The organism is Aequorivita sublithincola DSM 14238 (genome assembly GCF_000265385.1).
Taxonomy (GTDB): Bacteria; Bacteroidota; Bacteroidia; order Flavobacteriales; family Flavobacteriaceae; genus Aequorivita; species Aequorivita sublithincola.
Map to the genome: position 1 here is coordinate 1486104 of NC_018013.1, position 57671 is coordinate 1543774.

At 36.4% G+C, this 57671-nt stretch carries 54 protein-coding genes (1 of these 54 only partly in view); 26 read left to right on the top strand and 28 right to left on the bottom strand.

All coding sequences use genetic code 11. From position 1 onward, the window contains the following. The 3 genes from katG to ahcY all read right to left on the bottom strand — a co-directional run. Window positions 1-119: the 5' end (the start) of a catalase/peroxidase HPI gene (gene katG / locus AEQSU_RS06865; RefSeq protein WP_014782137.1), read on the bottom strand. 2158 nt of this gene lie to the left of the window's left edge; 119 of the gene's 2277 nt are visible here — the first part of the coding sequence; its start codon is at window positions 117-119; its stop codon lies off the left edge, out of view. Window positions 120-253: 134 nt separating this feature from the next. Then, on the bottom strand, window positions 254-1396 hold the full coding sequence (locus AEQSU_RS06870; RefSeq protein ID WP_014782138.1) for a methionine aminotransferase: 1143 nt from the start codon (window positions 1394-1396) through the stop codon (window positions 254-256). A gap of 125 nt (window positions 1397-1521) precedes the next feature. Beyond that, window positions 1522-2838: an adenosylhomocysteinase gene (gene ahcY / locus AEQSU_RS06875; RefSeq protein ID WP_014782139.1), complete on the bottom strand. Its 1317-nt coding sequence runs from the start codon at window positions 2836-2838 to the stop codon at window positions 1522-1524. Window positions 2839-2935: 97 nt separating this feature from the next. Between ahcY and AEQSU_RS06880 the strand changes: the two genes are divergently transcribed. From AEQSU_RS06880 to AEQSU_RS06920, 9 genes are all read left to right on the top strand, one after another. Beyond that, window positions 2936-3574, top strand: coding sequence for a 4'-phosphopantetheinyl transferase family protein (locus tag AEQSU_RS06880; RefSeq protein WP_014782140.1), 639 nt, complete (start codon window positions 2936-2938; stop codon window positions 3572-3574). Further along, a complete protein-coding gene (locus AEQSU_RS06885; RefSeq protein WP_014782141.1) occupies window positions 3575-4270 on the top strand; it encodes a phosphoglycerol geranylgeranyltransferase in 696 nt (231 codons plus the stop codon). A gap of 142 nt (window positions 4271-4412) precedes the next feature. After that, on the top strand, window positions 4413-4673 hold the full coding sequence (locus tag AEQSU_RS06890; RefSeq protein WP_014782142.1) for a thiamine-binding protein: 261 nt from the start codon (window positions 4413-4415) through the stop codon (window positions 4671-4673). Further along, window positions 4657-5295: a nicotinamide riboside transporter PnuC gene (pnuC, locus tag AEQSU_RS06895; RefSeq protein ID WP_014782143.1), complete on the top strand. Its 639-nt coding sequence runs from the start codon at window positions 4657-4659 to the stop codon at window positions 5293-5295. The genes AEQSU_RS06890 and pnuC overlap by 17 nt, the downstream gene beginning before the upstream one ends. Next, window positions 5292-5822, top strand: a complete 531-nt coding sequence (locus tag AEQSU_RS06900; protein ID WP_014782144.1) for an AAA family ATPase — start codon at window positions 5292-5294, stop codon at window positions 5820-5822. Before pnuC ends, AEQSU_RS06900 begins: the two co-directional genes overlap by 4 nt. Window positions 5823-5908: 86 nt before the next feature. Then, on the top strand, window positions 5909-7432 hold the full coding sequence (locus AEQSU_RS06905; RefSeq protein WP_014782145.1) for a DUF4301 family protein: 1524 nt from the start codon (window positions 5909-5911) through the stop codon (window positions 7430-7432). Continuing rightward, window positions 7429-7833 carry an alternative ribosome rescue aminoacyl-tRNA hydrolase ArfB gene (gene arfB, locus AEQSU_RS06910; RefSeq protein WP_014782146.1) on the top strand — a complete coding sequence of 135 codons (405 nt, stop codon included), beginning with the start codon at window positions 7429-7431 and terminating at the stop codon, window positions 7831-7833. The genes AEQSU_RS06905 and arfB overlap by 4 nt, the downstream gene beginning before the upstream one ends. A 215-nt stretch (window positions 7834-8048) precedes the next feature. Beyond that, on the top strand, window positions 8049-8438 hold the full coding sequence (locus tag AEQSU_RS06915; protein ID WP_014782147.1) for a hypothetical protein: 390 nt from the start codon (window positions 8049-8051) through the stop codon (window positions 8436-8438). A 124-nt stretch (window positions 8439-8562) separates the two neighbouring features. Then, window positions 8563-9921, top strand: coding sequence for a sigma-54-dependent transcriptional regulator (locus AEQSU_RS06920; protein ID WP_014782148.1), 1359 nt, complete (start codon window positions 8563-8565; stop codon window positions 9919-9921). A gap of 3 nt (window positions 9922-9924) precedes the next feature. Here the strand turns inward: AEQSU_RS06920 and AEQSU_RS06925 are convergent, their stop codons facing one another. Next, on the bottom strand, window positions 9925-12372 hold the full coding sequence (locus AEQSU_RS06925) for a hybrid sensor histidine kinase/response regulator (RefSeq protein WP_014782149.1): 2448 nt from the start codon (window positions 12370-12372) through the stop codon (window positions 9925-9927). A gap of 334 nt (window positions 12373-12706) precedes the next feature. Between AEQSU_RS06925 and AEQSU_RS06930 the strand changes: the two genes are divergently transcribed. Next, window positions 12707-14899 (top strand): TonB-dependent receptor, encoded by a 2193-nt coding sequence (locus AEQSU_RS06930; RefSeq protein WP_014782150.1) that lies wholly within the window; start codon window positions 12707-12709, stop codon window positions 14897-14899. A gap of 15 nt (window positions 14900-14914) precedes the next feature. On the opposite strand, the gene AEQSU_RS06935 is transcribed toward AEQSU_RS06930, so the two are convergent. Beyond that, on the bottom strand, window positions 14915-15349 hold the full coding sequence (locus tag AEQSU_RS06935) for a Rieske (2Fe-2S) protein (protein ID WP_014782151.1): 435 nt from the start codon (window positions 15347-15349) through the stop codon (window positions 14915-14917). Between the two features lie 184 nt (window positions 15350-15533). On the opposite strand from AEQSU_RS06935, the gene greA reads away from it, so the two are divergent. Continuing rightward, complete coding sequence (gene greA, locus AEQSU_RS06940; protein WP_014782152.1) at window positions 15534-16010, top strand: transcription elongation factor GreA; 477 nt, start codon at window positions 15534-15536, stop codon at window positions 16008-16010. A gap of 1 nt (window position 16011) precedes the next feature. Next, the gene (locus AEQSU_RS06945) at window positions 16012-16407 is read left to right on the top strand and encodes an HIT family protein (RefSeq protein WP_014782153.1); all 396 of its coding nucleotides are present in this window, start codon (window positions 16012-16014) and stop codon (window positions 16405-16407) included. Here the strand turns inward: AEQSU_RS06945 and AEQSU_RS06950 are convergent. Both AEQSU_RS06950 and AEQSU_RS06955 read right to left on the bottom strand, forming a co-directional pair. Then, the gene (locus AEQSU_RS06950; RefSeq protein WP_014782154.1) at window positions 16397-16744 is read right to left on the bottom strand and encodes a hypothetical protein; all 348 of its coding nucleotides are present in this window, start codon (window positions 16742-16744) and stop codon (window positions 16397-16399) included. The genes AEQSU_RS06945 and AEQSU_RS06950 overlap by 11 nt on opposite strands. 2 nt (window positions 16745-16746) lie before the next feature. Beyond that, complete coding sequence (locus AEQSU_RS06955; RefSeq protein WP_014782155.1) at window positions 16747-17901, bottom strand: sensor histidine kinase; 1155 nt, start codon at window positions 17899-17901, stop codon at window positions 16747-16749. Between the two features lie 98 nt (window positions 17902-17999). On the opposite strand from AEQSU_RS06955, the gene AEQSU_RS06960 reads away from it, so the two are divergent. From AEQSU_RS06960 to AEQSU_RS06980, 5 genes are all read left to right on the top strand, one after another. Beyond that, window positions 18000-18893, top strand: coding sequence for a flavin reductase family protein (locus AEQSU_RS06960; RefSeq protein WP_042492367.1), 894 nt, complete (start codon window positions 18000-18002; stop codon window positions 18891-18893). A 145-nt stretch (window positions 18894-19038) separates the two neighbouring features. Continuing rightward, window positions 19039-19416 (top strand): DUF3127 domain-containing protein, encoded by a 378-nt coding sequence (locus AEQSU_RS06965; protein ID WP_014782157.1) that lies wholly within the window; start codon window positions 19039-19041, stop codon window positions 19414-19416. Window positions 19417-19515: 99 nt separating this feature from the next. Then, window positions 19516-20157: a leucyl/phenylalanyl-tRNA--protein transferase gene (gene aat, locus AEQSU_RS06970; RefSeq protein WP_014782158.1), complete on the top strand. Its 642-nt coding sequence runs from the start codon at window positions 19516-19518 to the stop codon at window positions 20155-20157. Between the two features lie 98 nt (window positions 20158-20255). After that, a complete protein-coding gene (locus AEQSU_RS06975; RefSeq protein WP_042491745.1) occupies window positions 20256-22004 on the top strand; it encodes an agmatine deiminase family protein in 1749 nt (582 codons plus the stop codon). Window positions 22005-22183: 179 nt separating this feature from the next. Then, window positions 22184-22513 carry a hypothetical protein gene (locus AEQSU_RS06980; protein ID WP_014782160.1) on the top strand — a complete coding sequence of 110 codons (330 nt, stop codon included), beginning with the start codon at window positions 22184-22186 and terminating at the stop codon, window positions 22511-22513. 6 nt (window positions 22514-22519) lie between these two features. Here the strand turns inward: AEQSU_RS06980 and AEQSU_RS06985 are convergent, their stop codons facing one another. The 8 genes from AEQSU_RS06985 to AEQSU_RS07020 all read right to left on the bottom strand — a co-directional run bounded on the left by AEQSU_RS06985 (window position 22520) and on the right by AEQSU_RS07020 (window position 27291). Further along, the gene (locus AEQSU_RS06985) at window positions 22520-23089 is read right to left on the bottom strand and encodes a DNA-3-methyladenine glycosylase I (protein WP_014782161.1); all 570 of its coding nucleotides are present in this window, start codon (window positions 23087-23089) and stop codon (window positions 22520-22522) included. 67 nt (window positions 23090-23156) lie between these two features. Then, window positions 23157-23804, bottom strand: coding sequence for an energy transducer TonB (locus AEQSU_RS06990; RefSeq protein WP_157429258.1), 648 nt, complete (start codon window positions 23802-23804; stop codon window positions 23157-23159). Window positions 23805-23953: 149 nt separating this feature from the next. Next, window positions 23954-24658: a tRNA pseudouridine(55) synthase TruB gene (gene truB, locus AEQSU_RS06995; RefSeq protein ID WP_014782163.1), complete on the bottom strand. Its 705-nt coding sequence runs from the start codon at window positions 24656-24658 to the stop codon at window positions 23954-23956. Next, window positions 24648-24992 carry a HepT-like ribonuclease domain-containing protein gene (locus AEQSU_RS07000; RefSeq protein ID WP_014782164.1) on the bottom strand — a complete coding sequence of 115 codons (345 nt, stop codon included), beginning with the start codon at window positions 24990-24992 and terminating at the stop codon, window positions 24648-24650. The genes truB and AEQSU_RS07000 overlap by 11 nt, the downstream gene beginning before the upstream one ends. Next, window positions 24982-25269: a nucleotidyltransferase family protein gene (locus AEQSU_RS07005; RefSeq protein ID WP_014782165.1), complete on the bottom strand. Its 288-nt coding sequence runs from the start codon at window positions 25267-25269 to the stop codon at window positions 24982-24984. The genes AEQSU_RS07000 and AEQSU_RS07005 overlap by 11 nt, the downstream gene beginning before the upstream one ends. A gap of 42 nt (window positions 25270-25311) precedes the next feature. Then, window positions 25312-26097, bottom strand: a complete 786-nt coding sequence (locus AEQSU_RS07010) for an undecaprenyl-diphosphate phosphatase (RefSeq protein WP_014782166.1) — start codon at window positions 26095-26097, stop codon at window positions 25312-25314. Continuing rightward, the gene (locus AEQSU_RS07015) at window positions 26097-26360 is read right to left on the bottom strand and encodes a DUF3098 domain-containing protein (RefSeq protein ID WP_014782167.1); all 264 of its coding nucleotides are present in this window, start codon (window positions 26358-26360) and stop codon (window positions 26097-26099) included. Before AEQSU_RS07015 ends, AEQSU_RS07010 begins: the two co-directional genes overlap by 1 nt. Before the next feature lie 52 nt (window positions 26361-26412). Then, window positions 26413-27291, bottom strand: coding sequence for a cell division protein FtsX (locus AEQSU_RS07020; protein ID WP_014782168.1), 879 nt, complete (start codon window positions 27289-27291; stop codon window positions 26413-26415). Window positions 27292-27441: 150 nt separating this feature from the next. Between AEQSU_RS07020 and AEQSU_RS07025 the strand changes: the two genes are divergently transcribed. The 3 genes from AEQSU_RS07025 (at window position 27442) to AEQSU_RS07035 (ending at window position 32272) form a co-directional block, all read left to right on the top strand. Continuing rightward, a complete protein-coding gene (locus AEQSU_RS07025; protein WP_342626285.1) occupies window positions 27442-28284 on the top strand; it encodes a UbiA family prenyltransferase in 843 nt (280 codons plus the stop codon). 98 nt (window positions 28285-28382) lie between these two features. After that, window positions 28383-31445, top strand: coding sequence for a leucine--tRNA ligase (locus AEQSU_RS07030; protein ID WP_042491747.1), 3063 nt, complete (start codon window positions 28383-28385; stop codon window positions 31443-31445). A gap of 131 nt (window positions 31446-31576) precedes the next feature. Further along, window positions 31577-32272, top strand: coding sequence for a zinc metallopeptidase (locus AEQSU_RS07035; RefSeq protein WP_014782171.1), 696 nt, complete (start codon window positions 31577-31579; stop codon window positions 32270-32272). Between the two features lie 88 nt (window positions 32273-32360). Here AEQSU_RS07035 and AEQSU_RS07040 read toward each other — a convergent pair whose 3' ends face one another. Together AEQSU_RS07040 and AEQSU_RS07045 are read right to left on the bottom strand one after the other, a co-directional pair. Then, the gene (locus tag AEQSU_RS07040; protein WP_042491749.1) at window positions 32361-33497 is read right to left on the bottom strand and encodes a T9SS type A sorting domain-containing protein; all 1137 of its coding nucleotides are present in this window, start codon (window positions 33495-33497) and stop codon (window positions 32361-32363) included. Continuing rightward, window positions 33466-34836 (bottom strand): saccharopine dehydrogenase family protein, encoded by a 1371-nt coding sequence (locus tag AEQSU_RS07045; RefSeq protein WP_014782173.1) that lies wholly within the window; start codon window positions 34834-34836, stop codon window positions 33466-33468. Before AEQSU_RS07045 ends, AEQSU_RS07040 begins: the two co-directional genes overlap by 32 nt. A gap of 72 nt (window positions 34837-34908) precedes the next feature. Here AEQSU_RS07045 and AEQSU_RS07050 point away from each other — a divergent pair, with 72 nt between their 5' ends. Both AEQSU_RS07050 and pckA read left to right on the top strand, forming a co-directional pair. Continuing rightward, window positions 34909-35307 carry a DUF423 domain-containing protein gene (locus AEQSU_RS07050; RefSeq protein ID WP_014782174.1) on the top strand — a complete coding sequence of 133 codons (399 nt, stop codon included), beginning with the start codon at window positions 34909-34911 and terminating at the stop codon, window positions 35305-35307. Window positions 35308-35376: 69 nt separating this feature from the next. After that, window positions 35377-36978 carry a phosphoenolpyruvate carboxykinase (ATP) gene (gene pckA, locus AEQSU_RS07055; RefSeq protein ID WP_014782175.1) on the top strand — a complete coding sequence of 534 codons (1602 nt, stop codon included), beginning with the start codon at window positions 35377-35379 and terminating at the stop codon, window positions 36976-36978. A 132-nt stretch (window positions 36979-37110) separates the two neighbouring features. Here pckA and AEQSU_RS07060 read toward each other — a convergent pair whose 3' ends face one another. The 7 genes from AEQSU_RS07060 to AEQSU_RS07090 form a co-directional block, all read right to left on the bottom strand. Beyond that, window positions 37111-37356, bottom strand: a complete 246-nt coding sequence (locus AEQSU_RS07060; RefSeq protein WP_014782176.1) for a hypothetical protein — start codon at window positions 37354-37356, stop codon at window positions 37111-37113. A gap of 6 nt (window positions 37357-37362) precedes the next feature. Further along, window positions 37363-39117: an aspartate--tRNA ligase gene (gene aspS / locus AEQSU_RS07065; RefSeq protein WP_014782177.1), complete on the bottom strand. Its 1755-nt coding sequence runs from the start codon at window positions 39115-39117 to the stop codon at window positions 37363-37365. 177 nt (window positions 39118-39294) lie between these two features. Next, entirely contained in the window at window positions 39295-39375 is an 81-nt protein-coding gene (locus tag AEQSU_RS17070; protein WP_425358417.1) for a T9SS type A sorting domain-containing protein, read from the bottom strand. 1250 nt (window positions 39376-40625) lie between these two features. Next, complete coding sequence (locus AEQSU_RS07075; protein ID WP_014782179.1) at window positions 40626-44123, bottom strand: efflux RND transporter permease subunit; 3498 nt, start codon at window positions 44121-44123, stop codon at window positions 40626-40628. 15 nt (window positions 44124-44138) lie between these two features. Further along, entirely contained in the window at window positions 44139-45299 is a 1161-nt protein-coding gene (locus AEQSU_RS07080) for an efflux RND transporter periplasmic adaptor subunit (RefSeq protein ID WP_014782180.1), read from the bottom strand. A 35-nt stretch (window positions 45300-45334) separates the two neighbouring features. Next, the gene (locus AEQSU_RS07085) at window positions 45335-46714 is read right to left on the bottom strand and encodes a TolC family protein (protein ID WP_014782181.1); all 1380 of its coding nucleotides are present in this window, start codon (window positions 46712-46714) and stop codon (window positions 45335-45337) included. Continuing rightward, entirely contained in the window at window positions 46707-47318 is a 612-nt protein-coding gene (locus AEQSU_RS07090) for a TetR/AcrR family transcriptional regulator (RefSeq protein ID WP_014782182.1), read from the bottom strand. The genes AEQSU_RS07085 and AEQSU_RS07090 overlap by 8 nt, the downstream gene beginning before the upstream one ends. 155 nt (window positions 47319-47473) lie before the next feature. Here AEQSU_RS07090 and AEQSU_RS07095 point away from each other — a divergent pair, with 155 nt between their 5' ends. Next, the gene (locus tag AEQSU_RS07095) at window positions 47474-48448 is read left to right on the top strand and encodes a polyprenyl synthetase family protein (protein WP_014782183.1); all 975 of its coding nucleotides are present in this window, start codon (window positions 47474-47476) and stop codon (window positions 48446-48448) included. Here the strand turns inward: AEQSU_RS07095 and AEQSU_RS07100 are convergent. Beyond that, entirely contained in the window at window positions 48445-48969 is a 525-nt protein-coding gene (locus tag AEQSU_RS07100; RefSeq protein WP_014782184.1) for a hypothetical protein, read from the bottom strand. The two genes, AEQSU_RS07095 and AEQSU_RS07100, sit on opposite strands and share 4 nt — an antisense overlap. 120 nt (window positions 48970-49089) lie before the next feature. Here AEQSU_RS07100 and AEQSU_RS07105 point away from each other — a divergent pair, with 120 nt between their 5' ends. Then, entirely contained in the window at window positions 49090-51861 is a 2772-nt protein-coding gene (locus AEQSU_RS07105; protein ID WP_014782185.1) for a 2-oxoglutarate dehydrogenase E1 component, read from the top strand. 170 nt (window positions 51862-52031) lie between these two features. Continuing rightward, window positions 52032-53294, top strand: coding sequence for a 2-oxoglutarate dehydrogenase complex dihydrolipoyllysine-residue succinyltransferase (gene odhB, locus AEQSU_RS07110; protein ID WP_014782186.1), 1263 nt, complete (start codon window positions 52032-52034; stop codon window positions 53292-53294). Window positions 53295-53656: 362 nt separating this feature from the next. Here the strand turns inward: odhB and AEQSU_RS07115 are convergent, their stop codons facing one another. The 3 genes from AEQSU_RS07115 to AEQSU_RS07125 all read right to left on the bottom strand — a co-directional run bounded on the left by AEQSU_RS07115 (window position 53657) and on the right by AEQSU_RS07125 (window position 56809). After that, window positions 53657-54301 (bottom strand): response regulator, encoded by a 645-nt coding sequence (locus AEQSU_RS07115; protein WP_014782188.1) that lies wholly within the window; start codon window positions 54299-54301, stop codon window positions 53657-53659. After that, window positions 54298-56304, bottom strand: a complete 2007-nt coding sequence (locus tag AEQSU_RS07120) for a tetratricopeptide repeat-containing sensor histidine kinase (RefSeq protein WP_014782189.1) — start codon at window positions 56302-56304, stop codon at window positions 54298-54300. The genes AEQSU_RS07115 and AEQSU_RS07120 overlap by 4 nt, the downstream gene beginning before the upstream one ends. A 70-nt stretch (window positions 56305-56374) precedes the next feature. Then, entirely contained in the window at window positions 56375-56809 is a 435-nt protein-coding gene (locus AEQSU_RS07125; protein WP_014782190.1) for a retropepsin-like aspartic protease family protein, read from the bottom strand. A gap of 47 nt (window positions 56810-56856) precedes the next feature. Here AEQSU_RS07125 and AEQSU_RS07130 point away from each other — a divergent pair, with 47 nt between their 5' ends. Beyond that, window positions 56857-57621, top strand: a complete 765-nt coding sequence (locus AEQSU_RS07130; protein ID WP_014782191.1) for a TatD family hydrolase — start codon at window positions 56857-56859, stop codon at window positions 57619-57621. Window positions 57622-57671: the final 50 nt, after the last annotated feature.

Sequence of the window (57671 nt, forward strand, 5' to 3'; positions counted from 1 at the left end):
TGCGTGTTCCCGAAATAGGGGCATTGTGCTGCGCTATCATCGTTTATTTCCCAAACATCACTTGTGTTTCCACTTGGATTTCCGTTTTTGTGAAAATTTTTGTCTTTACCGTTTTCCATTATTGAAGATTTTATAAAAATTATTTAACTAAGGTACCTATTAAAATGACTGTTAAGCTAAAAATCAATCTGTTGTTTTAATGTTTTAATTGATAAAACTTATAGTAGGGTATAATTTGAATAAGTTTCAATAATTAAAATTCTTTTAAAATTCCAGCCGCTTTTGCTAAAGTTTCATCTGTTTTCGCAAAGCATACTCGTATTTGTTTATAATCTTTTCCGCCTTCATTAAAAACAGAAGTTGGGATTGTGGCTATTTTGAATTCCTTCGTAAGTCTTTCCGTAAAGACGATATCACTTTCATCTGAAATTTCTGAAAAATCCAACATCTGAAAATAAGTTCCTTTTGAAGGAACAATTTTGAAGTTGGAACCTTCCATTAAATGTAAAAAGAAGTCACGCTTTTGCTGATAGAAGTTTGATAGTTTTAAATAATGATTTACATCTTTTAAATAGGTTGCAAATGCTTTTTGAAACGGATGATTTACGCAGAAAACTACAAATTGATGCACTTTTTGAAACTCTTTCATTAAATATTCTGGTGCAGCGCAATACCCCATTTTCCAACCTGTATTATGAAATGTTTTTCCGAAGGAAGCCGTAATAAAGCTTCGCTCGGCTAATGCATTAAATTTTGAAGCGCTTTGGTGTATGTTTCCATCAAAAATGATGTGTTCGTAAACTTCATCACTTAAAACCAACAAATCGTTTTTCTCTGCTAATCGTTGTAATTCCAGCATATCTTCTTCAGAAAAAAGCATGCCACTTGGGTTGTGTGGCGAATTGATGATTATCATTTTCGTTTTAGCTGAAATTTTATCCGCAACTTCCTGCCAATCCACATTGTAAAAAGGAGGTTTTAGTTGAATGGGAATAATTTTTCCACCAAACAATTCCACCGTTGGTGCGTAGCAATCATAGGCTGGAGTGAAAATTATTACTTCGTCAGCTTTACTAATTGTTGCGGCAATTATCGTGAAAATAGCCTGAGTCGCCCCGGAAGTTATCGTTATTTCAGTCTCGGGATTGTAAAAATGATTGTGGAGACTTTCAATCTTTTTTGAAATTTCCATCCGCAGCTCAAAATCGCCAGCCATTGGCGCGTATTGATTAAAGCCATCTTGCATTGCTTGATCCACCAAAGCATTCAAAGCCGGATCGCTGGGAAAGTTTGGGAAGCCTTGTGCAAGGTTTAAAGCGCCGTGGTCTGTTGCCATTTTGCTCATTACTGAAAAAATGGAGGTTGGGATGTTTGGGAGTTTTGAGTTCTTAATCATTTTAGTAAAATAGTGATAATATTTGCAAAGTAAAAGTTAAATATTTTCCACAAAAAAACCCTCACATTCCGATAGTTATCGGAAGCAAGGGTTTAATCTATTTTCTAACGTCTAAAATTTAACGTCTAGTATCTATAATACTCAGGCTTAAAAGGCCCATCAACAGTTACGCCAATATACTCAGCTTGCTCTTGGCTAAGTTCAGTAAGCTCAACACCAATTTTTTCTAGGTGAAGTTTCGCTACTTTTTCATCCAAATGTTTTGGAAGCATATATACTTCGTTTTCGTAGTTTTCACCATTTTTCCAAAGTTCAATTTGTGCCAAAGTTTGGTTGGTGAAACTATTACTCATCACAAAACTTGGGTGACCGGTTGCGCAACCAAGATTTACCAAACGACCTTCAGCAAGAAGAATAATATCTTTTCCGTTAATTGTATATTTATCAACCTGAGGTTTGATTTCAACTTTTGTATTTCCGTGAGTTTTGTTCAACCAAGAAACCGCAATTTCGTTATCAAAGTGCCCAATATTACAAACAATTGTTTTGTCTTTCATCGCTTCAAAATGCTCAGGACGAATAATATCTTTGTTTCCAGTAGTTGTAATAACGATATCTGCAGTTTTAACAACAGTCTCCAGTTTTTTCACTTCAAAACCGTCCATTGCAGCTTGTAAAGCACAGATTGGATCAATTTCAGTAACGGTAACGATACTTCCAGCACCTTTAAAAGAAGCTGCAGTTCCTTTACCAACATCACCATAACCACAAACTACAACGCGTTTTCCGGCAAGCATAATGTCTGTTGCACGACGGATTGCATCCACAGCACTTTCACGACATCCGTATTTATTATCGAATTTACTTTTTGTAACGCTATCGTTAATATTGATAGCGGGCATTGGTAAAGTTCCTTTTTTCACACGCTCGTAAAGACGGTGAACACCAGTGGTAGTTTCTTCAGAAATACCTTGTACGCCAGCAGCAAGTTCAGGATATTTATCCAAAACCATATTTGTTAAATCACCACCATCATCAAGAATCATATTCAATGGTTTGCGGTCTTCGCCAAAGAAAAGCGTTTGCTCAATACACCAGTCAAATTCCTCTTCATTCATTCCTTTCCAAGCATAAACTGGAAATCCAGCAGCGGCAATTGCAGCAGCAGCGTGATCTTGGGTTGAAAAAATGTTACAAGAACTCCAAGTAACTTCAGCACCTAAAGCCTTCAAAGTTTCAATAAGCACCGCAGTTTGGATGGTCATGTGTAGACATCCAGCAATGCGAGCACCTTTCAAAGGCTGCTCGTTTCCGTATTCTTCACGAAGACTCATAAGTCCTGGCATTTCAGCTTCGGCAAGCTCAATTTCTTTTCTTCCCCAATCTGCTAGGGAAATATCTTTTACTTTAAACGCCGTGTAAGGCACAGTTTTCGTTGACATATTTGTTATCTTTGTTGCTTCCGCTTTGTGGGGAAACCTTATTAATATTGAAATAAATTTTAAGTCTGCAAAACTACAAAATATCTTTCGAAAGTTTATGCCACTTTACAAAACTATAACAGTAAATCCGAACACTAAAGTCTTCATTTGGAAGATTGAAGAATCTTTTGAAGCACTTTCTGACGGAATTCTACTTACCGAAAATTGCAACAATCGTGTAAACAATATGAAAAGCGATTTGCATCGTCGTGGTTTTATGAGCATTCGGCATTTGATGGCTTTGGAAGGCTTTACAGATTTGGATTTGTATTACGACGAAAACGGAAAGCCACATTTAACGGGCGATAAGCATATTTCTATTACACATTCTTTCAACTTTGCCGCAATAATTATTAGTGATGCGGAAGTGGGAATTGATATTGAAATGCAACGAAATAAAATTCTCAGAATCGCACATAAATTCACTCCGATTGAAGAATACCGAACCATGGCGAATGATGATGCTTTAATGCGAAAACTTACCATTGTTTGGTGCGCCAAGGAATCACTTTATAAAAGTTTTGCTGAAAAAGGCGTGAGCTTTTTGGAAAATATTTATGTGGAAGATTTTAGGCTGGACGATAGCGAAACCACAGCTATCGTAACTTACGAAGAAAAACAGCAAAAATATAATGTAGATTTTCTTGAATTTGAAGAATTCACTTGTGCCTATGCCCTTATTTCTGAAAAGCAATAAATGGAAGGAGTTTTTTACAAATCTTTTCTAAAATCGGTTGTCGAAAAAGAAAAGCAACTGGCCATTTTGATTGATCCAGATAAGTTTGCTATTTCTGAAACAAAATTATTTCTAAAAAAAATTCCGAAGGAAACCACACATCTTTTTGTAGGTGGAAGCACTGTGGCTAATGGCAAAACCGAAGAAAGTGTAAAGGTTTTGAAAGCTGTTACAAAACTTCCAATTTTTCTTTTCCCTGGTGATTATTCACAAATTACTTCTGAAGCCGATGTACTTTTATTTCTTAGTTTACTTTCAGGAAGAAATGCTGAATATTTAATCGGTCAACAAATAAAGTCTATATCAATGCTGAAAGATTCTTCGTTGGAAGTAATTTCCACAGGCTATATTTTAATTGATGGTGGTAATAATTCCGCAGTTTCAAAAGTGACTGGAACGGAACCGCTTTCGCAGGAAAATATTGAATTAATTGTGAACACAGCTTTAGCCGGACAATATATGGGAGCTAAATTTATTTATTTGGAAGCCGGAAGCGGCGCCAAATTTCCAGTAAATCCTGAAATTATTTCTGAAGTAAAAAAAGCAATCCATATTCCACTAATTGTTGGTGGCGGAATAAAAACTGATGCACAAAAACAAGCTGCATACAATTCTGGAGCAGATATGGTTGTTATGGGAACGGCTTTTGAAAATTAAAATACCAAATACCAAAAGACAAATTCCAAAAAAATATCAAAAATTCAAACGCTCTGCGCCCTCTGCGCCTCTGCGGTAAAAATTTCCATCGCCAAGTCGCAAAGACCGCAAAGGAAACTTGTAAATTTGAAAAAAATTAAAAATGAAAATTTCAGTAGAACTTACATTAACTCCATTACAAGACGATTTTGAACCCGCAATAATAAACTTCATCAAAAGCTTACGGAATTCTGGGCTTACAGTTTTAGAAAACCCACTAAGCACGCAAGTTTATGGCGATTATGATGCTGTGATGAACCTACTTCAAAAAGAAATGAAAATTGCTTTGGAAGCAGTGGAAAGAGGTTTGCTTTACATTAAAATAGTAAAATCAGATCGCAGCGACTATGAGCCTCATTTTTGATTGGTTTTTTCAGCAATACTTAGACGTTCCCACACACATCATAATTCTTGAAATTGTTGGTGTAGTTTTAGGTTTGTTGAGTGCTTGGTTTTCAAAACAGGACAATATTTTAATCTACCCAACAGGAATTATAAGTACGGCTATTTTCGTTTATATTTTAGCTTATTATGGACTTTTGGGCGATTTAGTAATAAACGCGTACTACTTTTCAATGAGCATTTACGGTTGGTACATTTGGACTCGAAAAGTAGATGCCGAACATTATACGCCCATTACCACAACCACTTCAAAAGAAAAGAAAATTTCTATTTTAATTTTTGTTTCAACTTTACTTTTCATCTATATTATTTACGAAATATTCGATAAATGGACCAGTTGGACAGCTTATGTAGATACTTTAACCACTGCTATATTTTTTGTAGCAATGTGGCTTTTAGCGCGAAAAAAACTTGAGAACTGGCTATTTTTGCTCGTCGGGAATGTAATCTCAATTCCTTTATATTTTTATAAAGGGTTGATATTTACATCTTTTCAATTTATATTGTTTGTTATTATTTCAGTTTACGGATACCGCGCTTGGAGGAAAAATTTGAACATACCAGAAAAAAGCCTGCTCAATTGATAAAAGTAGTTTTATACGGCCCCGAATCTACTGGAAAAACCACGTTGGCGAAGCAGTTGGCGGAACATTTCAACACGTTTTGGGTGCCCGAATTTATGCGTGAGTATCTTCAAAAAAAGTGGGATGATGAAAAGGAGCTGGTTTCGAAAGAAGATCTTTTGCCTATTGCAGAAGGTCAGCTGAAACTTGAAAAAGAAGCTTCAAAACAATCTGAAAACCTGCTTATTTGCGATACTAACTTGCTGGAACTAAAAGTATATTCCGAATACTATTACAACGGATTTTGCCCTTCAGAAATAAAAGAAGAAGCAACCAAAGACAATTACAGCATCTACCTATTAACTTATATTGACACACCATGGGATGCTGACGATCTTCGTGATAGACCAAACAATAGGGAAGAAATGTTTCGTATTTTCGAAGCCGAATTGAAAGAACAAGGTTTTCCGTATGAAATTTTAAAGGGAAACGAGAAAGAAAGATTTGATAAAGCAGTTAAAATTATTGACGCTTTATTGACAGAATAAGAAACTTTGCGTCCTCTGCGACTCTGCGGCCTATTTTTTCACCGCGGAGGCGCAAAGAACGTAGAGAGAATTAATTTAATTGAAAAATGTTTACTGAAAAGAACATACAACAAATAAAGAATCACGGCCTTTCCGAAGCCGAAGTTACACGCCAAATAAACATTTTTAAGGAAGGAATTCCTTTTGCAAATGTGATGGCGGCGGCGTCTGCAAATAATGGAATTGAAGTCTTTTCGGAAAAGCAACAACAGCATTTCGTCAACCTTTTTGAAGTTGAAAAAGATAAATTAGAATTACTAAAATTCGTTCCCGCTTCTGGAGCTGCAACGAGAATGTTTAAGTTTTTACATGAGTTTTTAGAGAAGTATAATCCAGCAGAAAACATTGATGAGTTCCTTCAAAAAGAAGAAAATCTGAATGCGAAATTATTCTTTGAATCAATTGACGATTTTGCTTTTTCGTTTTTGGTAAATCGAAAATTGAAGGAAAAGTATCCAGATTTTGAAAATTTCAATAAAGAAAAACGATATTATTTATTCGTAAAAGAAATCCTAGAAGAAGATGGATTAAACTTCAGCAACACTCCGAAAGGGCTCGTTCCTTTTCACAAATACGGTGACAATTATGTCACTGCTTTTGGCGAACAACTCTATGAAGCCGCTTTTTACGTAACTTCAAACGGAATTGCCAATTTACATTTTACGGTTTCAGCAGAACACGAAGAAAAATTCAAAAAGCGTTTTGAAGAAGTAGAACATAAAGTTGAAAAGAAAACAGGAGTTCAATTAAAAATCTCCTATTCCTTTCAAAAACAGGAAACCGATACTGTAGCAGTAACTTCAAAAAACAATCTTTTTATAGATGAAAATGGCGATCTACTTTTCCGTCCGTCTGGTCACGGCGCACTTCTCGAAAATTTGAATGATGTAGATGCAGATATCATTTTTATAAAAAATATTGACAATGTGGTTTCCCGAAATTATGTTGAAACAGTCGCTTTTCAGAAGAAAGTATTGGCCGGAAAATTGATTTTGCTTCAGCAAAAAATCTTCAGATTTATAGAGCAACTTCAAACCGAAAATCCTTCCGAAGCACTTTTGAAAGAAATCGTAAAATTTATTTCTGAAGAATTAAACATAAAAGATACTCCTATATATAAGAAGGAAATTCTTAAGATTCTAGATCGACCAATTAGAGTTTGTGGCGTAGTAGAAAATACCGGTGCTCCAGGTGGCGGACCATTTCTCATAAAAGACAAAGACGGAAACCTTTCGTATCAAATAGTGGAAATGTCGCAAATTGATACAAACAATTCAAAACAAAAAGCTTTAGTTGAAGAAGCCACGCATTTCAATCCAGTAGATTTGGTTTGTGGCGTGCGCAATTATAAAGGCGAAAAGTATAATCTTTTAAAGTATTCAGATCCTGATGCAGGTTTTATTTCGAATAAATCCTACCAAGGAAAACCCATAAAAGCTTTGGAACTTCCAGGATTGTGGAACGGCGCAATGGCAAACTGGAACACTGTTTTTGTGGAAGTGCCGCTCATCACTTTCAATCCTGTAAAAACTGTAAACGATCTTTTAAACGAAGTACACCAACCCAAATGAAAACTGAAGTTTTAATAGCTGAACTTTCTTTTAAAGCCATTCGCAGCAGTGGCCCAGGCGGACAGCATGTAAACAAAACGGCTTCAAAAGTTGAGGTGTCGTTTGATTTGGAAAATTCTGAGGCGCTTTCGGAAACAGAAAAAGAAAGACTTCGTCTAAAACTTTCAACAAAAATTTCTTCTGAAGGAATCATAATGCTGCAATGCGGCGAAACCCGAAGCCAGCACCGAAACAAAGCTATCGTTATTGAAAGATTGGTTGGATTGCTTCAGCAGAACTTAAAAGTTCCAAAACCTCGCAAAAAAACAAAACCTTCAAAAGGCGCAATCGAAAGACGTTTAAAATCTAAAAAAGAAAATGCTTTTAAAAAATCTAATCGCAAACCGCCTAAGATTGAATAGTGTTTACACAACAGTTGTATAATTTTTACACAGTTGTTCTTCACTTTACACACTTCTTCAATACTTCGAAAAAAATATAAAATGTACAAATAATTGATTTACAATTATTTGAGAGGTTTCTTTGTTCCTATTTTTATATGGCACTAATTTTTCTATATACTAGACAACAAACAAACTTAGAGAAACGAATAGATAATTTTTTAAAAACAAAAACAATGAAAAAGTTAATTTTAAGTACAGCAATTTTATTAGGAGGTTTAACTGCAGCAACTGCACAAACTGACAAAGAAGCAACTGCAATGAACGAGGTGAAGCAAACTGCCGTTGAAGCACAAGTTGAAAACAATATTGAGGCTGCACAAGATGCTGAGACTGCTGTAATTGCAGTTCCAGCGCAAGACTATAAAGAAGTAAAAGCTTCTGAAGTACCTCAAACTGTTCAAGATGCTGTAACCAAGGATTTTGACGGCGCCACTATTTCTAAGGCTTACGTGAATGCCAAAGGAGAATATAAACTTAACCTTGCCACTGCAGACAAAAAAGCTGCAACGGTTTATGCAAATGCAAAAGGTGAGTGGATTAAAAATGAATTAAAGAAGCAGTAAGCTGCAGGTATTTTTAGATTCAATACTTCTGAAAAAGGCGTCCAATTATGGGCGCCTTTTTTTATGATAACTTTAAAGATTGCCCTGCCATTTACTCACTATTTTTACCACTTCAGAAAACCTAATGGCGCAGCAAATACATATAATTGAAGACGATGTAGCTTTTGGAAAAATGCTCACTACTTTTTTGGAACGAAAAGGATTTCAGGTTTCGGTTTCTCTTACGGGTCAAAGCGCTCGTAAAACTTTAGCCGAGAACAATTTTGATATCCTAATCACAGATTTACAACTTCCAGACGATTCTGGTTTGGAATTGCTAGAATATTCGCAGCAAGTTTCCCCAAAGACGAAAGTTATTTTAATGACCGGTTACGCCGAAGTAGATACAGCGGTAAAAGCTATTAAAAAAGGTGCTTTAGATTATATTTCGAAACCGTTTCGCCCCGAGGAATTGTTGATGATTATTGAAGAGGATTCTCAGAAAATTGATTCTTCAGAAACTTATATTTCAAAAACTAGTGAAAAGAAAATTTCTCCAAAAACCATTTCAGAAAAACCCAATTTTGTTGTTGGAATAAGTGGATCTTCTAAAAAATTCAATGAATATTTGAAGCTTGTTGGGCCAACAGACATGTGTGTTTTGATTCAAGGCGAAAGTGGAACTGGGAAAGAAGTTGCGGCAAAAGCAATCCACAATTTCAGCAATAGAAAAGGTGAAAGCTTTGTAGCTGTAGACTGCGGCGCAATACCAAAAGAAATTGCTGCGAGTGAATTTTTTGGACACGTAAAGGGCAGTTTTACGGGAGCCATAAATGATAAAAAAGGACATTTTGAAGCCGCTGATGGCGGAACATTATTTTTGGATGAAGTAGGAAATCTTTCCTATGAAAACCAAATTCAACTACTGCGCGCTTTGCAAGAACGACGCATAAAACCTGTTGGAAGTAACACTGAAATTGAGGTAGATGTTCGCATACTTTCTGCAACAAATGAAGATTTACTAAAAGCGGTTTCCGACGGAAAATTCCGTGAGGATTTATATCATCGTTTGAATGAGTTTTCAATTCACATTCCTTCACTTCACGAACGCAAGGAAGATCTATTTTTGTTTACCGAATACTTTTTAAATGAAGCCAACAGCTCTCTAGGAAAAGAAGTTTTGGGGCTTTCAAAAGAAGTGGGAGAAGCTTTCAAAAACTACCCTTGGCCAGGGAATTTAAGGGAACTTAAAAACGTAATAAAACGTTCTGTTTTATTGACGAATTCAGCTTTAATTCCTTTGGAAGTAATTCCGAGAGAAGTACTTTTTTCTACAAAACAAAAAAAAGAATTTTTAGATTTTTCAAAAGAAAGCAACGAAAAGCAGCTTATAATAAATGCATTAAAAGAAGCAGATTTTAATAAAACTAAAGCCGCAAAACTGCTAAATATTACACGAAAAACACTTTACAATAAGTTGGAGCTCTATAAAATTGAGCTTTAAAGTTTATCGATTTTCGAGTTCTTTTTGCAAATCACGAATGTTCATTATTAATTTTTCAACTAGCATTTTCATCTGACCAATTTCAACTTTTTCTTCTTCAAAATCCTCCATTTTTTCAAGAATAGAAATCACAGCATTTGCTTTTAATTGACGGAACATCGTTAGCATTCGGTGTGCTATTTCTGCAGTTTTTTCTATATTTTTTTCTGCAATTGCATTTTTTATTTGTTGCAAATCTTGCTCCGTTTGCGTGTTGAAAATAGTGAGCACTTCTTCCAAAGCTTCGTCTGTATTTAAAAAAGATTTTAAAAGTGAAAGATCGAATTTATCGTTTTTTGAAACATCATTTTCTACGTTTTCGTTCAATAGCTTTTCTTCTGATAAATTGCTTCGTTCTGGAAATATTTTTTCTAAAACAGTTATAAGTTCCTGTTTAGAAAATGGTTTTGGAAGCATTTCTGCAAAACCTTTTTTGAAATAGAAATCTCTCGAATGTTCTCGACTTCCTGTCATTGCAATAACAGGCTGATTTTTATACGAAGTAATTTCACCATTTTTTAAATTTTTTAAAATGGTAAAACCGTCTGTTTTTGGCATTTGAATGTCGGTAAGAACGAAATCATAATCGCCAGGAATTTTGGTAAAATCATCATAGTCTTGAAACGTTTTAGAATAAATATTTAGCTGCTCAAAAACCTCTTGTAAAAGCGCGCGCATTGTGTCATCATCGTCTATTATCACAGCTTTTAAATCGTTAAAAGAATTTGTTTTTTCAGAACTAATTTTAGACAAAATACGCTCCGATTTTTTCAGCGGAAGTATTAAGTTGAAAGAACTTCCTTCACCCAAAACACTTTCAACTTCTATAGTTCCTCCCAAAAGTTCAGTGAGTTTTTTTGAGATTGCAAGACCCAAACCGCTACCGCCAAATTTGTGCGCAGTATCAGTTTCTGCTTGCGTAAATTCGTTAAAGATAAGTTGTTGTTTTTCTTCAGAAATACCGATTCCAGTATCTATTACGGAAATTTTTATTTTTGAAGTTTCGTTCTTTTTTTCTATTTCTTCAACCTTAATTTCAACAGCTCCTTTTTCCGTAAATTTAAATGCGTTGCCCACCAAATTGTTTATAATCTGCCTGATTCGCAATGGGTCGCTTTCAAAAATTTGGCCTTTTATTTTTTCAGAAATCGAAAGCTTTAGCTCAATTGATTTTTGAAGATATTGGTGTTTCACTGCGTTTCCAGCTTCTAGAATTATGTTTTCCAACGAAAAAGAAACGCTTTCTATCGGCAGTTTTCCAGCTTCTAATTTTGAGTAATCTAACAAATCATCAACCAAATGTGAAATGAAATGGGAGCTAGAGGTTATCTGACTTAAATAGTATTTCTGTTTTTCTGAAAGCGACGAATTTTGGAATAATTCAGAATAACCACTAATAGTATTCAACGGAGTTTTCAAATCATGACTAACTGAGGAAATCAGTTGTTCGCGACTTTTCAAAAGTGATTCAGCGTAATTTTTAGATACTTCCAAATTCTTTTTGAATCGTTCTGCGCGAAAAAAATCGGAAAGAATAAAGTAGGAAAAGAGCAAAACTGTAATGCCTCCCAAAATACCTGCAAACTTCAAAATCTGGCCAGTTCTAACCATAGATTCGGAACGTTGTAGTTTTTCTAGGTTGTTGTTTTTTGCAATTTCACTGTCAAAACTTACGATTATTTCACGCAAACGTTCCGAAATATTAAGGTCATTTCTAATCAAGTCATTCTCCTTTTGCATCAAAGATTGACGTATTCTCGAATTTTCCTTTTTGGCTTCAGCGACAATATATCTTGAAGCGACAAGCATAGAATCTACGGTTTTAGACTTTACGGTGGAAGTGTCTCTTCCCGCATTACTATTGAGATAATCTGCATAAGATTGCCAAATTTTTCGCTCTCTGCTGCTCAGTTTTGAAGGATTTCTATAAAGCGTTTCCACTGAATTTAAACCGATCGAGGCTTCCAGTTTTTTAACTTCCTTCAGAATATCATCAAGTGAAGAATCTTTATTATTTGTTAAACGCAAAATACGAAGTTGATCAATATTTTGATTTTTTTCAATGAGCAAGCTTTTTACGCTATCCAGTTGTTTCAGTTGAAAATCATTGGTGGTAAGCAATTTTATTTCTTTGATTTTCAAGAAAAGTGAATCTGTTTTGATGATGTATTTTTCAAAATCTGCATCGTTTTCTGTTAAAAGCGCAAGTCTTGAAAATCCGTCGGTTTCGTAAACCAAATTGATAAGTGTTCCGGTTTCTATGAATTTCTTTTCACCTGCTTTTTCATTCGTTTCAGATGTGTAATTTTTAAATTCTGAATATAAAAATGCACCAACAATCACAGCCAAAGCACCTAAAATTAAGTAGCTGAAAATGATTTTGAGTGTAAATTTATTTTTGGAATTGGCCATTGCTCAAATGTAAAGACTATATAAAAAGAGAAGTATTAAGGATATGGTAAAAATCGAAATTGAAATTGAAATCGAAATTGAAATCGAAATGGAAGGTTTAAGTTAAAAAAGAAATGTAATTTTGCTAAACATCTCAAAGGGGTGCGGATTTCAATTCAGAATTGAAAAAGGCTGAGATTATACCCAAAGAACCTGGGCGGGTAATGCTGCCAAGGGAAAATAAATAGGAACCCCCTGTAATATTGCGCGACGCAATGTTTTCAGGGTTTTTTTATGTAAACATTTAACCAACAGAGAATAACGCCCCTTTTATTCGTACAAAATTTTTATACGAATGAAAAAGTTATTGATTTTCGCAGTATTTTCTTCACTGTTTATCACGGTTTCTGCACAGGAAATTCCGCAGACAAAATCGCAGGACACTACAAAAGTTGAATCTTTAGACGAAGTTTTGGTGCAAGCCGTTCGCGTGGAGGCAGATTCGCCAATTACCCACTCAAATCTCGACAAAGAAGAACTTGCGAAGCGCAATCTTGGGCAGGATATTCCGTATATGCTTAACTATTTGCCGTCTGTAGTAACCACAAGCGATGCTGGGGCTGGCGTTGGTTATACTTACATTCGGGTTCGTGGAAGCGATGCTTCGCGTGTGAATGTTACGTTGAACGGAATTCCTTATAACGATTCTGAAAGTCAAGGAACGTTCTGGGTAAACTTGCCCGATTTTACTTCTTCAGTGCAAAGTTTGCAACTGCAACGTGGCGTGGGAACTTCAACTAATGGTTCGGGTGCTTTTGGCGCGAGTTTGAACTTGTTGAGTGATGCAATTTCAGATGAGGCGAATGGTGAGATTTCAAATTCCTTTGGAAGTTATAAAACACATAAACACAACGTTAAGTTCAGCACTGGCTTACTTTCCAATCATTTTGAATTAGCGGGAAGGTTGTCCACCATCAAATCTGATGGATATATTGACAGAGCCAGTTCCGACTTAAAATCCTACTTTCTGCAAGCGGCGTTTGTAAATAGAAATACCTTGATTAAAGCCTTGGTTTTCGGCGGAAGGGAAGAAACTTATCAATCTTGGAACGGTTTGGAGGATCCAGAAAAGCTTGAAAACGATAGAACTTATAATCCGGCCGGAGAATATGAAGATGAAAATGGAAACATTCGGTTTTATGATAATGAAGTGGATAATTATGCGCAAGATCATTATCAATTGCTTTGGAACCAGCGTTTTAATAATAATTGGAGTACGAATGTTTCTTTCAATTACACAAAAGGAAAGGGTTATTTTGAACAATACAAAGAAGATGAGAAATTTAAAACGTACGGTTTTGAGCCTTTAATATTTGGGAACGACACCATAAATAAAACAGATTTAATTCGTCGACGTTGGTTGGACAATAATTTTTATGCGGCAAATGCAAACGTGAATTATAAAAACAATAAAATAGATTTTACTGGAGGCGCCTTTTATAGTTATTACACTGGCGACCATTTTGGCGAAGTAATTTGGGCAGGTTACGCCAGTAATTCTGAAATCCGCGATCGCTATTACGAAGGAAATGGCGAGAAAAATGAATTCACAGTTTTTTCAAAAGCAACCTACAGAATTGATGAAAATTGGAGCATTTTCGGAGATTTCCAAGGGCGATTTTTAAATTATAAAACTTCGGGAATTACGTCAGATTTGGTGCCGATGAATATAGATGAAAATTATTCTTTTTTCAACCCGAAAGCTGGATTGACTTATAAATTGAATCTTTCAAATCAATTCTATTTCTCCTACGGAAAAGCACACCGCGAACCTTCACGAAATGATTATGAGCAGAATATAGTAACTCCTGAAAAACTGGATGATTTTGAACTTGGTTTTCGTTTTGCTAAGGAAAAAGCGAAGGTCAACGCTAATGTTTTTTATATGAATTACAAAGACCAATTAGTGCTTTCGGGCGAATTAAATGACGTTGGCGCAGGTTTACGAACCAGCAGCGGAAAAAGTTACCGTTTAGGATTGGAGATTGATGCCGAAATACAACTTTTGAAAAATCTTAGAACCCTTCCGAACCTAGCTTTAAGCACCAATAAAAATGTAGATTTCGTTAATTCTCGGAACGGTGAATTGGTAAATCTTGGCAATACCAATATTTCCTTTTCGCCTTCAGTGGTTGCAGCAAATATGTTGGAATATTCTCCGATAGAAAAATTGCAACTCGGATTTCTCACAAAATTTGTCGGGGAACAATTTATGGGAAATATTGATAGTGAAGTTTCAAAATTGGACAGTTACTTCATCAATGACCTAAATATTGTTTACACTTTGGACGGACTTCCTTGGATCAAGGAAGTGGTTTTTTCAGCTTTGGTGAACAATATTTTTAATGTAAAATATGTTTCCAATGGTTATTTTTATACATATGATGATGATTTTAGCAATCCGGGAACGGTTACTACTGTTGAGGGCGCAGGGTATTATCCGCAGGCTACAATTAACTTTTTGGTTGGGGCGACGATAAAATTTTAGATATTTAGGCTTAGCCTAATTACTAACCAAAATACTATTACCATTCCGCTCCACGCGGTAGGATTGCATCGGGTATTTAGTGTCTGGCTCCTTGATGTGTTGGCCTGTAGTAATGTAATATTTGTTGTCATCATTCTGGCAAGGACAACTTGCGATCACGCCATCCAACTCCATTCGGGAACAATTACTGGGTGCGTGGTTTGGATCCGTAAGATCAAAGGCAAAATAAAGACTTTCGTTGGCGCAATACACTACAATTCCCTTAATACCTTGTCCAACAATAACGGACTCACCAGGAAATTTCAATTTGTTGTATTCTGGAAGGTTTAGGTTTAGATTTATACGCACCGCAGGATCTGTTAAATAGGGGTTGCGTTCTTGCTTATCGTCTTTTTTTGAGCAAGACATGATTAAAACGCTAAGCAATAGGAAAAGAAATTTATTTTTCATTGAAATAATTTTAAGGACGAAATTACAACAAATAACACAACAAGTAAATTTTTAGTATATTTGTTAAACACGATCCCGTCTTAGTATGGGATTTTTTCAGTTTATTAAAAGTGAGTCCCGCCACGAGCCGGGATTTTGTTATATTTAAGAATAGGTATGTTCTGCATACACAAACGATAAAATTATGAGTAAAGTATCTTATTATACTGCCGAAGGATTAAAAAAATTAAGAGAAGAAGTAGATCAACTTCGAGATGTGGAGCGTCCAAAAGCTTCCAATGCAATTGCCGAAGCACGCGATAAGGGCGATTTGAGTGAAAATGCCGAATATGATGCCGCCAAAGAGGCACAGGGAATGTTAGAAATGCGCATTGCAAAGATGGAAGAAATTCTAGCAAACGCCCGTTTGATAGATGAATCTCAACTGGATTTGAGCAAAGTTTTGGTACACTCTACCGTTAAAATCAAGAACCAAAATAACGGAATGGAAATGACCTATAAATTGGTGGCTCAAAGCGAAGCAGATCTTAAAACCGGAAAAATTTCCGTAGATTCCCCTATTGGAAGAGGACTTTTAGGCAAACAAAAAGGCGAAGTAGCCGAAATACAAGTGCCAAATGGAGTGCTTAAATTCGACATTTTAGAAATATCAAGAGATTAATATGGCATCAGTTTTCACAAAAATTATTGAAGGTGAAATTCCCTGTTACAAAGTAGCGGAGGACGATAATTTCATAGCTTTTTTAGATGTAAATCCAAACTCTAAAGGGCATACGCTCTGCGTTCCTAAAGAAGAAATTGACAAAATTTTCGATATGGGCGAACATCTTTATCTACAATTGATGCAGTTCTCCAGAAAGGTGGCTTTAGCACTAGAAAAAACTGTTCCCTGCAAACGTGTTGGGATGGCCGTAGTAGGCTTGGAAGTGCCTCACGTTCACGTTCATCTTATTCCGTTGAATGAAATGGACGATATGCGTTTCACCAAAAAAGTGAAATTGACTTCGGAAGAATTTCAGTTTTTAGCCGAAGCGATTTCCGAGAAACTTAAAGCGTAGGAATCAAAAAATAAACCCCGGCAGCTACAATAACGAGAGCCACAACCACCATAATATAAAATAGCGGTTTTACCTTTAAATACTGTTTATTGGTTTCCGCTATTTTTTTGTTGTAATCAAAAACGCGTTCTATGTCTTCGGTCCAATTTACAGGGTAAATTTTATTGTTGCAGGTGTGACAGAAAAGTTTATTTTCTATTTCTAAAGCTGGTTTTTTAAAGAATGGTGTTTCTTTTTCCTCTTGCGTAAAAGTAAATTCTAAACCGTCTGCTCCAAAACAAGTTGGGCAGTTGTTTTTGGAGCGAGCCGTGTGTAGCGTATGGGTTTTCTGTTTCATTATTAACTTTCAGTCTTTAAGGCAATTTCCATTGTGGTTCCTTGATTTGGAACGCTTTTTAGAACGCGAATTTTCCCGTTATGGTATTCTTCAATGATACGCTTTGCTAATGAAAGCCCCAAGCCCCAGCCGCGTTTTTTTGTAGTATGTCCTGGTGTAAATATTCTTCTAAATTCACTTTTTGTCAGTCCTTTTCCAGTGTCAGCAATATGTACCAAAGCAAGTTTTGAATTCTTTTCAATCGAAATAGTTATTTTCCCTTTTCCCTTCATTGCATCAATTCCGTTTTTTACCAAATTCTCAATCGTCCAACTGAAAAGCTGCGGGTTCATTTGAACATAAATTGGTTTTTCAGGAACATTAAGTTCAAAATTTATGAGTTTTGACGAACGCTTTTGTAAGTAGTAGAAGGTTGATTTTGTTTCTTCAACCAAATCGTGCTGCTCCAATTTTGGTATGGAACCAATTTTCGAAAAACGATCCGTTATGGTCTCCAAACGGCTGATGTCTTTCTCCATTTCAACAATATATTCTGGGTTCACATTTTCACTTTTTAAGAGTTCTGCCCAACCCACTAAAGACGAAAGCGGCGTGCCAATCTGGTGTGCTGTTTCCTTAGCCATTCCTGCCCAAAGTCTGTTTTGTTCCGCAGATTTGGAGGTTTTGTAGAAGAGATAAACAGCTAAAATGAAAAGGAAAATTATTAGGATAAGTGCCGCTGGATAATATTTTAGTTTGTTAATTAATGGAGAGTTGCCAAAGTAAATTACTGAAAGTACTTGGTCATTATACTTCACTTCTAAGGGTTCATATTCAGATTGAAATTGTGAAATTTTATTTTTAAGGGTTTCATCATTGTTCAAAATTGCTTCATCAATATTCCTACCTTCATAATTATCTTCTTTCAGTGTGTGAAGAATCATTGGCGTTGTGCTATTACTGCGAATAATTGTAAGTGCTGTTTCGCTTACCGCACCTCCTTCGCCTTCAAGGCTTTGGGCTAATTCCTCTTGAGCAACGGCCCAGATCTCCATTTTTGTACGTTCATTTTCCTTCAATTGATTGAAGAAAATATATGTATTCCATAAAATCAGACTAACAATTAAAAGTGAAGCCAAAATAAAAGCCCAACGTGAGAACGTTTTTTTCTGTAGCATAAAGAATTTTTTTCCTGAATAAATATAAAGCAAATATGTTGATATTATTGTACAATCAAGTTTTTACAAGCTACAATCTTTGGGTACATTTGCAGGTAATGATATCTATTGAACCACACGAATTATCTACTGGAAAACTTCACGGCTACCTTTTGGGCGCTGTTTCACCAAGACCTATTTGCTTTGCAAGTACCATGGATAGTGAAGGAAACGTAAACCTTTCGCCTTTCAGTTTTTTTAATGTTTTTAGTGCGAAACCTCCAATCTTGGTGTTTTCTCCCGCAAGACGAGGACGCGATAATACCACAAAACATACTTACGAAAATGTTTTAGAAGTACCCGAAGTGGTTATAAACATTGTAAGTTTTGAAATGGTGCAACAAGTCTCACTTTCTTCCACCGAATATGCTGAAGGCGTAAACGAATTTAAGAAAGCAGGCTTCACAGAATTGGCTTCCGAATTGGTAAAACCACCACGCGTAGCTGAAGCTCCCGTACAATTGGAATGTAAAGTAAACGAAGTTATTTCACTTGGAAAAGAAGGTGGCGCTGGTAATTTGGTGATTTGTGAAGTGGTGAAAATTCATGTAAAAGAAGAAATTTTAGACGAAGAAGGTAACATCGATCCGTTCAAAATTGATACAGTTTCACGTCTTGGCGGTAATTGGTACAGCCGTGCCAAAGCAGGTCTTTTTGAAGTACCAAAACCGTTAACAACCCTTGGAATGGGCATAGATATGCTTCCTGAAGAAATTCGAAATAGCAAAGTATTAACAGGAAACGATTTAGGAATGTTAGGCAATGTAGAAAATTTCCCAAATTCAGAAGAAATTAATATCTTTATGAACGCTTCTGAAGAATTAAAAAAAATGATCGCTTTAAACAATTCTGAAGCAATTCATAAAAAAGCACAAGAATTCCTTTGCGAAGGAAAAGTTGATGAAGCTTGGAAGATTTTACTGGCAAATTCTGGATTTATCCCCGACCCTTAAAGTGGAGAGGTAACATCGTTGTAGCATTCACGATTGCCGTAGGCTCGCGATTTATCGCGTGCCAATTCATAAAAATGCGTGCCATTTCAATAAAAAACAACAATAGAGAATAGAAAATAATAATTAAGAATAAATAATAAAGAAAATGGAATTACAAGGAAAAATCAAATTGATAGACGAAACCAAAGAATACGGTAGCAACGGTTTCAGGAAACGCGAGCTGGTAATTACTACAGAAGAGCAGTATCCACAAGTTATAATGATAGAATTTGTACAAGATAAAACAGATTTGCTGAATGCATATAAAGTGGGACAAGACGTAAAAGTAAGCATTAACGTTCGTGGCCGCGAATGGGTAAACCCACAAGGCGAAACCAAATATTTTAACAGCATCCAAGGATGGCGTGTTGAAAATGTATCTCAAGCAGCAGCCAGCGGAAATATTCCACCAATGCCACCTGCTAAATCTTTTGAACCAGCAGACGATGTTAATGATGATGATCACGATGACCTTCCCTTTTAATTAAGGGGTTTTTGCCATAATTGATTAGTTAATGAAAGAGCCTCAGAAAGTCCACATTCTGAGGTTTTTTTATGCGAAAAATTTTACCAATTTTGAAGTATGCACTTTTTAACTGAAAAGCTTTGGTTTCCAAATATAGAAGAAGCGACGGGCGATGGACTTCTGGCTATTGGCGGTAATCTTTCCGTAGAGCGATTATTGCTTGCTTATAATTCTGGAATTTTCCCTTGGTATGAAGCAAATCAGCCAATTTTGTGGTGGAGCCCAGACCCACGAATGATTTTATTTCCTGAAAAATTCAAGGTTTCTAAAAGCCTTCGGAAATCTATAAAAAGTGAAAAATTCAAAATTACATTCAACCAAAATTTCATGGAAGTTATTAAAAACTGCGCAACGGTTTCAAGAAATGGACAAACTGGAACTTGGATAACAAAAGAAATGCAAGAAGCTTATGTGGCTCTTCATAAAGCCGATCACGCTATGTCCATCGAGGTTTGGGAAAAAGACAAACTTGTGGGCGGACTATACGGACTAGACCTTCCACAGAAGAAAGTATTTTGTGGTGAGAGTATGTTTAGTCTTGTTAGCGACGCTTCAAAAGTGGCTTTTTATCATCTTTCAGAATATGTAAAAACCAAAAATTATAAGTTTATTGATTGCCAGATTTATAATGGACATTTAGAAAGTTTGGGGGCAGAGGAGATTGGGAGAGCCGAGTTTTTAGAAATGCTTTTAAGGTAAATTAGTTTTTGAATGCTTCTTTGAAAAATATATTTTATAAGTTATTATAGTTGAAGCTACTAAAACCATATCTTCGTACTTCCCAATTCACAATTCAGATGAAAAACAACTACACAAAATACCTTTTGGTATTATTGATGGCATTGCAGACAGCCTTCGCTATTTCACAGGAAAAACCAAATCTACCGCATAATTTAACCGAATCCGAAAAAGCATTGGTTTCGGAATTTCAGTTTACAAGTCAGCGACTTTCCGGGCCACCTTCCGGTCCCGTTCGAGCTGCCGCAGAATGGGAAGAAGTAGAATATCTTTTGATTACTTGGAACCCAGCATACCCTACAATTCTTAGACAAATAGTTCAAGCTGGCGTTCAGGAATGTAAAGTGATAATTACTACACAAAACCAAGCTTCGGTTTCAAATTATTTGACATCCAATGGTGTTGATATAACAAACGTTACATTTTTAAATGTTCCGTGGGATAGTATTTGGATTCGCGATTACGCCGGAAACACGATCTATTCAAACGATGTGGGCGACCTCGCACTGACGGATTGGATTTACAATCGTCCGCGTCCAAATGATGACGTAATGCCAATAGCCCACGCTGCGCAAGCGGGTATTCCACTTTACACAACCAATTCCGGAACAAATGATTTAGTGAATACTGGCGGAAATTATATGAGCGACGGTATGGGAAATGCTTTCGCTTCAAAATTAATTTTGAACGAAAATGCTCCTGGAAATCCTTATGGCGTAAGCGTTAAGACCGAAGCCCAAATAGACGGAATTATGCAGGAGTATATGGGTATTAATCGTTTTGTGAAGATGAACACACTTCCGTACGACCAGATTCATCATATAGATATGCATATGAAATTGCTTGATGAAGAAACCATTCTCGTAAGCAAATATCCTACTGGTGTAGCAGATGGACCACAGATTGAAGCGAATATTCAATATGTTTTGAATAATTTTCAATCTCCTTTTGGTACGCCTTATAAAATAGAATGGATTGACTCGCCGCCAAGCACAAACGGAAACTATCCAGATAATGGTGGCCCTTACAACACTTATAGCAATGCAGTTTTCGTAAACAAAACGATTATGGTTCCCACCTATCGTCCAGAAGTTGATGCACCGGCTTTGGCACAATATCAGGAAATGTTGCCTGGTTATAACGTGGTTGGAATAGACGTAGATAATCCAGGTGAAAATTTAATTAATTCCAAAGGCGCAATTCATTGTATAACCCACACCATTGGCGTTGCAGATCCGCTTTGGATTGTTCATCAACCTATTGAAGAGGCTAATGCGGGAAGCACTGTCCATATCGAGGCGTTTATTAAACACAAATCCTTTATAACGGAAGCAAAGGTTTTTTGGCGTGAAGAAGGCAACAGTACCTTTAACGAAATTGACATGGCACCATCCAACAGTGATTATTGGTTGGCAGATTTAACCATTCCAAACATTTCAGGAAACATTCAATATTATATTTGGGCAAAATCCATAAGCGGAAAAGAATTGACTCGCCCCATCGTAGCTCCAGCGGGATATTGGACTATTCAAGTTGAAACACTTTCAGCAGACGAGTGGGCGCAGAACCATATTTCAGCGGCCTATCCAAACCCAACTACTGGCAAAGTTTCTTTTAATATGAATGCCATTCAAGGCGAAGTGAAAGTTGAAATTCACAATCTTTTAGGTCAAAAATTATATGAAGCCAATGTTGAAAACGGTAATGGAATAATAACCTTAGATTTAAACCAAAATTGGCAAGGAACCTTACTTATTACCTTTGAAGGTGACTTCGGAAAAGTTCATAAAAAAGTCATTAAGATTTAGAATTAAAATAGTTTTAAAAATTGCAGACAGCATTTTCTTCTTCAAAAAAGAACTTGTTTTTGTTAAATGTTTCGATTGTGGCAATATATTTAAAGATTATTAGTTTTTTTGGGCAACAAACCTCTTGAATACATATAGTTTTATTTTAATTGTAAGTATTCTTAAAAACTCTATTCCCAATGATTAATAGGCAAAATCTATTTGCGCTACTGCTATTTGCTAGTATTTCTACCATTTGCTATTCACAATCTAAGCAACTTAAAACAGATGTAAACAAAGATATTGACGTTGTTCGAGTTTACGAACAAGTAGTTAAAGAAGGCTATGGCACCGCTTTAATTTATAGACATTTGGCTACTGCGTATTATTTCAAAAATGAATATGGAAAAGCTTTGTCGTGGTTTCAGAAATTATATTCGATAGAAAAAAACACAGATCCATTAATTGCTCATCAATATGAGCAGACATTAAAAGCAATTGCTTTTGGAAAAATGAACAAGAGTTCTTAACATTAATTACACCTTGTGATACTGAAAACAGCTTTCAATATGGTCATTTACTAGTCCAGTAGCTTGCATAAAGGCGTAAACAATGGTGCTACCAACAAATTTAAACCCTCGTTTTTTTAAGTCTTTGCTTAAAGCATCACTTTCCACAGTTGTTGCAGGCGCATCAGTATGTGTTTTCCAGACATTTTTAATGGGTTTATTATTCACAAAACCCCAAATATAGTTGCTGAAACTACCGAACTCTTTCTGAATTTCCATAAACAGTTTAGCATTTGTAACTGCAGAATGAACCTTTAGTTTATTGCGAATAATTCCTTCATTTTGAAGCAACGTATCAATTTTTGATTGGTCGTATTTCGCAATTTTTTTATAATCGAAATTATCAAAAGCCTCTCTGAAATTTTCGCGCTTCCGAAGAATTGTAATCCAACTTAATCCCGCCTGAAATGTTTCAAGAACTAAAAATTCAAAAAACGTGTTGTCATCTTTCACAGGAACGCCCCATTCTTCGTCGTGATATTTCATATAAAGCGGATCATTTCCACACCAACCACAACGTATTTTTTCTAAATTCATTTTTTAAATTTAATGATAATGAGATGACACGCAATAAATCGCGAGCATACGAATGCTGAAAACTTTTTCACTGTTGTCCTGGGAAGTTAAATGTAATGGTCCCCAATTGTTTTTCTTTTGAAGCATCGGTATTAAAACGAGCTGCTTCAGCATATTCCAAAGCCGCATCAATTAAGCATTCGTTAGAAGTTGTAGAGGCTGTTTTATTGTATGAATTTTTTACAACTTTCCCGAGATTGTTTACCTCAATATTTACAACAACCTTTCCAAAACCGTAACAAGTGTAGACGGGATTTGGTAAATCCATATCTTTTCGGTTTACCAATTGGTAACTTATTGTAGTGTTTCTGTTCCCGCTTTTCACAACGGCAACTGCATCTTTCCCACTTTCGGAGTTAGATAACTGTGCCTTCTTTTCCTTTTCAACTTTTTTCGTTAGCGAAGTGCCTTTGCCATTTTCATTTTTTGAATTCTCCAAGGCATCATTCATTTCCTGAAGTTTGCCTTCAGTAGTTTCAGTTTTATCTTGGTTTTCGTTTTCTACAGAAGAAATAAATTTTTCGGCTTCGTTGTAGGCTCGGTTGGTTTCAACTTTTACAACTTCTGGAGTAAGCGCGGCGATTTCTAAATCTTCTGGAAGCAATTCTTCTGGCGCCATTACTACATCATAGGTTTCTTCATTATTAATTTCTTCTTTGTCTCCAGAAAGCTTCATGCTGAAAAGAAATAGCACCAAACACCCCGTGAATAGCGAAGTGATAAGAAAGGCTTTATATGAATAGTTGAAATTCATGAATGCAAGTACCGAAAATTTGCGCAAAATTCCACAAAAACGCTGAAAATTAAGAAGGTATTGGCGTTTTTTTAACTTGGTAACGAGGCTTCAAAGGCCTCAATACCGACAGCATTTTCTACTGAGAATTCTCCAATTCGCGTTCTTCGTAAAGCCGAAAGATGGGCACCATTGTCCAACGCTTTTCCAAAATCATTCGCTAATGAACGTATATAAGTTCCTTTACTACAAACCACTCTGAAATCTATATTTGGAAGCTCGATCTTTGTTATTTCAAATTCTGAAATGGTTACGGTTCTGAAAGGAATTTCAACTTCTTCACCGCTCCTCGCATATTCATAAAGTCGTTTTCCTTCTTTTTTCAATGCCGAAAAAACGGGTGGTTGTTGTTGTATTTCGCCTAAAAATTGCTTTGTAGCTTCGTGTATTTTTTCAGAAGTGATTTCTGAAACATCGAAGGTTTGATCAATTTGGGTTTCAAGATCATAACTTGGCGTTGTTGCTCCCAAAGTAAAACTCCCAGTATATTCTTTTTCCTGCGCTTGAAAAGTGTCTATTCTTTTTGTGAATTTTCCTGTGCAGATAATTAAAAGTCCCGTTGCCAAAGGATCTAAGGTCCCAGCGTGACCAACTTTTATTTTTTTTATGTCGAAGGATTTCCGAATTAACCAACGTAATTTATTCACCGCTTGAAAGGAAGTCCATTCCAAAGGTTTGTCTATCAATAGTACTTGACCTTCTTTATAATCCTCGGCTTGAAGGTTTTTATTGTTCATTTTTGAGGATATTGTTTATTTCAACCGCAAGAAATGGAATGTCTTTTTTTATCGTTTCGTATAAAATTGTAGCGTCTAATCCTTCATATGTATGCGCAGCGATATTACGCAGCCCCATAATTTTATGATAAGGTATAGTTGGATATTTAAGCTTAAAGCTAGAAGATAAAAGCTTGAAAGATTCTGCGACATTAATAAAATTCAAAACACAAGCGTCATAAGCCATTTCATTTTCTCTAAATTCTTCCAAAGTTAAACCATCAGAAAATTTGAGCATCTTTTGAAGATAAGTTGCAATATTTTTTAGATAGGTCAAATCTTTATTATGCTGCATTGTAAATTTCGATTAAATCCTCTTCAATAAAAGGTCTATAAATCGGCTTTAAGCCATCTTTGGTAACCAAATCAATCTTCCTGTTTATTTTTTCAAATAAATCCATATATATACCCCCCATATCTAAATAGGTTACTCCTCTTGGAAAATCTACAAGAATATCAATATCACTATCATCATTCATCTCACCACGCGCATAGCTCCCAAAAACACAAATCTGTTTTGGGTTAAACGGCAGAAGCGTTTCTATGATTATTTTATTGATTTTCGGATCCATAATGATACAAAGATAACGAAAATGAAGTGTTGCAGAAGATTTTTAAATAACGGTAAGTTCCTGAATAAAAAAGTGAATCAATAATACAACGACTCCCGCAATAATACGATAATAACCGAAGATTTTAAAACCGTTTTTGCTGAGGTATGAAATGAAAGATTTGATGGCAATTAAAGCCACCAAAAAACCAACTACATTCCCAATAATCAACAGATTCACTTGGTCTGAAGAAAGCTGAAAACCCGCTTCATAATAATCATAACTCTTTTTTACAGTAGCTCCAAACATTGTTGGAATTGCTAAAAAGAAAGAAAATTCCGCAGCTACAGTTCTTGAGAGTTTTTGGCTCATACCTCCCACAATGCTTGCGCCACTTCGGGAAACACCTGGAATCATTGCCAAACATTGAAAGAAACCAATTTTTAAAGCAGTTAAATAGGAAATTTCAGTCTGCTCGCCATCTCCAAACCAATCGTCCACTTTCAACAGAATAAATCCGCCAATAATTAACGAAACCGCAACGGTTATTGGGTTTTCCAAAAGACTATCGATAAAATCACTTAAAAGCAATCCTAGAAATACAGCAGGAAGAAATGCCACAAAAAGCTTGTAATAGAAATCCATACTTTGAAAAAAACGCTTAAAGTATAAAACTACAACGCTCATAATGGTTCCGAGTTGGATAACGATGGTAAAAAGCTTGGTAAAATCGTCGCCTGCAATCCCGAAAAAGGAAGAAGCGATTATCATATGCCCCGTTGAGGAAACAGGTAAAAATTCGGTAAGTCCTTCAATAATTGCAAGAACTACGGCTTGTAATGTATCCACTAATTTTCTTCTTTACTATCGGGTTTCAATAAAATGGCATACACTTCAATCGCAAAGCCTAAAAGCACCATTGCTGGAGCTAAACGTATTCTTCTCCAATTGTAAATTTCAGGATTAAAAATGGTTGGGTCGTCACTGCCACCGCCAGTCATTAGTATAAAGCCCAAAACAATAAACGCCACGCCAATTAGCATGAACTTGTAGTTTTTTCTTTCAAAAATAAACTTTGCAGTAGTTTCTTCTTTTCGTTTCTTTTCTCCCATTATAAAAATTGTTTCAGGTTTCTAGTTCAAAGTTTCTAGTTTTCATTCTCCACTAATAATACAAATCGTCCGTTCTTAAATTCAAAAACCTTTGTGTTGCTATAAAAGTACTAATCCAAGTTATTATAACGCCCATTAAAAATATAAATATAAAAAGCACTGATAGCAGTACTGGATCTCCTAATAATTGCAACTGAGGAAAACTTTGGTTGAGGTAATAAAGCACCACCGCCATCCCAACCATTGCCACGACGGCTCCAACAATTCCTAACCGAACACTTTTCCAAACAAAAGGTTGGCGAATAAATTTCTTAGTCGCACCCACCATTTGCATTGTTTTTATGGTAAATCGTTTTGAGTAAATAGACAGTCTAATACTACTGTTTATAAGCAATACTGCGATAAATGTAAAGATTCCGCTGATTACTAAAACCCAAAAACTGATGCGTTTCACATTTTCATTAAGCTGTGCAATCAAGGGTTTGTCATAAATCACATCGTCCACAAAATTCTTGCTTTTCAGCTCGTTGGTTATTTCCTCCATTTTTTCTGGAGTAACGTAATCTGCCAAAATGTAAACGTCAATGCTATTCTGAAGTGGGTTTTCGCCTAAATATTCAATAAAATTTTCGCCTAAAGTTTCCTGATGCTCCTTTGCAGCTTCTTCTTTGGAAACAAAAGTTGCGGATTTTGTATATTCTGCCAAAGCTAAACTTTGCTTCAATTGAGTGGTTTCAACCTCTTTCGCGCTATCTTTCAGAAAAACGGTTATTGCAATTTGTTCCTTAAAATAATCTGCAACTTTTTTTGAATTCAGCACAAGCAATCCCAACAATCCCAACAGAAAAAGCACTAGTGAAATACTGATAACTACGGAAAAATAGGAAGAAATCAACCTGCGTTTTTGATATTTTTCAAAAGAAGAACTCATAGGAATTGGAGAATTTTGCGGTAAAAATACAAGTAATTTTGCATCTTGTGTTAAACAACGCCAAAAGTTTCCAATTTGTTATAATAAGATTAAATTTGGAACTTCTTAAATTTTACGATAATCATAAAAAATCTGCTAAAGTCTCTTAAAATTTCCCGACCAGGGCTTTGGTTTCCTACGGTTTGGATTTATTTAGTGCCCTTTGGCCTTTCTGCAAATTTTTGGGAAAAACCACTTTTTTGGGTTGGCCTTCTCTTTGTCACTTTCCCCTTGAATTTTCTGGTGTATGGATTGAATGATTATACAGATGGAAAAGCAGATTCCCTAAACCCAAGAAAAGGAAACTATCTTTTTGGCGCTAAATTTAGCAAAGAGGAACTAACAAATGTTCCTTGGCATATTAGTTATATAATTATTCCTTTCATAGCATACTTTTCATATGTTGGTGGCAGCAATCTCTTCATTATTCTTATGTTTATGATTGTTGTAAATATAATCTACAATTACAAACCTTTCCGCATAAAGGAAAGACCGCCTTTTGAAATATTAGTTCAGGTGGGTTATGTTTTTATCGCGCTTTTCAGCATTGTTCTTAATGATTTGTATATGCTTCCGTGGCAAACATTTCTTTATCTCACATTCTTTGCATTTCAGGCACATATAGCTGGGGAGATCATGGATATTGAACCAGATATCTTATCTGAAAAGAAAACAACAGCAGTATTAATAGGTAGAAAAAAAGCAAAGTTTTTGATGCTTTTTCTGCTTTTGTTTGAAGTCTATATTTTAAAATTTTGGTTTGATGATTGGGTGCTTTCTGGATTTTTGGCCGCATTCTCAATCTGGCTGATTTTAGATATCTTCGTTTTTTTCAAAGCCAAACCCTACACGGTGAGACAAATGAAAATCTTCGGAATAGCAATCAATATTTCCGCAATTCTTTCTATGATTTGGGTACTTTATTCCGGAAACCTGTTGCAACCAAATTTTTAAATTATTAAGGTTTTTACTTCTTCTAATAAACCTTAAATTTGCCCTCGTGTTCCAAAGCCTTGGCGAAGGAATGTCCTTTTTTACCTGAAATACTTATAATGAGCAAATATCACTTCAACGAATTAGAAGCAAAGTGGCAAAAACATTGGGCCGAAAACCATACGTTTAAAGCCGAAAATCATAGTGAAAAACCAAAATATTACGTTTTGGATATGTTTCCCTATCCTTCGGGTGCGGGCTTGCACGTTGGGCATCCGTTAGGCTATATTGCCAGTGATGTTTATGCACGATTTAAACGCCATCAAGGTTTCAACGTTTTGCATCCAATGGGTTATGATTCCTTCGGACTTCCGGCGGAACAATATGCAATTCAAACTGGTCAACATCCTGCTGAAACCACAAAAGTGAATATTGAAGGAGGCGTAGATAAAAACGGAAACGAAATTGAAGGCTATCGCAAACAGTTGGATAGAATAGGTTTTTCTTTTGATTGGAGTCGCGAAGTGCGAACTTCAAATCCTGAATATTACAAATGGACGCAGTGGATTTTTATTCAACTTTTTGAAAGTTGGTACGATGCAGATGCTGATAAAGCGCGGTCTATTGAAGAATTGCTAACTATTTTTTCTTCGGAAGGAAATACTGAGGTAAATGCAATATGCGATGATGAAATTGAAAGCTTTACAGCGCAACAATGGCGTGATTTTTCAGAAACCAAAAAACAAGAAATTCTTTTAAAATATAGATTAACCTATTTAGCCGAAACCGAAGTAAACTGGTGTCCGCAATTAGGTACCGTTTTGGCAAATGACGAAATAGTGAACGGTGTTTCCGAACGCGGCGGTTATCCAGTAATCCGCAAAAAGATGAAGCAGTGGAGTATGCGAATTACTGCTTACGCCCAGCGCTTACTTGATGGACTCGATAAAATTGACTGGCCGCAACCGTTGAAAGATTCACAAACCAACTGGATTGGACGTTCAAAAGGGGCGACTGTGGAATTCAAGATTCAAGATTCAAGATTCAAGATTCCAGTATTTACAACTAGGCCAGACACAATTTTTGGCGTTAGCTTTATGGTTTTGGCACCAGAACACGATTTGGTTTCAAAAATTACAACTTCCGAACAAAAAGAAGCAGTTGAAAACTACGTGGAAGCAACTGCAAAACGCAGCGAACGCGAACGAATGGCAGATGTAAAAACTATTTCTGGCGTTTTCACGGGCGCGTATGCAGAGCATCCTTTTTCAGGTGAAAAACTTCCTATTTGGATTGGCGATTACGTTTTGGCAGGCTATGGAACAGGCGCAGTGATGAGTGTTCCCTGTGGCGATCAGCGCGATTATGATTTTGCAAAACATTTCAATCTGCCAATTCCAAATATTTTTAAGGATGCGGACATTTCTGAAGAAGCTTATTCAGATAAGGATAATACAATCATCACCAACAGCGACTTTTTAAATGATTTAAATTATACTGAAGCCACCGAAAAAATAATTACCGCTTTGGAAGAAAAAGGCGTTGGTGAAGGCAAAATAAATTACCGTTTACGCGATGCTGTTTTTAGCCGTCAACGTTATTGGGGTGAGCCGTTTCCGATTTATTATAAAGACGGAATGCCGCACACAATTCCAACCGAATGTTTGCCATTGCGACTTCCCGATGTTAAAAAATATTTACCTACGGAAGAAGGCGAACCGCCGTTGGGACGAGCTGAAGATTGGGGTTGGGATGTTGAAAAGTTGTCGGTTGTCAGTTGTAAGTTGATTGACAACGAAACCGTTTTTCCTTTGGAATTAAACACCATGCCAGGTTGGGCGGGAAGTAGTTGGTACTTTTTTAGATATATGGAAAGTGAAAAGCGCAACGAAGTTTTCGCTTCAAAAGAAGCATTGAACTATTGGCAAGATGTTGACCTTTATATTGGAGGAAGCGAGCACGCAACCGGCCATTTATTATATAGCCGTTTTTGGGTTAAATTTATGCACGATCGCGGATTGGTTCCCGTAGAAGAACCTTTTAAAAAGCTGATAAACCAAGGAATGATTTTGGGAGAGAGTGCTTTTGCGCATAGAATAAATCAAGGTTATTATAATTACAAAGATGTTTCAGATGAAGAATTTGAAAGATTGGATGAGATATTTGACAATCTTTTTAATATTGATTTCACTGGAAGATTAGTTTCTTGGAATTTACTTCACGGGAAAAAAGTATTCGATGCAATTGCGGGAGAAAAATATAATCTTAGTGATGTATTTGATTTAAAAGATTTAGAATATTATTTTAAGGAAACTGGTTTTGATTCGAATAAAATTTCCTTTACTACAACTAAAATTCACGTTCCTGTTAGTGATGTTGATTTAAAAAATCAAATAATTCTTGAGAGTTTTGCTAAATTCTATCAAGGAGAACTAGATTCAAATTCTTTATTTTTGAATAATGACGGGAAAATAGAAGTTTCAAGAGAAGTAGAAAAAATGTCCAAATCCAAATACAACGTGGTAAGTCCAGACGATATTTGTGAACAATACGGCGCCGATACTTTAAGATTGTACGAAATGTTCCTCGGTCCGCTGGAACAAGCAAAACCTTGGAACACGGCTGGAATTACAGGAGTTCACGGTTTCCTTAAAAAACTTTGGAAACTGTATCATTCAGGGGAGAACGAAAGTTTTTATGTCTCGGGCGAAACAGCTTCAAAAGATGGTTTGAAAACACTCCATAAAACCATAAAAAAAGTTCAGGAGGATATTGAGAATTTCAGTTTCAATACTTCAGTTTCATCTTTTATGATTGCGGTAAACGAGCTCTCAGCAGAAAAATGTAACTCGCGAGAAGTTTTGGAGCCTTTGGCAATTCTTATTTCACCTTATGCACCACATATTGCAGAGGAACTTTGGGAGAAGTTGGGTCATTCAGAAAGTATTTCTACAGCACCTTTCCCAAAATTTGAACAGAAATTTTTGGTTGAAAGCAGCAAGGAATATCCAATTTCCTTCAACGGAAAAATGCGTTATACGCTGGAATTACCGCTCGATTTAACCAAAGATGAAATAGAATCTGCCGTAATGTCACACGAGAAAACTGCCCATTATTTGGAAGGTCGCACTCCTAAAAAGGTTATAATCGTTCCCGGAAAAATTGTAAATATCGTGGGTTAAAAATTTGCACGTTATTTGCTATATTGTAACTGAAGAACCTTTGTGTCCTCTGAGTCTCTGTGGTGAGTTAAGTTTACCTCAGAGGCACAGAGGACACGGAGAGAAACAATAAACTTTAAAAAACAAAAACTATGTTTGGATATTATATAATTGCAGGCCTCATTTTCTTAGTAAGTTGGTTAGTAAGCAACACACTGAAAAGCAAATTCAAAAAGTACAGCCAAGTTCACCTTCAAAATGGAATGAGTGGAAAGGAAATAGCTGAAAAAATGCTAGCAGACAGCGGAATTACCGATGTAAAAGTGGTTTCCGTAGCTGGTCAATTAACCGATCATTACAACCCAGCAGATAAAACCGTAAACTTAAGTGAAGCGGTATATATGCAGCGTAACGCCGCTGCTGCTGCTGTTGCAGCTCACGAATGTGGTCACGCAGTGCAACACGCCACAGCTTACAGTTGGCTGAAAATGCGTTCTGCGATTGTGCCTGCGGTAGGAATAGCCAGTAAATTATCCAACTTTGTAATTATGGCTGGTTTAATAATGACTGCTATGAACATTATGGGGGTTTTAGGGAATACAATATTTTTCATAGGAATTCTACTTTTTGCAGCTACAACAGTTTTCGCGTTTATCACCTTACCAGTAGAATATGATGCTAGTAACCGTGCATTAGCTTGGTTGGAAAGCAGTAAAATGGTAACTCCGCAAGAACACGAAGGTGCAAAAGATGCTTTAAAATGGGCAGCTAGAACTTATGTGGTTGCAGCAATTGGTTCGCTGGCTACCTTATTATACTTCATCTCTATTTTTATGGGAAGGAGATAGAAGATTAACGTCCTGATAGCTTTCGGGATTAAATTTATGATTATCGAATTTTTGAACAAAACAAAACCCATGAATTTTCGTGGGTTTTCTATTTAACTACCAGTTTCTTTGTTAGTGTATCATCACTGGTTCGAGTTGTAACGTAATAGATTCCTTTTGATAAGTTTTCTACAGAAACATGTATTGCTTGATTTCCCATAGTAAAGGTACCCGAAGCTATTTTTTTCACCTCCTGACCGAATATATTATACATTATAATATCGGCTGTTATAGTTTCTCTTAAGCTTAAATTTAGTGTAAATTGATCATTTGTTGGGTTCGGTGAAATGGATAGTGAGCCAAACAAACTTTCTTTTTTTATTGATAAAACTTCCGATAACAACTTCTGATCTGCATTTAAAATTTTACGCTGTCCTACTTCAGGAACACTGAAAGCTAAAAATCCAACTACTGAAATTTTGGTTTCATCATAGTTGGCAGGAAGTATATATGTAAAGGTTTCAGAATATATTGATCCCGCCTCAACGGATGATGGAATGATTCCTTCATTTCCATAGACACCTGGCAAGTTTGCGCGTAAAACATTACTGTGTTTGTATCCAACAATCGGATTTCCTGATCCTTCAAAAGGATGTCCTGGAATATTATTATAATAGTTTGTTTGATCGAAATCAGATCCAGATCCAATAACGTCGTCTTCTACTACGCTCATCACAAAGCGCATATCTCCATTAGCAGCATCAATGAATTCTGCTGTTATTGTACCTGTAATTGTTCGTGTTGCGGAATCATAACTAATTGTAAGGTTAACTTCTGCAGGTGTATAACTGGTCAATTGTTCTACTACATAATTCTCCCAATCAATACGATTTACTATCTCATTAGATTCACCAGTAAATTTTTTCCTATCTACCATTCCAACTGGGGTGGCGCCAATAGAGAATTCAGATTCAATTTCATTGTTGTATGCCATTCCATCAAGACTATGTATAGAGATGCCAATTACATCATCTGGGTATTGCGTAAGAATGTTTTCCATTATAAAATCTGAATCTGGACAGTAACCATTCCACGCTCCATTGAACTGTTCTAAGACAACCTTTTTTGTAGCGCCATTTGTCTGAGAGAAACTAGAATGCGCAATCAGAATTGTAAAGAATAGTAATGATATTTTCTTCATATTTAATATTCTATTATAGATGTATGTTATCAGGATTATACCCAATGTATTTCACTTCTTCTTCGTGAAAAATAATTCCGTTTTCAGCAAGTTCTTTTAAAATAGGTTCATAAACTTCTTTTGCAATTGGAAGCTGAACTCCAGGCGTGGTTATTTCTTCATTTAAAATTTTGAGGGCTGCAATTGCAACAGGAAGTCCAACGGTTTTGGCCATTGCGGTATGGGTTTGGTCTTCTCCAATTAGCGCCATATGGCTGTCTATTTGGTGTTGTTTTCCGTCCAATTCGTAGCCAAATTTGTGATACATTACAATCATATCTTTATCATCTTCTGCTAAAGTCCATTTTTCTTCAAGTATTTTTTGAAGCGCCATTGCAGGAGTTGCGTTTTTAATGCCAATGGTTTTTTCTTTATTGAAAATATCCAAATCCAACAGCTTTTCCCACATTAAATCGTCTTGATCTATTCTGAGCGCATAACGAAGTTTTAACTCCACAGAATCTGTTGGGGAATAGGCCAAAAACAAGTTTACAAATTCACGATAGGTCAAGTTTTCAGAATCTGGAATGGTATAAGTGTCATCAGTCATTCCAAGTTGAACAAACATATTCCAAGCCTTACTGAAACCTACTCTTCTTATGGTTCCGCGATATAGGGTAAGAATATTATCAAGCCCGTAAATAGATTGGTATTGAAGGGAATTTCTATTGGCTAATACTTCAAATTTTCCATAACCTTCAATGTTGACGAATTCAGTTCTTCGGAAAAGTCGGTGGTACGGGATGTACTTGAATTTTCCTTCCTGTATAAATTCCGCAGCGCCTCCTTGTCCCGCCAAGACTACGTTTCTTGGATTCCAAGTAAATTTATAATTCCAAAGATTATTATCACTTTCTGGAGCAATTAAACCGCCGCAGAAAGATTCAAAAAGAAGCATTTTTCCTCCTTTGGCGCGAATTCTATCTATAATTTGCATCGCACTCATATGGTCTACTCCAGGATCCAGGCCTATTTCATTCATAAAAATTAATCCTTTGGCTTCAGCTTTTGGGTTTAGCGCTTGCATTTCTTTGCTTATATATGAGGCGGTTACCATATGTTTTCCGAACTCAATACAATCCCTTGCTACTTCAATATGATAGCGTGCAGGAAGCATCGAAATTACCAAATCACTGTTTTTAACTGCTTCTTTTCGTTGCGTTTTGTTAAAAACATCGAGCAATACGCCACAGGCATTTGGATGGTTTTGAGTAAATTTTTGAGCAGCTTTTATGGATAGATCCCCAATAGTTATAAAAAGTTGCTCTTCCTCGCTTTTGTCTAGTAAATAGCGGATTAGACTGGAAGCAGACCTACCGGCACCGATAATCAATATGTTTCTCATTAGGGGAGTTTTTTGTTAACTTTGCAGCATTATTTTGAAAAAAAACGAAATTACTAATTATACATTGTAAAAATGACGGTTTTAGATAAAAATATAGCGGCAACTGGTGCAATTATTATGGCTATCACGATAGCAATTGGGGCATTTGGAGCACATGGTTTGAAAGAATTATTGGACGCTTCCGCTCTTAATACCTTTGAAGTTGGTGTTCGGTACCAAATGTATCATGGCTTGGCAATTTTAATATTAGGCCTTGCGCCTTCAATTCCAAATATCTCAAAGAAAAAGGTTTTTTCGTTTTTTCTGGTTGGTATTTTGTTTTTTTCAGGCTCCATTTATTTGCTTTCCCTGGATTCCATCATTCCTTTTGAAACTTCGGTAATAGGTTTTGTGACTCCTTTGGGAGGTTTGTTATTTATAATAGGCTGGATTTTACTTGCTTATGGAATTTTAACGTTAAAGAAGCGATAATTATTTTTTAAATTCCGAAGTCTGTAGAAGATTTGCTATTTTTGTACTCTTCAAAAACTAAAACAAGTTATGGTCGGTAATAACCAAACTAAAAGAATGATTTCATTGGATAACTACGGAATCAAAAACGCAAAAGTTAAGTATCAACTTTCGTCTGAAGAACTTCATGACGAAACACTGCAAAAAGGTCAAGGGAAAGAAGCTAGCAGTGGCGCCCTTGAAATAAACACAGGAGAATTCACAGGAAGATCCCCAAAAGATAGGTTTATCGTTAAAGACGATATTACGCGAGACATAGTGTGGTGGGGGAATATAAATATTCCATTTCCTCCAGATATGTTTGATGCACTTTATAATAAGGTGACAGATTATCTTTCAGAAAAAGAAATTTATGTGCGAGACAGCTATGCCTGTGCAGATGAAAACTATAAGCTGAATATTCGGGTGATTAATGAAACACCGTGGTCAAATTTATTTGCTCACAATATGTTTCTACGACCAACCGAGGAAGAATTGGCGAATTTTGCCCCAGATTGGCTCATAATAAATGCGCCGAATTTTATGGCAGATCCTGAAGTTGACGGAACACGCCAGCACAACTTTGCAATCCTAAATTTCACCAGAAAAATCGCTTTAATTGGCGGTACTGGTTATACAGGCGAAATTAAAAAGGGAATCTTTTCTGCTTTAAATTTTATTATGCCAGTTGATAAGAACACATTGCCGATGCACTGTTCTGCAAACGTAGGTGATAATGGCGAAACAGCAATTTTCTTTGGTCTTTCGGGAACAGGAAAAACTACACTTTCCGCAGATCCAGATCGTAAATTGATAGGTGATGACGAACACGGTTGGACACCAGACAACACAGTTTTCAATTTTGAAGGCGGATGTTATGCAAAAGTGATAAACCTTACTGAAGAGCAAGAACCAGACATTTATAATGCTATAAAACCTGGAGCCCTGCTTGAAAATGTGGTTATGAATGATAAGGGTGAGGTTGATTTTGCAAATACCTCAATCACTCAGAACACGCGTGTAAGCTATCCAATTTATCATATTAAAAATATTCAAGTGCCTTCTATTGGCCACAATCCTAAGAATATTTTCTTTTTAACTGCAGATGCTTTTGGTGTTTTGCCTCCAATTTCAAAATTGACTCCGGGACAAGCTGCTTATCATTTTATAAGCGGTTATACTGCTAAAGTTGCAGGTACTGAAGAAGGAATCAATGAACCAACTCCGAACTTTTCGGCTTGCTTTGGTGCGCCTTTTATGCCGCTTCATCCAACAAAATATGCTGAAATGCTTAGCAAAAAGATGAAAGATGCGAATGTAAATGTTTGGTTAATAAACACAGGCTGGACCGGCGGTCCTTACGGCGTTGGAAGCAGAATGAAACTAAAATACACTCGAGCAATGATTGCTGCAGCTTTAGAAGGGAAATTGAAAGATGTTGAATTCGAAAAGCATCCAATTTTCAATTTGATGATGCCAACTTCTTGTCCTGATGTTCCAACAGAAGTTTTGAACCCTAAGGAAACTTGGAAGAACAAAAAGGCGTATGACATTCAAGCGAAGGAACTTTCAGACTCTTTCAAAGAAAACTTTAAAAAGTTTGAAGCTTACGCAAATGATGAAATTCTTTCTGGAGCTCCAGCTGCGGAATAATTTCAAAATATAATAGAAACTAAAAAAGATCGTCTAAAGTTTGAGACGATCTTTTTTAGTTATGGGCCTTTCCGCCACTATTCTTGAGTTTATTCGAATTGGTCTATAAATCCCAAATCTTTCAAACGCTTCTTATTTCTTTTTATCTTTTTGGTATTCGTGCATTTTTAAAATGTTCTCCTTATTAAGCATATAGTCCTTAACATTTCTATCCTTCCAACGGTGATATATAAATACTGGCATTAATACGAAGAAACCTACCATTAGTGTAAGACCGATAATTAATTTTCCAGTAGCTTCATCTTCTGATTTAATATAAAAACCGAGCCCAAGACTGATGAGTACCGCAAAAAATAATATGATGAGAAAGTATTTCATTGTTGCTTATTTTTTCAGCTCAACCTTTAAATGAAGTTCTTCCAATTGTTTTGCATCAATAGGAGCAGGCGCATCAATCATCACATCGCGACCCGAATTGTTTTTTGGGAAAGCGATGAAATCACGGATGGTTTCTTGTCCGCCCAAAATGGCAACCAATCTATCCAATCCGAAAGCAAGTCCGCCGTGTGGTGGGGCGCCGTATTGGAAGGCATCCATCAAAAAACCGAATTGTGCTTTTGCTTCTTCAGGTGTAAAACCTAAATAATCAAACATTAAGGCTTGTGTTTTTTTGTTGTGAATCCGTATAGAACCACCGCCTATTTCGTTTCCATTTAAAACCAAATCGTAGGCATTTGCTTTTACTTCGCCTGGATTTGTGTCTAAAAGTTCCAATTGTCCAGGTTTTGGAGAAGTGAAAGGGTGATGCATTGCGTGGTAACGGTTTGTTTCCTCATCCCATTCTAAAAGTGGGAAATCTATAACCCAAAGTGGGGCAAATTCATCACTTTTTCTTAAACCAAGTTGTTCGGCTAAGTGCATTCTTAAAGCACTTAATTGTGTTCTCACTTTATTTTTATCTCCCGAAAGTACGCAGATTAAATCGCCAGCTTTTGCGCCGGTTACTTCTGCCCATTTCGCTAAATCTTCTTGGTCGTAAAATTTATCTACAGAAGATTTATGAGTTCCGTCGTCGTTGCAACGCGAATAAACCATTCCGGTTGCACCAATTTGTGGACGTTTTAGCCAATCAATTAGGCTGTCTATTTCTTTTCTTGTGAAAGCTTTTCCACCAGGAACTGCTATTCCAACAACTAATTCTGCTTGGTTAAAAACGCCAAAGTCTTTGTGTTGTGCAACTGCGTTTAGCTCGCCAAACTCCATTCCAAAACGAATGTCTGGCTTGTCGTTTCCGTACTTTGCCATTGCATCATCGTAGGTCATTCTTGGGAATTCGGAAATCTCAATTCCATTTATTTCTTTTAAAAGATGTTTTGTTAAACCCTCAAAAGCATTCAAAATATCTTCTTGTTCTACGAAAGCCATTTCGCAGTCAATTTGTGTGAATTCCGGCTGACGGTCTGCACGCAAATCTTCATCACGGAAACATTTTACTATTTGAAAATATTTATCCAAGCCACCAACCATAAGCAATTGCTTAAAAGTTTGAGGACTTTGTGGAAGCGCGTAAAACTGACCTTCGTTCATTCGTGAAGGAACTACGAAATCGCGCGCACCTTCAGGAGTTGATTTTATTAAATAAGGCGTTTCAACTTCAATGAAGCCTTCATTTGAAAGATAATTACGAACAGCAATCGCAACTTTATGACGAAAAATAAGGTTTTCGCGTACTGGTTTTCTGCGTATATCTAGGTAGCGATATTTCATTCGCAAATCCTCGCCGCCGTCTGTTTCGTCTTCAATAGTGAAGGGAGGCGTTAAAGATTCGTTGAGAATGATTAATTCAGAAACCAAGATCTCTACATCGCCAGTGGGCATATTTGGGTTTTTGGATTCGCGTTCAATTACGGTTCCTGTAACTTGGATTACAAATTCACGACCTAGTTTTGTTGCTTTTTCAATTACTTCTTTTGAAGTTCTTTCTTCATCAAAAATAAGTTGGGTGATGCCATAACGGTCGCGAAGATCTACCCAAATCATAAATCCTTTGTTGCGCGTTTTTTGAACCCAGCCTGAAAGGGTTACTTCTTCACCTATATTTTTGGCAGTTAATTCGCCATTATTGTATGTTCTGTACATTTTATTCTGAAAAAAAATTGAGGGGCAAATTTAATAAGTAATAACTGAATTGTTGTGGTTTTGAAGGGTTTATTCTTTAAGCAGATTTATTATCACGAATGAACGAATCTTTTGATAAGAAAAACTTTGCATCCTACTTCGATAGCTCTATTCCTTTATAAACTTTTTCACTTTACCCTATCCGTTTTCATCTTCAATTTTTAGAAAATACATGCCACTTGACAAGTTGGAAACATCTAGTGAAGTTTCCTTTTCGATCGATAAAGATTGGTTTCGATAAAGATTGGTTACTTAAAAGTTTGCCTTCTATGTTGAATATTCTCAGATTTAGATTCCCTGAGATGTTTTTTGAATTTAGAAACAATTCATTTTTCACAGGATTGGGATTAATTGAAAAACCACTATCTCCTTTTGTGAGAATGCGTAACATGCAATCTTCTGAGTAATTAAAATTTGCATCTATTCGCCAGTTATTGTATGGAGGGTTATTATTAGTTGCCGCTACTTCGTCATCTACCTGTACACAATATAATTCTGTGAGCTGGCAAGGGTTTCCTTCAAATTCGCTAGGTAATGTAACGGTTAATATTTCATTATTACCGTTTCTTGCGTCAACCGTTTCCAAGAAAAATAAATTTGTGCCATAAACTAACTCTAAGTTTACGTTGTTGCTAGGATCAATAGTTGTAATAGGCTCACCAATATATCCATCAAAAGTACCAAAATAGAGTTCTTTTAGGAGAATATTATTGCTAACATCTAGTGAAGAGATATCAACACCTGTTAAGTCCAAATATTCCAACAAAAGATTTTGGGATAAGTCAATTTCAGAAATAAAGGCACCATCAGCAATCAGTGTTTTAAGGTTTACATTGTGTGAAATATCAATAGTGTCAATCCAACAATCTCCCATCATTAATGTTTCCAAATTTATATTATTGGATAGATCAATATTATCCAGTTTGTGTAAAACCTGAATGTCTAAACTTTCCAAAAGAATATTGCTTGAAATATTAATTGTATATAAAGGATTTACGAGACAGAAAAGGTTTTTCAACTTTGTATTTGTTGAAGTATTTAAACTTGTTAGATTGTTTCCTCTCACATTTAAACTTTCTAAATCTGCAAAATCTTCAATGCCAGTTAGGTTGGAAATGTTTTTATACCTAACATCTAAGGAAATTAAAGTTTCAATATCATTTGTTAAAACTTGCCCGTTTCTTATGCCATCACTATCAATGCCTAAATCAATCAACGCTTGTTCAAAATTAGGATCGGGAATGATTGTTATTCGTGCATATGAAATCGTGCTGATGCTGAATACTACAATGAGTAGTAGTGTTCTCATAATATGACGGTTAAGAATGAGTTGATTTTTTAAAGATAAGCTAAAAACTATAAAAGCTATATTGAATTTTTTCTGTTTTAATCGAAATGCTTTTAGTAAAATATAAAAACCCCTAAGAAAATAATTTTCAGAGGGGTTTTTAAAAGAGTTTATTTTTTACTTAAGCAATCCGCTCATTAGCAGAAGCTTCCTTCGCTTTCATCTTTTTAATCTCCTTCATTCTGCGTTTTTTTCTGAATTTAATCTTCGCGCGATTCACCAAATAGAACATTACTGGAACCACGATTAATGTTAGGAACGTGGCGAACACCAATCCGAAGATTACCGTCCAAGCTAAAGGACCCCAGAAAATAACGTTGTCCCCACCTATATAAATATTTGGACTGTAATCTGTAAACAAGCCGAAGAAGTCAATGTTTAGACCAATAGCCAGCGGAATAAGTCCTAAAACCGTGGTGATCGCCGTAAGTAACACAGGACGCAAACGGGATCTTCCACCTGCAACAATGATTTCGAAGAACTGTTTTTTGGTAAGCATTTGGTCTTCGTCCATTTGAAGGTCGTCCATCTTTCGGTCTATCAAAATCTGGGTATAATCTATCAAAACAATTGCGTTGTTTACTACAATTCCCGCGAGCGAAATGATACCCATCATCGTCATAATAATCACGAAATCCATCTGGAAAACAACTAGACCGAGGAATACTCCCGCCAAACTCAAAACCACAGACGTTAAAATAATAACCGGTTTTGAAAGCGAGTTAAACTGCGCCACCAAAATCAACAAGATTCCGCCTAAGGCAAAGAATAGTGCCATTAAAAGGAAACTCATGTTGTCTGCTTGCTCTTCTTGTTCGCCTGTAAACGCAAGGTTTATGTCTTTTGGAAGTTCGTAATTCTGCAATTCAGTTTTGAGGTCTGTTACAATTTCCGTTGGGTTGTAACCGCCAATAACGTTGGAATAAACTGTGATGGTTCTCTTTAAATCTTTTCTTTTTATAGAACTGAAAGAAGAAGTGTTCTTTTTCGAAACCATTGCAGAAATTGGTATTTGCACAATTTTTCCTTGGTTATTTCTGAAAGTAATTGGTTGGTTGAAAAGCGCACTTTCGTCATAACGAGATTTTTCGGAGAGACGTACGTTGATTTCATAATCGTCATCATTTTCTTTATAAGTAGATACTTCTTCACCAAAAATAGCGCGACGCAACGTTTGTCCAATCTGTCCTGTTGATATGCCCAACTGACCAGCTTTTTGGCGGTCCACGGTCACATCCATTTCGGGTTTACTTTTGTTTACGTCTATTTTGAGTTCTTCAATTCCGCTTACTCCCAAACTTTCAATATACGAACGTAGATTTTCAGCTTCGCGAAGCATATCTCCATAGTTTTCGCCACTCAATTCAATGTTAATTGGGTAACCAACTGGAGGTCCGGCTGCATCTTTTTCAACAATAATGGAAGCTCCGGGAAATCCTTTTACAGACTCACGAACTTCTTCCATAACATCACTACTTTTCACGCCACGACGCAATTGGTAGTCGCGCATAGACAGTGTTATTTTCCCCTTTTGAGGCATATCGTTGCTCTGGCCACCATCTGTTTGCGGGTTTCCGGCACCTTGACCTACCTGCGAAATCGCAGATTCTACCATATAATTATAACCGTTGTCGTCATATTTCTTTATGGCATCAAAAACCCTTTTTTCAACTTGTTTCGTAAGTGTGTTGGTCTTTTCAATATCGGTTCCTTGCGGATATTCTATGTAAGTGATAATCTGGTTTGGCTCGTTTTCAGGGAAGAAAAGCACTTTTGGCTGTGCAATTCCTACAAGAACGAAAGACAAGATTAAAAGCGCAATGGTTCCGAAGAAAAACACGTAGGCTTTTCTTCCGCTTAACGCGTATGTTAGGATTTTTTCATAGAAATTCTCTAGCTTTTTAAGCGATTTGTATTGAAAATAATCAACAGCACCGGCCAATACATATTTATAAAGCCAAAGCATACCCGCTGAAAGTATCGCCAAGTTTCCGAAGCCTCTAAAGGCAGCAATATCCATTACATAACCAGCAACTAAAAGCAGAGCTCCAACACCGATAAGGATTAAACTCCAACGGATTAATTTCTTTTTGGTCATGGATTCTTCTTCCGTTTTCATAAATTCGGAAGTAAGCATAGAGTTGATAATCAGGGCCACAAAAAGCGATGACGAAAGCACGACCGAAAGTGTAATTGGGAAATAAATCATGAACTTACCAATCATTCCAGGCCATAGACCAAGCGGGAAAAACGCCGCAAGTGTAGTTGCTGTTGAAGCAATAATAGGCCATGCAATTTCGCCCATACCTTGTTTTGCGGCTTTTCTTGGCGACATACCTTCGCTCATCAAAGTATATACGTTTTCAACCACCACAATCCCGTTGTCTACCAGCATTCCTAGACCCATTACTAGGCCGAAAAGCACCATCGTGTTTAGCGTAAAGCCCAATGAAGAAAGTATAAACAGCGACATTAACATGGAAAGTGGAATGGCGAAACCAACAAAAAGTGCGTTTCTAAAACCAAGAAAAAACATAAGTACAATAACTACGAGTAAAACACCAAAAATGATGTTGTTTACCAAATCATTCACTTGGTTTTCGGTTTTTATGGATTGGTCGTTAGAGAGACTTACGTGAAGACTTGAAGGCAAATAATTTTCCTGTTCCTCTTTAAGAAGCTCCTTAATTTGCTCCACGGCCTCAATCATGTTTTTACCGGCACGCTTTTTTATATCTAGCATTACAACGGGTTCACCGTATTCACGAGCGTAGGTTGTGGCGTCTTTTTCTTGAAATTTAATTTCGGCGATGTCTTTTAGGAAAATAATACCGTCGTCTTTTTTAACGACTACATTTTCCAACTCCTTTGGATCTTGGATTTCACCCGTTATTCTGATGTTTTTCTGAACACCGTTTGTAATAATATTTCCGCCAGAAATAGTGCTGTTTTCGCCTTTTATTGCGTTTATGATATTATCAAAACTAACCTGCGAAGCGGTCATTTTGTAGATATCTACCGCAATTTCAACCTCTTTTTCTTCAGCGCCGCGAATGGTGGCTTCCTTTATTTGTGGAAGTAATTCAATTTTATCTTGAAGATATTCTCCATACTCTTTCAATTGTTGAACGGGGTAATCGCCTGTTAAATTGATATTCAGAATAGGGAATTCTTCCGAAAAATTTAAGTCAAAAGCATTCGGCTCTACTTTACCGCCATTGGTTAAAATGGGCCAAGTAGCTTCCGCTTTTACAAGGTCTATCTTGTCTTTAACGGATTGTTTCGCGACGGGAATTTCAACATTTTCTTCAAATTCAACAATGATAATTGAGTAATCTTGAAGCGTAGTTGAGGTTATTTCCTTTACGCCAGCAATGTCTTTAAATTCTTCCTCTAAAGGTTCGGTAATGAATTTTTCAACATCTTCGGCAGAGTTTCCAGGGTTTACGGAACTCACGTAAATTTTGGTCTCAATGATCTCTGGAAATGCCTCTCGCGGCATACTGTAATAGGCAAAAGCACCCAAAAACAGGATGATAGCCATAATTACATAAACCGTCATTTTATTGTCAATGGCCCAAGACGAAATGCTAAATTCTTTGTACGGATTTTTGCTCATTGTGTATTGGGTTTATTAGTTTTTGATGGTTACTTTTTGGCCATCGCGAAGAGTTTTTGCACCCTCCTTAATAATGGTATCGCCTTTTTTAAGGCCTGATTTTACTTCTGTATGGTTTTCATAAGAAAGCCCCGTTTCAATAATAACACGCTTTGCGATGCCTATTGAATCATTTACAGGTTGATATAAGTAGGCGATGGTTTCACCTGCCGCATTTTCCTGTAAAATATTTTCTGGAACGGTAATGGCGTTTTCGGCGCTGTAATCGTTCACTTTTACTGTTGCGATAAGGTTTGGTTTTACTAAACCGTCTTTATTAGGAATTTCAACTTGAATATCAAAACTTCTATTGTTCGGGTTAATGTAATTGCTCACTTGGCGTACCGTGCCAGTGAATTCCTCATTAATGGAAGCTAGGTTTACTTTTACCTTCGTGCCTTTTTTAATATTTCTAAGATAGTTTTCTGGAATAGATGCTTTCACATACATATCGCTCAAATTAACTAAACGTATAATTGGCGTTTGGCCTGGACTAACCACTTGTCCTGGATCTGCGATAATTTCGTCAATTATACCACTGAAGGGAGCTGTAATAACTGTTTTTCCTAATTGAGAACGCATTTGTTGGGTTGCATTTTTTGCAGCTTCGTAATTTGTTTTAGCTTGAAGAAATTGAATTTCGGAACCTATTTTTTGGTTCCAAAGTTTTTCCTGACGCTCAAAAGTGGTTTTAGCCAAAGCTAATTGAGCCTCTTGCTGCGCCACTTGGCTAGACATTCCGCCATCGTCAATTTTTGCCAATCGCTGCCCTCTTGAAACACGCTGCCCTTCCTTAACATATACACTTATTAATACTCCTGAATACTCAGCGTTTAAAACTACGTTTTGATTTGTTTCAACATTTCCCTGAACTTCTACGTAATGTTTAAAGATGGTATCTTTTATAACTTCTGCAGTAATAAGGACCGGACGTTCCTTTTTTTCGTGAGAATCTATGTACTCATTCAGTTTGTCAATATCTGTTTTTAGATCGCGTTGCTGTTTATTTAGTTCAGCACGTTTAGCTTTTACTGAAGCCATATCGTTGGAACTGATAATTGCATCAACAGATTTATTATCACCTCCGCAAGAAATCAGTGTGATGATTGTTATTAATATTAGGAGTAATTTTTTCATTGTGGATTTATTTAGTCTTTATGGTTGATGATTTTTTAGAATTTACCCTTAATTTCTTCCGAAGTAATTCGCAACTGTGGGATATTAAGCACCGTTTCAAGATTTGCTTTTTCATTGATTACTTGAAGCATCGCCTGAAAATACTGTTGCTGAGCTGAATATAGTTGCGTTTGCGCTTGGCGTAAATCAAAACTTGTTGAAAGCCCTTCCGTAAATTTTATTTGATTTTTGTTTTCAATTCGTTCTGCCAAAGCAATATTTTTCTTCGAGTTTTCATAATTATCGATTGCGAATTGATAATTGCTTTGAGCCGTCGTTAAATCTAGTTTTATTTGCTGTTCGGTTTGCTCTAGGTCTGTTTTTGCTTGGTCTAAAGCGATGCGAGTTCTTTGATTGGCAGCGCTTCGCATTCCACTACTGAAAATAGGAACATTAAGACTAACACCAAAAACAGAAGATTGATACCAAATTTGATCGCCGTTAAAAAAAGTGAAATCTTCGCTATTTGCTGAGGTTCCATAATTGACAAAGGCAGAAAGCCTTGGAAATGCTTTGCTTTTTTCAAGTCTGTTTTCAAAATAACGTTGCTCCACAAGGTTATTCGCTATTTTATAATCTACGTTTTTCTCAACGTTTAGTGAATCGTTTAAAAGCGCTAAACTTATGTTTGCATCTGTCAATTTATCCAAATCGTCCGTTAAGGTTACGGGAGTTTCAACGTCAATTCCTAATGCGAGGTTGAACATTTGTTTTGCAATTGCTTGGCTTCTTCGAGCGTTGTTTAGCTGCGTTTCAACATCTAAAAGCGTTATTTCCAGTTGTTCAACGCTTTCTTCTTCGGTTAGACCGTTTTCAAAAATCTTTCTGGTTTCATATAGGTTTTTTTCAAGATTGGTTTTGTTCTTTTCAAAAATATCTATCAATTGCTGCGCTAATAAAACACTGCCATAACCATTGATAACTCCTTTTCGAACCTCCAAACGTGTTTTTTCGTTGGCATTTTCTGAAAATCTTAGAAATGCTTTTGCTGCTTTTAAGCCAACTAAATAACTTCCGTCAAAAATTAGTTGATTTAAAGTTGCAACGGCGTTTGCGTTTTGTTTTGTTCCAAAGGTAATCGGGACGAAAGTGCCGGGCTCGCCTCCGCCAAACTCTGCAGGAATGAGCGATACGGGTTGCTTCAAATTATTGTTATAACTGATGTTACCATCAATCTGCGGAAGACCTTGAGCCGTGGTTTCCCACTTTTGTTTGATGGCTTTTGCAATGTCTCGTCTCGCATTAATTGAAGTGTAATTACTGTCTAGAGCAAAAGTTACAGCTTCTTCCAAATTGAAACTATAGGCTTTTTTCTCCTGCGAAAAACCCATCGCGGAAAAAAGTAAGAAGCTGAAAATTAAGAGATTTTTAGTCATTGGTTTGATGTTCTTTGATGAATTTTTTTAAGGTGGTTAGCCCTTTTTCGGTAACAATACCTCGCAGATGATATTCTAGATATTCTTCTGTAAGATATTTTGACGAATAACTTTCAGGAGGAAATAGCTTTTGATCTTTAATGCTGGTGATACCCAAAAAATAAAGCCGACCAATAAAGTCTGGGTTTAGATTACTTCTGTAAAGTCCTTGTGCAATACCTCTTTCAATGTTTTTTTTGGTACACTCCATCATTTTTTCAAATTGACCTTGATGGAGTTTTCGGCTAATTTCTGGGTAATACCTTTGAAGTTGATACTGAGGTGAAGATTGGTCGTCTTCAAGTTTGCGCATTATGAAAGTTTTAATATCGAAAAGTTCTTCAATTGGGTTTTGCTCTAATGCACAAATTTCATCTATACCACTCGTTATATTATCCATTACACAAAATGTGCAGTCTTTCACTAAAGCGGTTTTGTTTTTGAAATGTGTATAGATGGTTTTTTTTGAAATGGCCATCTCTTGGGCAATCTCGTCCATTGTAACACTCTTAAAACCAAACTTTAAGAAGAGTTCTGATGCTTTCAGAATAATTTTTTCTTTCATAATAGGGTGCAAATATATGTCACGGAAACTTTTAAAACAAAAAAAGTTTCCAAAGTTTTATTTTTTAACATAACACTAACAATCTTGCTATTTTTCGACTTTAAAACGTGGGCTTTTGTCTTGCTTGTTTTACTTTAGCCGAAAATTTTATGTCGATGGATTTTTTGAAAAAATATAATGTAGAGCTTCATCAATATCTTGAAAAGGCTGTTGCTCAAAAAGAACCGAACCAGCTTTATGATCCTATAAAGTATATCCTTTCTTTGGGAGGCAAAAGAATTCGCCCCAAGCTTACCTTAATGATTTGTGATTTTTTTGGAACTGATTTTAAAAAGGCAATGAACGCAGCGTTGGCTGTGGAGCTTTTTCATAATTTTTCGCTCATTCATGATGACATTATGGATAATGCCCCCTTGCGAAGAGGAAAAGTAACTGTTCATGAAAAATGGGACGTAAACACCGCAATACTTTCTGGTGATGCGATGCTAATTTTAGCCTATCAATTTTTTGAAAGCTACGAACCCAAAATGTTTCAGGAATTAGCGAAGCTTTTCAGCGAGACCGCTTTACAAGTTTGCGAAGGTCAACAACACGATATGGATTTTGAAACCCGTGATGATGTTATATTGGGGGAATACATTAACATGATAGGCCAAAAAACCGCCGTACTTCTTGGTGCTGCTATGAAAATGGGCGCTATTGTTGCCGAAGCTTCAAAGCGCGATAAGGAAATAATCTATCTTTTTGGAGAAAATTTAGGTATTGCGTTTCAGTTACAGGATGACTATTTAGATGTCTTCGGAAATCCTGAAACCTTCGGAAAACAGGTTGGTGGCGATATTATTTCGAATAAAAAAACCATTCTTTATATATTGGCAATAAATTCAAGTACACAAGCCCAAGCGGAGGAACTTGAGCATCTTTTCAGCATAAGTCCTAAAGATGCAACAGATAAAATTGCAACGGTTAAGGAGATTTTTATTGCTTCCGGAGCAGCCAACGCAACACAATCAAAAATTGAAGAATATAGTAATTTTGCATACGCACTTTTAGATGAAATCACTATTTCCGAAGAAAAGAAGCAGCTACTTCGCAATTTTGGAAATGATTTGATGCAGCGAAACGTTTAAAAATACACTCTCACAAAAGGAGCGAAAGCGCTAGCGTATATGCTTTCATCCTGATCAAAAAGTACATCGTAACGAATGCCAATAGTAAAATTAGCACTACGGAAACCTACACCAAGAAAAAGAGCAGGATACCAATAGCTTTCGGTTACATCTGGGCTTCCATTAAATTTATATTTTCGGTTTACATTCAGTTCTTCAAATTCTCCAGAAAGTTGAATTTGCGGAATTATATTGTATAGAGCAAGCACGCTTCCTCCTAAAATAGTTGCGTTGGCATCGTTTTTAAAACTTGCGTACGTTCCGTTTAAAGCCACTCCCGCAGCGAACTGTTCGTTAAATTGATAAATAGCGCTGGGTGCAAGTGTTCCGCTAAAATAACCGTCTCCAAAGTTCAGGCCTATTCCTCCGCCAAACCTTAGGTGTTCCCAAAAGTCATATTGCTTCTCTTGGCTAAAGCTTTTGGCTAAACCAAGAAACAGCAGCAATAAAAGAAATATGCCAAAATGCCTGTTTTTAGTCATTTTCGTTGGGAATACTTTAAGAAGTATAAGCTATAAATATATAAAATCGAGCTGGATTGTTTTAGGTAATTATTGTATTTTTGTACCGTTTTATCAAAAAGACCCATTTGTATATTTATCATGGATAAATTTTCATTCTTAAACGCGGTTCACCCATCTTATATCGCGGAACTTTACGAAAAATATTTACAATACCCAGATAGCGTTGAACCCAGTTGGAGAGCATTTTTTCAAGGTTTCGATTTTGGATCAGAGAATAGTGCCCAAGAATTTTTTGGCATTGCTGAACCAGGAGAAACGCCGCAATATGACGTTGGCGCAATTTGCGCGGATGTTATAAAAGAGTTTCAGGTTGTAAGATTAATTGATGGTTACAGGACTCGTGGCCATCTCTTTACGAAAACCAACCCAGTGCGGGATCGCAGAAAGTATGAGCCAACCTTAGCTATAGAAAACTTTGGGCTTAACCAGCACGATCTAAAAGCTACTTTTAGAGCAGGTGAAATCTTGGGAATTGGAGATACAACGCTGGAAGAAATAATTAAACACCTAGAAAGCATTTATTGCGATTCCATCGGGATTGAATATATGTACATCCGGAAACCGAACGAAATTCAATGGATTCAGCAAAAACTGAATGTGAATGATAATCAGCCTAATTTTTCTCCAGAACACAAGAAACATATTCTAAAAAAACTCAATGAAGCTGTGTCTTTTGAGAGTTTTCTTCATACTAAATACGTTGGTCAAAAACGTTTCTCTCTTGAAGGAGGCGAAAGTTTAATTCCAGCATTAGATTCTCTTATTGAAAATGCAGCCGAAAAAGGTGTTGAAGAATTTGTAATGGGAATGGCCCACCGAGGTCGTTTAAGCACGCTTACAAATATCTTCGGGAAGAGCGCAAAAGATATTTTCAGTGAATTTGATGGTAAGGATTATGCGCAGGATATATTTGATGGCGACGTAAAATATCACTTAGGTTGGACTTCAAAACGTAAAACCGAATCTGGCAAAGAAATTAATCTAAACATAGCGCCAAATCCTTCACATTTGGAGACTGTTGGAGCAGTAGTTCAAGGTATTGCTCGCGCAAAACAGGACGATCATCACAAAAACAATCCGAATAAAGTATTGCCAATTATTGTTCATGGCGATGCGGCAATCGCGGGTCAGGGAATTGTGTATGAAATTGTGCAAATGGCAAACTTAGACGGCTATACAACTCAAGGAACCATTCATATAGTAGTGAATAACCAGATAGGTTTCACCACAAATTATTTGGATGCGCGTTCTTCAATTTATTGTACCGATGTTGGAAAAGTAACGCTTTCACCAATACTTCACGTAAATGCAGATGATGTTGAAGCCGTGGTTCATGCAATGAATTTTGCTTTGGATTTCCGCATGGAATTTGGGCGTGACGTTTTCATAGACCTTCTAGGTTATAGAAAATACGGTCATAACGAAGGCGATGAACCTCGTTTTACGCAACCAAAACTCTATAAGGCAATTGCAAAACATGACAATCCGCGCGATATTTATGCTGAAAAGCTAATTGCTGAAGGCATCATTGAAAAAGGTTATACAGACAAGCTTGAACAAGAATACAAAGACAAGCTAGAAGAAAATCTTGAGGATTCCAGAAAAGAAGACAAAACCACCATCACTCCGTTTATGAAGGATGAGTGGGAAGGTTATGACTATGCCGAAGAAGATAAAATGATGAAAATGGTCAATACAAAATTTGACCTAAAGAAACTTGACGAAATAGCCACAGCAATTACACAATTACCAAAGGATAAAAAATTCCTTAAAAAAATTGCTAGGCTTATCGAGGCAAGACACCAAATGTATTTCGAAGACAACAAACTTGATTGGGCAATGGGCGAATTGCTTGCCTACGGAACACTTTTAAAAGAAGGTCACGATGTGCGTATGAGCGGTCAAGATGTGGAGCGCGGAACTTTTTCGCACCGTCACGCTGTTATAAAAGTAGAAGACAGTGAAGAAGAAGTAGTTCTCCTAAACAACCTACAAGGCGACCAAGGGCAATTCTATATTTTTAATTCATTGCTTTCAGAATACGGAGTGGTTGGTTTTGATTATGGTTATTCAATGGCAAGTCCAAACTCTTTGACTCTTTGGGAAGCGCAGTTTGGAGATTTCAGTAACGGAGCGCAGATAATGATAGATCAATATATTTCTGCAGCCGAAGATAAATGGAAACTTCAAAATGGTTTGGTAATGTTGTTGCCGCACGGTTACGAAGGTCAGGGCGCAGAGCATTCTTCAGCAAGAATGGAGCGTTATCTTCAGCTTTGTGCTACAGATAATATGTTTGTGGCAGACGTTACAACACCAGCCAACCTTTTTCATCTTTTTAGGAGACAGATGAAAGTTGATTATCGCAAACCACTGATTGTATTCACTCCAAAAAGTTTACTTCGCCATCCAAAAGTAGTTTCTACCAAAGAAGAATTTGCAAACGGAAGTTTCCAAATGCTTATTGATGATGCCGAAGCGAAAGTTGCAAAAGTGAAAACATTGGTTTTCGTTTCTGGTAAGTTCTATTATGATTTGATTGAAAAGAGAGAGGAACTAAAAAGAGACGATGTTGCTTTTGTGCGCGTTGAGCAGTTATTTCCGTTGCCAACAGATGCAATGAAGAAGATTATTAAAAAATATAAAAATGCTGATGATTTGGTTTGGGCACAAGAAGAGCCTAAAAATATGGGAGCCTATTCACACATTATGATGCATTTTGAAGAAGCAAGAGATTTCAGAGTTTGCAGCAGAAAAATGTACGCAGCACCTGCGGCAGGAAGCACCGTTCGTTCCAAAGCAAGACACGCCAAGGTGATTGAAAATGTTTTTGATAAAGATATGGATTAAAAACCCCCAACCGTAGAGACGCACGGCCGTGCGTCTAACACGAAAAGACGTCTAACACAAACGTACGTTTAAAACGAACGGGCAATAAAAAAAATATGAATTTCAAAATTGAAATTTCAAAAAATAAAAATAAAAAATAGCAACCAAAGGTTGCAATAAACAATAGGATTATGGCATTAGAAATGAAAGTCCCGTCTCCGGGAGAATCCATCACCGAAGTTGAAATAGCGTCTTGGTTAGTAAAAGATGGCGATTATGTTGAGAAAGACCAAGCAATTGCTGAAGTAGATAGCGATAAAGCAACCCTAGAACTTCCAGCAGAAGCTAGTGGAATCATAACTTTAAAAGCTGAAGAAGGCGATGTTGTTGCCGTGGGCGAAGTAGTTTGCGTTATTGATACAGATGCCAAAAAACCAGGCGGCGATGATTCTTCAGAAAAAGCCGAAGAAAAACCTAAAGAGAAGAATGAGGAAGAAGCTCCCAAAAAAGCTGAAGCCAAAACACAAACTCCTTCAAAATCTTCAACTCCAAATCAGGAGCAGGATAAAAAAACGTATGCCACAGGTACACCTTCACCAGCCGCAAAGAAAATTCTTGATGAAAAGGGAGTGTCTTCAAAAGAAGTAAAAGGTAGTGGTCGCGATGGTCGTATAACAAAAGACGATGCCGCAAACGCAACTCCTTCAATGGGAACTCCAGGAAATGGTAGTCGCGGTAGTGAACGCAAAAAACTTTCTATGCTTCGTAGAAAAGTCGCTGAACGTTTAGTTTCTGCAAAAAATGAAACTGCGATGCTTACTACTTTTAATGAAGTAAATATGACCGCCATTTTTGAATTGAGAAGTCAATACAAAGAACAATTTAAAGAAAAACACGGTGTTGGTCTTGGTTTTATGTCTTTCTTCACCTTAGCTGTAGTTCGCGCGTTGGAACTTTATCCAGATGTAAACTCTATGATTGATGGAGATTATATGATTACTTATGACTTTAAAGACATTTCTATTGCTGTTTCTGGACCGAAAGGTTTGATGGTTCCTGTAATTCGAAATGCTGAAAACCTAAGCTTTAGAGGGGTTGAGGATGAAGTGAAACGTCTAGCAATAAGAGCTCGCGACGGACAAATTACCGTTGATGAAATGACTGGAGGAACCTTTACAATTTCCAATGGAGGTGTTTTCGGAAGTATGCTTTCAACACCAATTATAAACCCGCCACAATCTGCAATTTTAGGAATGCACAATATTGTGGAGCGCGCAATTGTACGTGATGGTGGGATTGTTGTCGCGCCTGTGATGTATGTTGCATTGTCTTATGACCACAGAATTATTGATGGTCGGGAGTCTGTTGGATTCTTGGTTGCAATCAAGGAAGCGCTTGAAAGTCCAGAAGAATTATTGATGAATAACAATGTTAAACGCGCATTAGAGCTGTAACAAATCCAAGAAATCAGAGCGAAAAATCCAACCTATAAAGCCGGATTTTTCTGTTTAGTTATTAAAATCTTCTCAATGAAAATTAATAATTTGTATCAGATTGAGTAAAAGGACTAAAACTACTGAAATAGTTAAAATTACAAACACCACCTTATTTGATATAGTGCCAATTTGGAAATAACCTGTTTCTTCCTGCGTATAAAATGGATTTTTCATTCTGTAAAGTTCCGTTTTTATATAGATATATAAAATACGTAGTAACACGTAATTTTTTCACAATCAATTTGCTGGGAGATAAGTGCAAGCGGTGTTTGTCTCTTGCAATTTTTATCGAGCTTCAAAACATTTTGACAATTTTTACTTTATAAAAGCTTCTCATTATGCTCTTTGGCCCAAATAAGTAGACTATTTGTTTTGGGTTCTAATTTAAGTTTGGTTATGATATTACTTCTGTGTTTTTCTACCGTTCTGTATGAAATGAAAAGTTGAGAGGCAATTTCTCTATTGGTCTTGTCTTTCGCAATTAATTTCAAAATCTTTTTCTCAGAAGGAGTAAGTAGGGTGAGGTTGTTTACGTCTTCCGAACTTTCCCCAATAAGCTCTTTTATTTTTTCACTGAAAAAAGGAATACCTTCAGAAACTGTTTTTATACATATCTCAATTTCCTCTAAGGCGAATTCTTTCAAAATATATCCGAAAATATTGAGTTCTTGTGCCTTTTTATAAAGATCTTTTTCTTTATGAAGCGTTATCAAAACGATTTTAGTTTCTAGATTTTGATTTTTGCACTTTTGCGCAATTTCAATCCCAGACATAAATGGCATCTGAATATCTAAAATTGCGATTTCAGGTTTTTTCTTCGCAATAAGATTATAAGCTTCTCTTCCGTCTGAACCACTTCCTATAAGATTGTAGTTTTTTTCAATCAAAAAGTCGCTAAGACCCTTCAGTAGTAACGGATGGTCGTCTGCAATAATAATAGAAGGTGATGGTGTATTGTTGCTCATAATGGAAATTGAAATTCTAGTACTGTTCCGCTGTCTTTTTTAGAAGTTACTTTCATCTGGCCCTTCAAAAATTTGGTGCGTTCCAAAAGTGTTTTTAGGCCTAAGGATTTTACATCTTGATATTTTTCAGTAAAGTCAAAACCAACGCCATTGTCCCGAATGGATATAAAAATAGTGTTGGTGAATCTTTTTACTGAAACCTTACCGGCTTCTGCCTGAGCGTGTTTCAAGATATTACTAAGACTTTCTTGAATGATTCTATAAATATTTACTTCATCTTCTTTTGAAAAAACATTATCTATATTGTCAATTTCGGCAGAAATGAAAAGCACGGTGTTTTCATCTATCAGGTTTATCGTATTTTCTATAGCTTTAGTTATACCGAGCTCCTGAAGCTGAAAAGGATGCAAATCGCGCGAAATAGCTCGCACTTCTTCTATAGTGTTATCTACCATCTTCTTGGTGTCGTTGTCGCCACTGGTCATTAGCTTGTTTTTAATCACCAATAATTGCTGGCCAATACCATCGTGTAGATCTTTGGAAATTCTTCTACGCTCGTTTTCTTGTGAAATAAGCAGTTTTTGGCTGAATTTTTCCTGAAGTATTTTATGGTTTTTTAAATATCTCTGATTTCGATACAATAAAACCAGTCCAAACCCAAAAAGGATAGCAATACCACCAAAAAGCAAGGCATTTTTAAAACCTGCATTGTCTTTTTCTAGAAGACTTATATTTGTGTTTTTTTCTACTAGTTCTTTTTCCTTCTTTTCGGTTTCGTAAAGTGTTTGATAATATGCAAGGGCATTTGCGGTGCTACGATTATAAATGGAATCCTTGACTTTATTCGATGCCTGGCTACTTTGAATGCTTTTTTTATAGTCTTCCAGGTCAAAATATAGTTCGGCCAGAAATGAGTGAGAGCTCATAATTTCATCTTCCAGTCCTAAATTTTGCGCTATGCTCAGTTTTTTCTGTGCAAGTTCTAGAGCTTCTTCATATTTGCCTGTAGTTTGCAAATATTTTGCCTTTCCACCTAAAAAGTTGAGTTCTGCAGGAGGGTTTCCAGATAAATCATAATCTAGCTGAGCTATAAGTTCTAGATGTTTTTTTGCTTCAATAACTTGGTTATGTTCGCAGTAATATTCAATCAACCGAGAATGGATACCAATAAAAGTGGAAAGTGAGGATTCGTTCTTAATGTAACTTTTTTCTGCTTTGAGTAATGATTTATATTCCAAATTCCGCTCCCCCATTTTTTTGTAGTCTAGGGCTTGGTTGTAATATTCATTCGATAGAAATTTGTCCAATTTCAGAGCTTTCATCTTCATAATCAGTGCTGCGCGTTCCTCTTTTGCCTTTTCATAAAAACCGTTCATGCTGAACATGCTTATTATGCCTTGCTGCGCAAAAACCATATAATCATACTCTTTTTTGGCTTCATACTTGGAGTATGCTGTCTTATAATCTATTCCTGCCAAAACAAATTTTCCAATATTTGAATAGGCTTGCCCTCTAAACAAATAGGCATCTGCAATTTTCAAGCTATCTTTTTTCGAAAAATTTTCAAGCGCCATATTGTAGTCTTCAATAGCTTTTTTGAAATCTACTTTAGCGTTGGCCTTTCCTCGTTTTATGTATAGGCCACCAAGCAAAGAACTATCCTTTATTTTATATCTACGTGCAAGAACGCTGTTAATTATGGTAATGGCGTTAAGTGGATCGTTGGCATAGTTGGTGAGCGGAATCTGAAGTTTTATTGCTTTTTTGGCGGCGTATTCAATACTGTCCATCTCTTGTGCTAACGCGATATATTGGATGCTATAATTAATGAATGCGTTGCTGTCCGTATAATACGTTCTGGCCAACAAACTGTCCAGAACCGTGAGTTTTTCTAACTTGTTTTTGGTTATGGCCAACTTGTCTTCATAGTGTTGAATATCTTGACAATACCCAGAAATAGGAGAAAGGGCAATTATAAAATGGATAATTACTATTTTTTTCAACACGAATCAATTCTTACAGAAGTAGATAAAAGTACTTAAATTATTGTGAATAAGCCTGTTCAAAAATATTCTATTTAATGTAGATGCAATTTCTACCGTAATCAATAACGGTTCTATGTTGTTTTAAAAAATCTGCGCCAATTATACCGTGCACGGGGCCCACATTCACCTGTTGCAGCGCTTCGTTAACATGCGAAAGATCAAAAAGAACAAAATCCATATTTTTTATCGCCCAATTTTTTATTGCGAATTCATTTTTTCGAGACAGCATGGTTTCCATATTTATCGCGCCAGCTCCTGCGGCTTTAATTAGACTTTCTTCACTAATCAATTTAAAATACTGACTATCTGTAAAACCCACGCAACTTGTGGAAGCACCCGTATCTAGTATAAAATCGCCCGAAACGCTATTAATTTTTGCTGAAAAAAGATAATGCCCAGTGGCGAGTTTTTTAAGAGGGATCCGATAAAAGCCTTGGTCTTCAAGAAATTTGCGTAATTGCATCAATTTTTTTGTGTAAAGATAGCAAACAAAATAAGTAGCTTTGTGCTATGTTAATAGATACACATACTCATCTTTATAGTGATGCTTTTGCCGAAGATCGCTCGCAAATGATGCAAAGAGCCTTTGATCATGGCATAAAACGATTTTTCATTCCTGCAATTGATTCTACTTATACGGAAGCAATGTACTCTTTAGAAAAAGAATATCCAAAGCATGTTTTTTTGATGATGGGACTGCATCCAACTTCTGTGAAAGATAATTTTGAAGAAGAATTAACACACGTTGAAACGCAGTTTGCAGATCGGAATTTTTATGCCGTTGGCGAAATTGGAATCGATTTATATTGGGATAAATCTACTTTAGAAATTCAGAAAATAGCCTTTAAACGACAAATCCAATTGGCGAAAAAGCACAAACTTCCCATTGTTATCCATTGCCGCGATGCTTTTGATGAAATTTTTGAAGTCCTTGAAACTGAAAAAAGTGATGATCTCTTCGGGATTTTTCATTGTTTCACCGGAACTTTTGAGCAGGCAGAAAAGGCGATTTCATATAATATGAAACTTGGCATTGGTGGGGTGGTTACTTTTAAAAATGGAAAGATTGATACTTTTATGAATCAAATTCCACTAAAGCATATCGTTTTAGAAACCGATTCGCCTTATCTTGCTCCAGCTCCTTTCCGCGGCAAGCGAAATGAAAGCAGTTATCTTTCGTTAGTTTGTAAAAAACTTTCAGAGATTTATGAAGTTTCGGAGGAAGAGATTGCCAGAATAACTACTGAAAACTCTAAAGAGGTTTTCAAAATTTAAATATCAAGCGTCAAATTCTGTTGCGTGCTAGATTATGGAATTTCAATTAT

Coding starts and splice junctions, on each gene's coding strand:
- aat (WP_014782158.1), top strand. CDS start 19,516: ATGCACTTTTTAACTGAAAAGCTTTGGTTTCCAAATATAGAAGAAGCG.
- AEQSU_RS06990 (WP_157429258.1), bottom strand. CDS start 23,804: ATGAAGCTTTCTGGAGACAAAGAAGAAATTAATAATGAAGAAACCTAT.
- pnuC (WP_014782143.1), top strand. CDS start 4,657: ATGAGCCTCATTTTTGATTGGTTTTTTCAGCAATACTTAGACGTTCCC.
- AEQSU_RS06985 (WP_014782161.1), bottom strand. CDS start 23,089: ATGAATTTAGAAAAAATACGTTGTGGTTGGTGTGGAAATGATCCGCTT.
- AEQSU_RS06945 (WP_014782153.1), top strand. CDS start 16,012: ATGGCATCAGTTTTCACAAAAATTATTGAAGGTGAAATTCCCTGTTAC.
- pckA (WP_014782175.1), top strand. CDS start 35,377: ATGGTCGGTAATAACCAAACTAAAAGAATGATTTCATTGGATAACTAC.
- AEQSU_RS06930 (WP_014782150.1), top strand. CDS start 12,707: ATGAAAAAGTTATTGATTTTCGCAGTATTTTCTTCACTGTTTATCACG.
- AEQSU_RS07130 (WP_014782191.1), top strand. CDS start 56,857: ATGTTAATAGATACACATACTCATCTTTATAGTGATGCTTTTGCCGAA.
- AEQSU_RS07085 (WP_014782181.1), bottom strand. CDS start 46,714: ATGACTAAAAATCTCTTAATTTTCAGCTTCTTACTTTTTTCCGCGATG.
- AEQSU_RS07005 (WP_014782165.1), bottom strand. CDS start 25,269: ATGGATCCGAAAATCAATAAAATAATCATAGAAACGCTTCTGCCGTTT.
- AEQSU_RS06960 (WP_042492367.1), top strand. CDS start 18,000: ATGATATCTATTGAACCACACGAATTATCTACTGGAAAACTTCACGGC.
- AEQSU_RS06925 (WP_014782149.1), bottom strand. CDS start 12,372: ATGGCCAATTCCAAAAATAAATTTACACTCAAAATCATTTTCAGCTAC.
- AEQSU_RS07080 (WP_014782180.1), bottom strand. CDS start 45,299: ATGAAAAAATTACTCCTAATATTAATAACAATCATCACACTGATTTCT.
- ahcY (WP_014782139.1), bottom strand. CDS start 2,838: ATGTCAACGAAAACTGTGCCTTACACGGCGTTTAAAGTAAAAGATATT.
- AEQSU_RS06955 (WP_014782155.1), bottom strand. CDS start 17,901: ATGCTACAGAAAAAAACGTTCTCACGTTGGGCTTTTATTTTGGCTTCA.
- odhB (WP_014782186.1), top strand. CDS start 52,032: ATGGCATTAGAAATGAAAGTCCCGTCTCCGGGAGAATCCATCACCGAA.
- AEQSU_RS06890 (WP_014782142.1), top strand. CDS start 4,413: ATGAAAATTTCAGTAGAACTTACATTAACTCCATTACAAGACGATTTT.
- AEQSU_RS06880 (WP_014782140.1), top strand. CDS start 2,936: ATGCCACTTTACAAAACTATAACAGTAAATCCGAACACTAAAGTCTTC.
- greA (WP_014782152.1), top strand. CDS start 15,534: ATGAGTAAAGTATCTTATTATACTGCCGAAGGATTAAAAAAATTAAGA.
- AEQSU_RS07125 (WP_014782190.1), bottom strand. CDS start 56,809: ATGCAATTACGCAAATTTCTTGAAGACCAAGGCTTTTATCGGATCCCT.
- truB (WP_014782163.1), bottom strand. CDS start 24,658: ATGAACAATAAAAACCTTCAAGCCGAGGATTATAAAGAAGGTCAAGTA.
- AEQSU_RS07100 (WP_014782184.1), bottom strand. CDS start 48,969: ATGACTAAAAACAGGCATTTTGGCATATTTCTTTTATTGCTGCTGTTT.
- AEQSU_RS06950 (WP_014782154.1), bottom strand. CDS start 16,744: ATGAAACAGAAAACCCATACGCTACACACGGCTCGCTCCAAAAACAAC.
- AEQSU_RS07000 (WP_014782164.1), bottom strand. CDS start 24,992: ATGCAGCATAATAAAGATTTGACCTATCTAAAAAATATTGCAACTTAT.
- AEQSU_RS06885 (WP_014782141.1), top strand. CDS start 3,575: ATGGAAGGAGTTTTTTACAAATCTTTTCTAAAATCGGTTGTCGAAAAA.
- AEQSU_RS06980 (WP_014782160.1), top strand. CDS start 22,184: ATGATTAATAGGCAAAATCTATTTGCGCTACTGCTATTTGCTAGTATT.
- AEQSU_RS06975 (WP_042491745.1), top strand. CDS start 20,256: ATGAAAAACAACTACACAAAATACCTTTTGGTATTATTGATGGCATTG.
- AEQSU_RS06870 (WP_014782138.1), bottom strand. CDS start 1,396: ATGATTAAGAACTCAAAACTCCCAAACATCCCAACCTCCATTTTTTCA.
- AEQSU_RS07105 (WP_014782185.1), top strand. CDS start 49,090: ATGGATAAATTTTCATTCTTAAACGCGGTTCACCCATCTTATATCGCG.
- AEQSU_RS07095 (WP_014782183.1), top strand. CDS start 47,474: ATGGATTTTTTGAAAAAATATAATGTAGAGCTTCATCAATATCTTGAA.
- AEQSU_RS07030 (WP_042491747.1), top strand. CDS start 28,383: ATGAGCAAATATCACTTCAACGAATTAGAAGCAAAGTGGCAAAAACAT.
- AEQSU_RS07060 (WP_014782176.1), bottom strand. CDS start 37,356: ATGAAATACTTTCTCATCATATTATTTTTTGCGGTACTCATCAGTCTT.
- AEQSU_RS06965 (WP_014782157.1), top strand. CDS start 19,039: ATGGAATTACAAGGAAAAATCAAATTGATAGACGAAACCAAAGAATAC.
- AEQSU_RS07015 (WP_014782167.1), bottom strand. CDS start 26,360: ATGGGAGAAAAGAAACGAAAAGAAGAAACTACTGCAAAGTTTATTTTT.
- AEQSU_RS07035 (WP_014782171.1), top strand. CDS start 31,577: ATGTTTGGATATTATATAATTGCAGGCCTCATTTTCTTAGTAAGTTGG.
- AEQSU_RS07050 (WP_014782174.1), top strand. CDS start 34,909: ATGACGGTTTTAGATAAAAATATAGCGGCAACTGGTGCAATTATTATG.
- AEQSU_RS06905 (WP_014782145.1), top strand. CDS start 5,909: ATGTTTACTGAAAAGAACATACAACAAATAAAGAATCACGGCCTTTCC.
- aspS (WP_014782177.1), bottom strand. CDS start 39,117: ATGTACAGAACATACAATAATGGCGAATTAACTGCCAAAAATATAGGT.
- AEQSU_RS06915 (WP_014782147.1), top strand. CDS start 8,049: ATGAAAAAGTTAATTTTAAGTACAGCAATTTTATTAGGAGGTTTAACT.
- AEQSU_RS07020 (WP_014782168.1), bottom strand. CDS start 27,291: ATGAGTTCTTCTTTTGAAAAATATCAAAAACGCAGGTTGATTTCTTCC.
- AEQSU_RS07075 (WP_014782179.1), bottom strand. CDS start 44,123: ATGAGCAAAAATCCGTACAAAGAATTTAGCATTTCGTCTTGGGCCATT.
- AEQSU_RS06935 (WP_014782151.1), bottom strand. CDS start 15,349: ATGAAAAATAAATTTCTTTTCCTATTGCTTAGCGTTTTAATCATGTCT.
- AEQSU_RS06920 (WP_014782148.1), top strand. CDS start 8,563: ATGGCGCAGCAAATACATATAATTGAAGACGATGTAGCTTTTGGAAAA.
- AEQSU_RS07115 (WP_014782188.1), bottom strand. CDS start 54,301: ATGAGCAACAATACACCATCACCTTCTATTATTATTGCAGACGACCAT.
- AEQSU_RS07090 (WP_014782182.1), bottom strand. CDS start 47,318: ATGAAAGAAAAAATTATTCTGAAAGCATCAGAACTCTTCTTAAAGTTT.
- arfB (WP_014782146.1), top strand. CDS start 7,429: ATGAAAACTGAAGTTTTAATAGCTGAACTTTCTTTTAAAGCCATTCGC.
- AEQSU_RS07045 (WP_014782173.1), bottom strand. CDS start 34,836: ATGAGAAACATATTGATTATCGGTGCCGGTAGGTCTGCTTCCAGTCTA.